Origin of the sequence: Aeromonas aquatica (assembly GCF_000764655.1) — a bacterium.
Classification (GTDB): Bacteria; Pseudomonadota; Gammaproteobacteria; order Enterobacterales; family Aeromonadaceae; genus Aeromonas; species Aeromonas aquatica.
Window position 1 is genome coordinate 1 of sequence record NZ_JRGL01000115.1, and the last position, 57,158, is coordinate 57,158.

The following is a 57,158-nucleotide window of genomic DNA, read 5'->3' on the forward strand; positions in this document are numbered from 1 at the left end:
ACTGCCAGGCTCCTAATTACGGTCACAGCGATGTGATTGGTCGTGCAATGACGTCAGGTTGTTGCGGACAACAGATTTAGATAACGCACACAGTGTGTTCTTTACCGGTTAGTGTGCTGATATGGCTCAGTTGGTAGAGCGCATCCTTGGTAAGGATGAGGTCCCCAGTTCGACTCTGGGTATCAGCACCAGTTTTAAGTTAGTGATACAGCTTTTGCCTGACGGCAATAGCGCCGTGGAACCACCTGATCCCATGCCGAACTCAGAAGTGAAACGCGGTAGCGCCGATGGTAGTGTGGCATTCGCCATGCGAGAGTAGGACACTGCCAGGCACCTAATTAGAAGAAGCCTCCCATGCGGGAGGCCTTTTTGCTTTGGTGTTTTTTCCTGTTCTGATGGGTTTCTTTTAGTAAAAATGCTGGGCTGTCAGCATGTTGCCCGTTACTCTTGGACTGGGATTGTCGCGCGTCATCGCCAGAGGAGTATGCATGGCTACGTTGAAGGAAATAGCGCTGGAGGCGGGGGTTTCCCAGGCCACGGTGTCACGGGTGCTCAATGAGGATCCGACGCTGAGCGTCAAGGAAGAGACCAGGCAGAAGATCTTCGAGATTGCCGAGCGGCTGGAGTACAAGACCAGCAGCGCCCGCAAAGGGGTGCACAAGAGCAAGCTGCACTTTCTGGCGGTCTATGCCTACCCGCAGAGCACAGAGGTCAACGACCCCTACTATCTCGCCATTCGCTACGGCATCGAGACCCAGTGCGCCCGCTTCAACATAGAGCTGACCCATTTCTACAACGGCGCCGAGGGGCGTGAGCTCTCCGCCGTCGACGGCATCCTGGTCATCGGCCATCTGCCCGAGGAGCGCCTGGCTGCGCTGTATTCTCTTTCTGCCCAGCTGGTGTTCGTGGATTGCCGCTCCGAGGGGGAGTTCGATTCGGTGGACGTGGATCTGGCGCTGATCAGTCAGCAGGTGGTGGACTTCTTCATCGCCCAGGGGCATGGCCGCATCGGCTACATAGGTGGTCAGGACGAGGCACCGGATCTGCGGGAGCTCGCCTTCCTCGATTACGGGCAGCGGCTGGGGGTGGTGCGGGAGAGCGACCTCTATCGCGGGGACTTCTCCAGCGCCTCCGGCTATCGGCTGGCGAAGGAGATGCTGGCCGGCGACTGGCCCCGTGCCCTGTTCGTGGCCTCTGACTCCATCGCCATCGGCGTGCTGCGGGCGATCCATGAGAAGGGGCTGGCCATTCCCCTGCAGATCGAGCTGATCAGTGTGAACGACATTCCGACCGCCAAGTTTACTTTCCCGCCGCTCTCCACGGTGCGGATCCACTCCGAGTTGATGGGCTCCCAGGGGGTCAATCTGTTGGTCGAGCGGCTGCGCGACGAGCGGGAAGTGCCGCTGCGGGTGCTGGTTCCCAGCCGACTGACCCTGCGCGGTACCACTCGGTAGTTTTAGTAAAATTATCCCTCCCCTGTTGCTCCATATCCCTATGGAGCAACGGCCTTCCTCCCTCCTGCATTGACTCCTGCCATCAAGAAAAATATTTAAGTATTTGTTTTTAAATACTATGCATCTATCTCTTCCTGACCTCGCCAATATCCATGCCATTCAGGCAGACAGCCCCCTCTTTTATCTCCCGCTTCTGATCTCGCTCACAAATCCAGCCATCTTGTGTGATGGGGTTAAAACTTTACCGATTATCATCTGATATTTAGTAAATGTTTATCTAGAGTTTACCCAGTCAAAGTTGTCTTGTTCCGGGAGGACATGTGAATAACTGGGAAAACGTCCAATTCGTTGGTGAAAACAGGCTGGCTCCGCGCGCCTACTTCTTCTCTTATGCCGATCATGCGCTGGCAGCCACCATGCAGCGGGAGCTGAGCCGTCGCTTCCTCTCCTTGAGCGGCCAGTGGCAGTTCCACTACTTTGCACACCCCCTGCTGGTGCCGGAAGACTTCTATCACAGCCACATGAGCAGCTGGGGCCAGATAACAGTGCCAAACATGTGGCAGATGGAAGGGCATGGCAACCTGCAATACACAGACGAGGGCTTCCCCTTCCCCATAGACGTGCCCTTCGTGCCGGCCAACAACCCCACCGGCGCTTATCAGCGCAGCTTCACGCTGAGCCCGGCCTGGGACGGCGAGCAGGTGATCATCAAGTTTGACGGGGTGGAGACCTACTTCGAGGTCTATGTGAACGGCCACTATGTCGGCTTCAGCAAGGGGAGCCGCCTCACCGCCGAGTTCGATATCAGCGCCTACGCCAATGTTGGCGAGAACCTGCTGTCGGTGCGGGTGATGCAGTGGGCGGACTCCACCTATATCGAAGATCAGGACATGTGGTGGATGGCGGGGATCTTCCGCGACGTCTATCTGGTGGGCAAACCGGCCGCTCATGTGCAGGACTTCTTCATTCGCACCGCGCTGGCCGAAAACAATCAAAGCGCCACCCTGAGCAGCGACATCCAGCTGGAAAATCTGGGGGCGCCTGCCCCTGATCACCGCCTGGTCTGGTCGCTGCTGGATCAGGGCAGCGAGATCGCCAGCGGCTCGCTCGACAGTCTCGCCATCGACGGCAAGCTCGACTGCCGCTTCACGCTGGATCTGGCCAACCCCCATCTGTGGAGCGCGGAAGATCCTTACCTCTATCAGCTGCAACTCTCCCTCTACAACGGTCAGGGCGAGCTGCTGGAAGTGATCCCGCAGCGAGTCGGGGTGCGTGAAATCAAGGTCAAGGATGGCCTCTTCTACGTCAACGGCCACTACCTCAAGCTGCACGGGGTGAACCGTCACGACAACGACCACCTCAAGAGCCGCGCGGTCGGCATGGATCGGGTCGAGCGCGACATAGTGCTGATGAAGCAGCACAACCTCAACTCGGTACGTACCGCTCACTACCCGAACGACCCGCGCTTCTATGAGCTGTGCGACCAGTACGGCCTGTTCGTGATGGCGGAGACAGACGTGGAGACCCACGGCTTCGCCAACGTCGGCGATCTCAGCCGCATCACGGACGATCCCTTCTGGGAGCCGGTGTTCGTGGACAGGATCGAGCGCCATGTCCACGCCCAGAAGAACCACCCTTCCATCATCATCTGGTCCCTGGGCAACGAGTCCGGCTACGGCTGCAACATCAGAGCCATGTACCAGCGCTGCAAGGCGATCGACCCGACCCGGCTGGTGCACTACGAAGAGGATCGCGATGCCGAGGTGGTGGATGTGGTGAGCACCATGTATTCGCGCGCCTCCCAGATGAACTGCTTCGGCGAGTTCCCTATGCCTAAGCCGCGCATTATCTGCGAATACGCCCACGCCATGGGCAACGGTCCGGGCGGTCTTAGTGAGTACCAGCAGGTGTTCGACCGTCACCCCCACATTCAGGGTCACTACATCTGGGAGTGGTGCGATCACGGCATCCTGGATCAGGACGAGCAGGGCCGCCCGGTCTACAAGTACGGCGGCGACTACGGCGACTACCCCAACAACTACAACTTCTGCATGGATGGCCTCATCTATCCGGATCAAACCCCAGGGCCTGGCCTGCGTGAATACAAGCAGGTGATCTGCCCGGTCAAGGTACGCGCGCTGGATCTGGCGAGCGGTCGGCTTGAGCTGGAAAACCGCTACTGGTTCTCCAATCTCGACGACATCAGCCTGCTGGTCGAAGTGAAGGCAGAGGGCGAGCTGCTGGGAAGCCAGCAAATCCGGCTGGAAGGGGTTGCCCCCGGTGCCACTACAGAGCTGCAACTCGAATTGCCGCAACTGGATGGGCGTGAAACCTTCGTTCAGATGCGGGTCATCAAGGCCACCGCCACCCGCTACAGCCCTGCGGAGCACGAGCTGGGCCAGTACCAGTTCCAGCTGAAAGAGTCGACTCGCCAGCTGCAGCCCTTTGCCAACCCCAACGCCACCCCGTTGCAGATTGCCGATGAACGGCTCGCGCTGACCCTGACTGGTTGCGGCTTCGCCCTGCGCTTCTCGCGCCTCGACGGCAAGCTGGTGAGCTGGCAGCAGGACGGCATCGAGCTTATCGAGCGAGCGCCGCGCCTCACCTTCTTCAAGCCGATGATCGACAACCACAAGCAGGAGTACGAGAGCCTGTGGCACCCGAATCATCTGCAGATCATGCAGGAGCACTTCCGCAGCCTGAGCTGGCGTCAGCTGGGTGAGGCGGTCGAGGTGACGGTAGAGAGCCTGATCGCGCCGCCGGTGTTCGACTTCGGCATGCGTTGCCGCTACGTCTACACCCTGAGCCCGAACGGCCAGCTGCATGTGGCGCTCTCCGGCCAGCCCTACGGCGGCTATGACGACATCATCCCCAAGATCGGCTTCGAGCTGGGTATTCGTCAGGATCTCGATCGGGTGCACTACTTCGGTATGGGGCCGGGTGAGAACTACCAGGATAGCCGCCAGAGCAACTGGATCGACTGCTTCCAGAGCACGGTCGCTGAGATGTGGGAGCACTACCCCTTCCCGCAGGACAACGGCAATCGCCAGCAGGTGCGCTGGGCGACCCTGACCAACCGCCACGGCGAGGGCCTCTATGTGCGGCCCGATGCTCCCATCAACCTGAGCGTCTGGCCCTACAGCTGGGAACATATCCACGCCGCCCAGCACATCAACGAGCTGGAGCCCTGCGGTTATCTCACCCTCAACCTGGATCACAAGGTGCTGGGGCTCGGTTCCAACTCCTGGGGATCCGAGGTGCTGGACTCCTGGCGGGTGCGTTTCGAACCGTTCTGCTTCGGCCTGACCCTGCTGCCCATCGCCCGCGGCAACCTCAATCCGGCCGCCCTGGCCGGGCTCGATCTCAGCATCAGCGGCGGGAGGAACCTCGCATGATCACCCTGGATAACCTGACCCTGTTCAAGAACATCTACCGGGAGGGCAAGAAGTGGGGCCGCTGCGTGGAGGCCATCGACAACCTGCCTAACCTCAAGCCCGGCATCTGCCACTCCATCGGTGACTCCCTCACCTACCGCTTGCAGGAGGGGGCCAGCCCGGCTGGCACCCTGTTTGAGGGGCAGCGCCGCTACTTCGATATCCACTACTACCTGGAAGGGGAGGAGACGGTGGAGTGGGCCGATAAGTGTGGCCTGCAAACTGAATCGGCCTATGACGACACCACAGACCGCGAGTGGCTGGCCGGCGAGGTGCGCGAGCGCCAGCAGGTCGGCAACGGCCAGCTGGTGATCTTCGAGAACCATGAGGCCTACCGCTTCGTCGGGGATGGCGAGGTGCGCAAGCTGATCATCAAGGTCACGGTCGAAGGCGGCTACTTCAAAAACAAATAATCCGCCGCTGCTTTCGTATTGATAAAGCCGGAAGGGGCGGGGCTCACCCTACAACTAATGCCCCGCCCTTTCGCAGAGATAACTACAGGTCTGGAGATGGAAAATGTCAGATTCCAAGCGCAATACGATAGGCAAGTTCGGATTGCTGTCGCTCACCTTTGCGGCCGTATTCAGCTTCAACAACGTCATCAACAACAACATCGAGATCGGTCTGGCCTCGGCCCCCATGTTCTTTCTGGCTACTATTTTTTACTTCATTCCGTTTTGCCTGATCATCGCGGAGTTCGTCTCGCTCAATAAAAACTCCGAGGCCGGGGTCTATGCCTGGGTGAAGAGCTCCCTCGGCGGTCGCTGGGCCTTCATTTCCGCCTACACCTACTGGTTCGTGAACCTGTTCTTCTTCACCTCGTTGTTGCCGCGGGTGATTGCCTACGCCTCCTATGCCTTCCTGGGCTACGAATACATACTCACGCCGCTGGCGACTACTGGCCTGAGCATGATCCTGTTCGCCTTCGCCACCTATGTCTCCACCAACGGCGCCAAGATGCTCGGTCCCATCACCTCTGTGACCTCGTCCCTGATGTTGCTGCTGACCCTCTCTTACATTCTGCTGGCGGGCGCGGCCCTGATCGGCGGCGTGCAACCGGCGGACCCCATCACGGTGGAGGCCATGATCCCGGACTTCAGCTGGGCCTTCCTGGGGATCACCACCTGGATCTTCATGGCAGCCGGCGGTGCGGAATCCGTCGCCGTGTACGTGAATGACGTCAAGGGCGGCTCCAAGTCGTTCGTGAAGGTGATCATCATCGCCGGCATCTTCATCGGCGTGCTCTACTCCGTTGCCTCCCTGCTGATCAACGTCTTTGCCCCCAGCGACACCCTGAAATTCACCGGCGGCTCGGTGCAGGTGTTCGAAGGGCTGGCCTCCTACTTTGGCCTGCCAATCCTGCTGGTGAACCGCTTCGTGGGTCTGGTCTCCTTCACCGCCATGTTCGGCTCCCTGCTGATGTGGACGGCCACCCCGGTGAAGATCTTCTTCTCCGAGATCCCGCCCGGCATCTTCGGCAAGAAGACGGTCGAGCTGAACGAGAACGGCGTGCCCGCCCGGGCGGCCTGGATCCAGTACCTGATCGTGCTGTCGCTGATGCTGATCCCGACGATCGGCTCCAACACCGCCCAAGACCTGATGAATACCGTGATCAACATGACGGCGGCCGCCTCCATGCTGCCCCCTTTGTTCATCATGCTGGCTTATCTGAACCTGCGCCTGAAGCTGGATCACCTGCCACGGGATTTCAAGATGGGCTCACGCACCACCGGCATTGCCGTGGTCTCGGTGCTGATCGCCATCTTCGGGGTGGGCTTCCTGGCATCCACCTTCCCGACCGGCGCCGACATCCTGACCATCGTCTTCTACAACGTGGGCGGCATCGTGATCTTCCTGGGCTTTGCCTGGTGGAAATACAACAGATACGAAGCCTCTTTGAGCGAGGAGGCGCGGGTGAAAGAGGCCCAGCCGAGCGCCCAGGTCTCCGTCCCGGCGGCATGAGTGTCGTCTTTGTTCCACATCAAACCGGGTGGCCGATGGCCACCCGCCACACCAGATAAGGAAAGGGAAAAAACAATGAGCGAGGTGATCGAGTTTGCCGAATTCAAGCGGGTCGAGATGAAGGTGGGCAAGGTGCTGGAGGTGGTGCGCCATCCCGGTGCCGACAAGCTCTATATCGTTCAGATAGACGTGGGTGGCGAGCGGCCGCTGCAGACGGTCACCAGCCTGGTGCCCCACTACAGCGAGGCGGAGCTGCTGGGCAGCCAGGTGGTGGTGCTGACCAACCTCAAGCCCACCAAGATGCGCGGCGAGCGCTCCGAGTGCATGTTGCTGTGCGCCGAGACCCCGGACGAGAGCCAGAGCGTGCTGCTGCAACCTCGGGTGCCCATGGCGCCGGGCACTCCCATCGTCTGATGGCCGATAGTGCATATCTCTGCCGGGCGGATCAGGACGGCCCGCCCGGCCATAACAAGAAACGAAAGGGTCCGGCCATAGGCCAGGACGGCACACATTCAGAGTCAAAGCGTCAGCTCATGAAGCGGCGTGATCCCATTGGAGGACATATGTCTGATTCAGTACGCGGCACCATAGGCAAGTTTGCCCTGTTGTCGATGACCTTTGCCGCCGTGTTCAACGTGCGCAATATCGTCAACAACAACATAGAGCTGGGGCTCAGCTCGGCCCCCATCTTCCTGCTGGCCACCCTCGTCTACTTCATCCCCTTCGTCTTCATCATCGCCGAGTTCGTCTCGGCCAACAAAGATTCCGAGTCGGGGATGTACGACTGGCTCAAGAAACCCCTCGGCACCCGGATGGCCTATCTGGGATCGTTTCTCTACTGGTTCGTCAACCTGTTCTGGTTCGTCTCCCTGCTGCCGAACGTCATCGCCTACGCCTCCTACGCCATGCTGGGGTATGAGTACAGCTTCTCGCCGACCGTCACCTCGATCATCTCCATAGCGCTGTTCGCGGCGGCGACCCATATCTCCACCAAGGGGGCGAGCTGGCTCGGCAAGATTGCCGAACTGGTGGCCTACGGGGTCTTCGCTCTGTTTGCCATCTATGTGCTGGGGGCTCTGATGGCCCTCGGCGGCGACCATGTGGCGGCCCAGCCCATCACCCTGGAAGCCATGACCCCGACCGTCAACTGGGCGACGCTGGGCATCATGTGCTGGATCTTCCAGGCGGCAGGCGGTGCCGAGACGGCGGCGGCCTACCTCAATGACGTCAAGGGCGGCCAGAAGTCCTTCATCAAGGTGATCATCATCGCCGGTGTGGTCATAGGTGCCATGTATGCGCTGGGCTCCCTGCTGGTGAACGTCTTCGTGCCGCGCGAAAGCCTCACCTACGCCGGCGGCATGGTGGAGATCTTCACCGGCATGGCCCAGTACTTCGGGCTCTCCGAGACCCTGGTCGGCCGCGCGGTCGGGGTGGTGCTCTTCATCGCCATGTTCGGCTCCATGATGATGTGGACCTCGGCGCCGGTGAAGATCCACTTCTCCGAGATCCCCCAGGGGGTCTATGGCGACAAGACCACCCAGCTCAACGAGCACGGGGTGCCGGTGCGCGCCGCCTGGTGGCAGTTTGTGTTCGTGTTCGTGATGCTGGTGGTCAACGGCTTCGGCTCCGAGTCGGTGCAGCAGATGATGAACACCGCCATCAATCTCACCGCCGGTACCGCCATGCTGCCGCCGATCTTCATCATGGTGGCCTACTTCGTGTTCCGCTGGAAACACGACGACACCCCGCGGGACTTCCGTATGGGGTCGCGCACCTTCGGCATGGCGGTGGTGTCGGTGCTGATCCTCATCTTCGTGGTGAGCATGAGCGCCTCCGCCTTCCCGGCCGGGGTGGATCTGGTGCGCGCCTTCTTCATCAACGTCTTCATGACGGCCGTCTTCTCGGCGCTGGCCTATTGGTGGATCTCCCGCTTCGAGAAGCGCCAGGCCCGCAAGCTGGCCGCCGGGGGCAAGGCCGGCGGCGATACCCTGGCCCGGCAGATCTGAGTGCCGACTGTGGTGCAGCGCGGGTGGCCTCTGGCCACCCGTTTTTTTGTCTCCTCGCCTGCCATGGCCGCCCTGGGTGTTTAGTTTTAAAGCGCGAAAAACCAACTTGTTTAATTTCACTAAATGCTTGGGGCCGTCGCTCAACTTTGCGCCTCCCTGTGTTCGGGGTAAGCTGGGGTTTCGTATCGAGGGTCGCCGTCAGAGGATGGCCCTCCTGTGCCCTGTCGTCCCCCATCCGGTGCGGGACGCGCTTTCCCTGGAGACTCCCCGTGCGTCTGGATCCCTTTACCTCTGTGCTGATTCTGGTGGTGGCCCTGGCCTCCTTCTTCCCCTGCGAGGGCCAGGTGGCCGTCTGGTTCGCGCTGCTGACCAAGCTGGCGGTGGCGCTGCTCTTCTTCATGCATGGTGCCAAGCTGTCGCGCCAGAACCTGCTGGCGGGGCTCGGCCACTGGCGGCTCCACCTGGTGGTGATGGCCAGCACCTTCCTGCTGTTCCCGCTGCTGGGGCTCTTGCTCACCCCGCTGGTGCCCCAGTGGCTGAGCCCGGCCATCTATCTGGGCTTCCTCTATCTGTGCGCCCTGCCCGCGACAGTGCAGTCGGCCATCGCCTTCACCTCCATGGCGGGGGGCAATGTGTCGGCGGCGGTGTGTAGCGCCTCGGCTTCCAGCATTCTCGGCATCTTCCTCTCGCCTGTGCTGGTGGGGCTGATGATCAATGTTCAGGGGGAGGGGGTCGACACCTGGCACTCCATTCAGGCCATCATGGTGCAGCTGATGCTGCCCTTCGTGGTGGGCCACCTGTCGCGCCCCCTCATCGGCCGCTGGGTCGACAGCCATCGCCCCCTCATCGGCAAGCTGGATCAGAGCTCCATACTGCTGGTGGTCTATGTGGCCTTCAGCGAGGCCGTGGTGCAGGGGATCTGGCATCAGGTGGGTTGGTATGACTTGGCCAGCATAGTGCTGCTGAGCTGCGTGCTGCTGGCACTGGTGCTGGCTTGGAACGTCTGGATCAGCCGCCGCCTCGGGTTCGAGCGGGCGGACGAGATCACCATCGTCTTCTGCGGCTCCAAGAAGAGCCTGGCAAACGGGGTGCCCATGGCCAACGTCATGTTCCCCGCCGCCAGCGTCGGGGTCATGGTGCTGCCGCTGATGATCTTCCACCAGATCCAGCTGATGGTGTGCGCCGTGCTAGCCCGCCGCTATCGCGAGCAGGAGCCCCTGCCCCAGGTCCAGGAGGGATAAGCCTTTGGGCAAAAAGAGAGGGAGGCCATGGGCCTCCCTCTTTGCATTCCCCGGCTGGGCGCCCTCAGCGTTTGCGCCAGACGGTGAGCTGGGCCACCGTGTGCTGGTGCTTGCGGGCGGTTTCGCGGATGACGAAGGGCACGTCTCTCGGCGGGCACAGCTCCTCGAACTCCGCCGCCAGCAGCCGTTGCAGCGCCTGATGGGTGGAGAGGGCCTCACCGTTTTCCCGGATGCCGCCGAGCCAGTTCGCCTTGGGGGTGTAGTCGGTCAGCCAGGTGTAGGGGCTGGTGAGCACCAGCAGGCCGCCGCTGCGCAGTCTGGGAGCAATGTCCCGCAGGAAGCGGGCGGGCTCCCGCAGCCGGTCGATCAGGTTGGAGGCGAGCACCAGATCGTAGTGGTCGTACTTGGGCTTGAGGTTGCAGGCATCCCCCTGGCTGAAGTGGACCCGTTCGGCCTGCTCGCGGCCGAGATCATGGCTAGAGAGGCGCGCCTCGCAATACTCCACCAGATCCCCCTCCAGGGGCAGGGCGTAGCGGAAGCTGTCCTGGCTGGCGAGGGCGAGCGCCACGTCGATGAAGCGGGCCGAGTAGTCCACCCCGTCCACATGCTGGAAGTGGCGGGCCAGCTCGAAGCTGGCGCGGCCGGTGGCGCAGCCGATGTCCAGCGCCCGCTCATGGCGGCTGCACAGCTCGCTGGCGAGGCTGGCCAGGGTCTGGGCGTAGTTGGCCACCCCGAAGTGGGTCGGGCCGTACTGGAAGTCGAGGTATTGCGCCACCAGGGCGTCGGTTTCATAAGGATTCACTGTGATGGCTTCCTGATAGCGTGAGACCAGATAGCGGAAGCCCGCATGCTGGAAGAAGTGGCGGCGGAAGGCGTAGCGGGACGACTTGAGCGCCTCGTTACCTGTGCTTATCCAGCTGCCGCCCTTGATGAGGCTGTGCTTGCCATCGAAGGTGGGGGTGGAGAAATCATCGTAGAGCGGGTGCACTTTGAACCCCTCGAAGCCGTCGATGGCGGTGCTGGTCCACTGCCAGACGTTGCCCACCAGATCGAAGAAGTCGCCCTGGGGGCAGGCATCCACCGGGCAGGAGGAGGCGAAGCGGGCCAGGTTGATATTGCCGGGGGCTTCCAGCCAGTCCGGCTGATCCCCGGGCAGCAGCTCGCGCAGCAGCATCCACTCCCCCTCGCTCGGCAGCTGGATAGGCAGCCCGGTCTGGGCCGCCTTCCAGCGGCAGAAGGCGGCCGCCTCCAGCTGATTGACCTCGGCGGGCCAATCCCAGGGCAGGGGGATCTGCTCTGTCATCAGCCGCAGTTGCAGTTGCTCGGGCTCGTTGGGGTCGCCGACCCAGAAGCTGGGCATGCGCGCCTTGGCATACTGGCACCAGCCCCAGCCCTCGTCGTCCCACCAGGCCCGGGTCTCATAGCCGCCCGCCTGCACGAACGCGAAGTACTCGGCGTTGCTCACCAGCATGCGGCTGGCCTGGAAGGGGGCCAGCTCTATGTGGCGCTCGCCATATTCGTTGTCCCAGCCGTAGGTGGCGTCCTGCTTGCCGAGGCGCACTCGACCCCCCGCCACCGGCAGCAGGCTGTTGGCGGGCACCTGGTCGCGTCTGTGGCGGGCCTGGGTACAGGCGGGCCAATAGGGCTGCGGCTGCACCCAGGCCAGGGGCAGCTGGCGGATCAGCACGCTGGAGGTCTCCAGGTGGATGCGCTCGTGCTCTATCCCCATCAGGATGACCCAGGCCGGGCTCTGCCAGTCGATGGGCAGTGCGATCGGCATACGTTCGATGAAATCACACACCAGGGCGCGCACGCGGCCACGGTAGGCGCGCAGTTCGGCCACCGCAGGCCAGTCGTAGTGGGTCTCGTCCAGATCGTCCCAGCTCATCTCGTCCACCCCTATGGCCACCATGGCCTCGATGCGGGGATCGAGGCGCCGGTCGATGAGGTTGGCCGCCAGCAGCTTGTTGACGAAGAAGGCGGCGGTGTGGCCGTAGTAGAAGATGAGGGGGTGGCGCAGGGGGATCGCCTTGTTGAACCAGGCCCGCTCATCGGCCAGGCAGTCAAACAGGCTGTCGTAGAGGTCGAAGGTCTGACAAAAGTAGTCGAGCAGCTCGCGGCGCTTGTGCTCGGGATCGTCGCCGCCGAGCAGCGGGGTGCGGGTCGTGGCTGGCAGGCCCTCTGGGTTGGCGAATGGATGGCTGACTTGGGTCACGCTCTGACTCCTTGTTGGCAGTGACAAATGCTTCGGTGGAGAGCTCTATACGCACAAGGTATCACTATTGGCGCAATAGACCGGCGCGACAACCAAAAACTACGATGGTCTGCCGGCATGAGATGCCGATGACAGGCCTGTCTCATCCCCGTTTGGGGATGGTCAGTTTTGCCAACATATGGTCTAAATGACGCCGTTTAGCAGGATGGTGATGGCGTCAATATCAGTAATCTTGATGAAAATCATAGCATTGATGATATGGCATGGGGTTTGCCATCGTGATGGCAATAGGCCGGATGTGGCCATAACACAGGGGTGTCGTGATGAAGTGGATGATGGGAGCGATATTGGCCCTGGGACTCGGCGGGTGCAGCTGGCCGGATGTGACCCGGGTGAGTGGAACCGGGGATGTGATCGAGCAGCAGCACGCTTTGGGCCAGCAGGTGACCCGGGTGCTGGCCGGGGTGCCAGCCCATATCCATCTGGTGGCGGGGCAGACGAGCGGGATCCGCATCAAGGGGCAGGAGAACCTGCTGCCCTATCTGGTGCTGACCGAGCGGGGCGACAAGCTGGAGATTGAGCTCAAGGATGGTTATCGGCTCGATCTCTCCGAGCCCATCGATATCACCATCACCCTGCCCAAGGTGAAAGAGTTGGCGCTGGCGGGCCTGGCCCGTGGCGATCTGGGCGGCTTCAAGGGGGATGAACTGGTGCTGTCGGTGGCAGGCCTGGGGGATATCGTCGCCAGCCAGCTAGAGCTGGATCGACTGGAGGGCAACATCGCCGGCGCGGGCAACCTGGATCTGGGGGAAGGTTCGGCCAGGGAGATAGAGCTGAACATCGCCGGCGCCGGCGGCGTGATGGGGGCCGGACTGCAGGGGGAGAAGGTCGAGGTCAATATTGCGGGCAGCGGCGACGTGGAGGTGCGAGCCAGCGAACTGCTCAAGGTTGGCATCGCCGGCTCGGGATCGGTCAATTACTGGGGGGATCCTCGACTGGAGAGCGAGATTGCCGGCTCGGGCGCCGTCTCCCGGGAAGGGAGCTAAGTATTTCGATCGCAGTTAAAAAAACAGGCCCCCTGAAGGGCCTGTTTTGTTATCCGTAGTCGTAGCGCTTTATCTCAGGCGAGAGGCAGGTTGAGGCGCAGATCCGCATTCAGGCGCATCAGCAGCCACTGCATGCCGGCGAGGTGCTGGTGGTCGTGGCTGACCAGCAGGCGAACCAGGCCGTCCAGGGTTACCTCCCCATAGCTGCCGTACTGGGCTCGCCGCGTCCAGGCCGAGGGAGGCAGCTCCCTTAGCCAGGAAACTGTCTCGATACGGGCGGCGCGAAAGCGGGCCTGCTGAGTGGCGGGATCCTGCTGGCGGTAGTCGTTATCCAGCGCCAGCTGGTAGCCATCGAGGGAGGCGAGCTGGGGTAAATCCTCATCCAGGGTGCGCCGAAAACGGACCCGATAACCCAGCACCTCGATATCCAGCAGGTGGCAGAGGTGGCCCTGGGCGCTGAAGCGTTCGGAGGGGATGCCGGCCCAGTTGGCTGGTTCCCAGTTCAGATGATCGGCGGGTACCTGGGCCAGCAGTTGTGCGAACTGATCCGGCATGGCCTGCAGGTTGGTGAAGAGATGCATCCTTGTCTCCCGTTCCTTGCGTTAAGCGGGCACCGCCAACTGGCGGTGACCCTTGGGTATTTGCCTCTCTTGCCACGACCAGGGCCAGAGAAGGCCGTTGGCTAGTCGCCGAGGTGCCGCGCGTGGAAGCGCAGATGTCCCTCGATGAAGCTCGCCACGAAGTAGTAGCTGTGGTCGTAACCGGCGTGACGGTTGAGCTCCAGTGGCCACTCTTTGGTCGCGGCGACCTCGGCCAGGGCGTCGATACCGAGTTGCTCGGCGAGGAAGGGATCGTCCAGCCCCACTTCCACCAGGGTCGGCAGTGATTGGCCGTCGTGGTGGCGCAGCAGCTGGCAAGCATCCCACTCCTGCCACAGCAAGGGGTTGTTGCCGAGGTAGGCACCGAGCGCCTTCTGGCCCCAGGGGCAGCGACTCGGGTGGCTGATGGGGCTGAAGGCCGACACCGAGCGGTAGCGACCGGGTTCGCGCAGGGCGGCGATGAGTGCCCCGTGGCCTCCCATGGAGTGGCCGCTGATGGCGCGCCTGGTCGAGACCGGGAAGTGAGTCTCGATGAGCTCGGGCAGCTCCCGGGTGACGTAGTCATACATCTGGTAGTGATCCCGCCAGGGGTGCTGGGTGGCGTTGACGTAGAAACCTGCGCCCATGCCGAGGTCATAGCCGGGATCGTCCGGGATCCCCTCGCCGCGCGGGCTGGTGTCCGGCGCCACCAGGGCGATGCCGAGCTCGGCGGCGATGCGCTGGGCCCCGGATTTCTGCATGAAGTTTTCATCGGTGCAGGTGAGGCCGGAGAGCCAGTAGAGCACGGGCACCTTCTGGCCGGTGAGGGCCTGGGGCGGCAGGTAGATGGCGAAGCGCATCTCGCAGCCGAGCACGGTGGAGGGGTGGCGGTACTGCTTGTGCCAGCCGCCGAAACTCTTGTTGCTGCTGATGATGTCCAGATTCATCGAAGGACTCCTCTGCCCCGCCCATTCATCGATGGGCGGGGCCGTGATGGGATCAGTAATGGATGACGGTGCGGATGCTCTTGCCTTCGTGCATCAGATCGAATGCCTCATTGATCTGCTCGAGCGGCATGGTGTGGGTGATGAAGTCATCGAGACGGAACTCACCCTGCATGTAGCGCTGCACGTAGCTCGGCAATTCGCTGCGACCACGCACGCCGCCGAAGGCGCTGCCGCGCCAGACCCGGCCTGTGACCAGCTGGAACGGACGGGTGCTGATCTCCTGACCGGCGCCGGCCACCCCTATGATGACCGACTCGCCCCAGCCCTTGTGGCAGCACTCGAGCGCGGCGCGCATCACCTTGACGTTGCCGATGCACTCGAAGGAGAAGTCGACGCCGCCGTCGGTCATCTCGACGATCACCTCCTGGATGGGTTTGTCATAGTCGTTCGGGTTGATGCAGTCGGTGGCGCCCAGCTTGCGGGCCAGTTCGAACTTGCTCTCGTTGATGTCGATGGCGATGATGCGGCCAGCCTTGGCCAGACGGGCGCCGATCACGGCGGATAGGCCGATGCCACCCAGTCCGAAGATGGCGACGCTCTCACCCTCTTTGACCTTGGCGGTGTTCATCACGGCGCCTATGCCGGTGGTGACGCCGCAACCCAGCAAACACACCTCTTCCAGCGGGGCGGCCGGATCCACCTTGGCGATGGAGATCTCCGGCAGCACAGTGTATTCGCTGAAGGTGGAGGTGCCCATGTAGTGATAGATGGGCTGGCCATCCTTGGAGAAACGGGTGGTGCCATCCGGCATCAGCCCCTTGCCCTGGGTGGCGCGGATCTTCTGGCACAGGTTGGTCTTGCCGGATTTGCAGAACTTGCACTCGCCGCACTCCGGGGTGTAGAGCGGGATCACGTGATCGCCGACCTTGACGCTGGTGACGCCCGCGCCGACGGACTCGACGATGCCGCCGCCCTCGTGGCCCAGGATGGAGGGGAAGACTCCTTCCGGATCCTCACCGGACAGCGTGAAGGCATCGGTGTGGCAGACGCCGGTGGCGACGATCCGCACCCGCACCTCGCCGGCCTGGGGTGGCATGACCTCGACCTCCTCGATGGAGAGGGGCTGACCCGGGCCCCAGGCGATGGCGGCCTTACACTTGATGCTTTGAACCTGTGCCATGGATGATGTCCTTATGGTGGAGAGTTGAACGGAAATGAGTTCGGACAATCAGTGTAGTTTCCCATCGATTTGGTGATAATAAGGCGAAATATCAAATCACTTTTACAGATAGGTAATAATGTTCGGCTGGGAAGGGATCTGTGAGTTTGTCAGCGTGGCGGAGCAGGGGGGCTTTACCCCGGCGGCGCGCAAGCTGGGGGTGTCGGTGGCTCAGGTCAGCCGTCAGGTGGCGCAGCTGGAGGATCGGCTGCAGGCCAAGCTGCTGCTGCGCACCACTCGTCAGGTGCGGCTCACCGAGCTGGGCGAGATCTATTTTCGCCACTGCCGCCAACTGCTGGACAACCTGTACGAGGCCGAGCTGGCGCTGGGTCGCCATCAGGCGGTGCCGCAGGGTAGCTTGCGTATCACGGCTCCAGTCTCCTACGGCGAAAGCCGCATCGCGCCGCTGGTGAACGACTTCATGGTGCGCTTCCCCCAGCTGGAGGTGACTCTCAACCTCACCAACCAGCTGCTGGATCTGGTGCACGAGGGGTTCGATCTGGCGATCCGGCTCGGCCACCTCAAGGATTCGAGCCTGGTGGCACGCAAGCTGGCCAAGCGGGTGCCCTATGTGTGCGCATCACCGGCCTACACCGCCCGCCACGGTATGCCCAACAGCCTGTCCGAGCTGGCTCGCCACCGCTGTCTGGTGGGCAATGGCGACGAGTGGCACTTCACTCTGGACGGTAAACCCCACAGCGTGCGGGTACGCGGCCTGCTGCACTGCAACAGCGGCCACGCCCTGCTGGACGCGGCGCTCAAGGGGATAGGCATCATCCAGCTGCCGGACTACTACGTCAGCGACCACCTCGCCCGGGGGGAGCTTATCGAGCTGCTGCCGGAGCTGCGGGCGCCGCAGGAGGGGATCTGGGCCCTCTATCCCCACAATCGCCACCTCTCCCCCAAGGTGCGGCTGCTGGTGGACTATCTGGCCGAGCGGCTCAGCGATCCCGCCCAACCCGCCCTGGTGCGCCCCATCGGTTGATGGGGGGCGATACAGGTATAAGAAAGAGGCTTAAATGGGTTGGTAGAATACAAGTATTCACAAATGAATTTTTGTTTCAAGTGAGCCTTTGTTGTTGTAGCCTGTCAAACGCAATAGACCTGCTCATATCGGGTCTTTTTCCTCTTATTGCTAAAGGACAGATAATAATGAAAGGCACGGTTATTGATTTTAATGAATCAGCTCGTACTGGTTTGATTTCTGGGGATGATAGTAATAGATATCAGTTTGACATTATTGAATGGAAAGGGAATCAGCTCCCGAAGAGTGGCTTGAAAGTTGATTTTTCTATTGAAGGCGAGCATGCAAAAGCCATCTATGCCATAGCTTCTAATGCTGGTTCCTCCAAGAAGGTCGCAGCTGCGCTGTTTGCATTTTTCCTTGGCGCATTTGGTGCTCATAAGTTCTATCTGGGTTACACCAAACAAGGTGTAATCATGCTGCTGATATTTCTGCTTGGTTTCATTCTGCTTGGTTTGCCGTCGGTTGTTATCGGGATCATTGCCTTCATCGAATTTGTTGTTTATATCTCCAAGTCGGATGAAGAATTTGAGCAGACCTATATTATCAATAAGAAAGTATGGTTCTAGCCGATAAATTATCCGGCTAATTACAGGTTTGTTGATATGTTGCGCTGATGAAGGAATAACCCGCTCTTTGACAAGGCCGGGTTATTTTTCTATTCAGCCAAGAACATCCTGGATATCTCAAAGAAAAGGCCCGCATTTGCGGGCCTTTCTGTTCTGGGTCGGGAGCGCTATTCCCGTTCCTTGACGTAGGGGGTGCCGAGCGCCTTGGGGGCCACCGCCTTGCCGATGAAGCCGGCCAGCAGGAAGACCGTCAAGATGTAAGGCAGCGCCTCTATCGCCTGCACCGGGATCGGGAAGTCGCCGATGCTGACCCCCTGCAAGCGGATGGCGACGGCGTCGAGGAAGCCGAACAGCAGGCAGGCCGCCATGGCGCTCCAGGGTTTCCACTTGCCGAACACCAGCGCCGCCAACGCCATGAAGCCCTTGCCCGCACTCATGTTCGGGATGAACTGGGCGGTCTGGGCCACGGCCAGGTAGGTACCACCGATACCGGCCAGCAGGCCGCCGATCATCAGCGCGGTGTAGCGCATCCGCACCACCGAGATGCCGGCGGTATCGACTGCGGCCGGAGCCTCGCCCACGGCGCGCAGACGCAGGCCGAAGCGGGTACGGAACAGCACCCACCAGGCCAGCGGCACGGCGGCGAAGGCCACGTACTCCAGCAGGGAGTGACCGCTCAGCAGCTCGCTGTAGAGCTGGCCGATAACCGGCACGTCGTACAGCTCCTTGGCGTAGGGCAGATCGATGGGGGCGAAACGGGCCGCACCGGACAGCGCCGGGGTCTGACCGCCCTGATCGAACCAGTAACGACCGAGGGTGACGGTCAGGCCAGCCGCCAGTATGTTGATGGCCATGCCGCTCACCACCTGATCGCCGCGGTGGGTGATGGTGGAGAAGCCGTGCAACAGGGCGAACAGGACGGAGACACCCACCCCGGCGCCGAGGCCGATCCAGGCCGAGCCGGAGACCGCCGCCGCCGCCGCGCTGGCGAAGGCCGCCGCCAGCAGCTTGCCCTCCAGGGCGATGTTGACCACCCCGGAGCGCTCGCAGAACATCCCTGCCATGGCGGCCAGGATGAGCGGTGGTGCGGTACGGATAGTGGCATCCAGCATCAATATCAGGGTTTCAAACATGGCTTGGGCTCCCTTCAGCGCACAGAACATTCCTGTCATCCATGGCGGCCAGGATCAGCGGCGGTGCGGTACGAATGGTCGCATCCAGCATCAGAATCAATGTTTCGAACATGATGGTCAGGCTCCTTTGACTTGCGCGGCTGAACGGTTGGCGAAGGCCAGATAAGCCTGCTCGATGCGCGGGCGCAGCATGTGCTCAAGGGCGCCACAGAACAGGATCACCAGACCCTGCAGCACCACCACGATGTTGCGATCCACCCCGAATTCGAAGCTGAGCTCGGCGCCGCCCTGATAGAGGAAGCCGAACAGCAGGCTGGCGATGATGACGCCGACCGGGTGGTTGCGCCCCATCAGCGCCACCGCGATACCGGTGAAGCCGAAACCTTCCACGAAGTTGAGCTTGATCTGGTGCAGTTCCCCCTGCAGCACGTTGAGGGCGAAGAAGCCCGCCAGCATGCCGGAGATCACCATGGCCAGGATCACCACCTTGGGATAGGAGATGCCCGCATAGGCGGAGGCACTCTGGCTGGCGCCGACCGAGCGGATCTCGTAACCCCAGCGGGTATGCCAGATGAAGACCCAGACCAGCACCGCACAGATCAGCGCCCAGAAGAAGCTGATGTTCAGCGGGCTGTTGGGCATGGTCACGCCGAAACCGGCCGCCAGCTCACTCATCTTCGGCAGCCAGCTCGCCACGGCGAACACCTTGCTCTCGGTGGCCATGGATCCTGGCGGTTTGAAGACGTCGACCAGTAGGTAGGCCATCAGGGAGGCGGCAATGAAGTTGAACATGATGGTGGTGATGACGATGTGGCTGCCGCGCTTGGCTTGCAGCCAGGCCGGGATGAAGGCCCAGGCCGCACCGAACAGACCGCCGGCGATGATGGCCAGCGGCAGCAACAGCGCGAATGGCAGCACGTCACCGAGCAGCAGACAGACCAGTCCCACGCCGAGGCCGCCGATATAGGCCTGGCCCTCACCGCCGATGTTGAACAGACCGGCGTGGAAGGCCACCGCCACCGCCAGACCGGTGAAGATGAAGCCGGTCGCGTAGTAGAGGGTGAAGCCTATCCCCTCGCCGGTCCCGAAGGCGCCGTACCACATGATGTCGGCGGCATCGAGCGGGTTGATGTCGAGGTAATAGAACAGGATGGCCGACACCAGGAAGGCCAGCAGTATGTTGATCGCGGGCAGCACGCCCACGGAGATCCAGGCAGGAATACGTGTCTGGCTCATGGGCGAGCCTCCTTGGCAATCTCGTCGGGAATGATATTTGCCATCATCAGGCCGATTGTGCGTTCATCCGCCTTGGCGCCGTCCAGCTCCCCGACGATGCGACCGTCGGCGATGACCAGGATCCGGTCCGACAGGCTCATGATCTCGTCCAGCTCAACCGATACCAGCAACACTGCCTTGCCCTTGTCGCGCATGGCGATGATCTGCTGGTGGATGTACTCGATGGCGCCGATGTCGACCCCACGGGTCGGCTGGCCGACCAGCAGCACATCCGGGTCCTGCTCCACCTCACGGGCGATCACCAGCTTCTGCTGGTTGCCGCCGGAGAAGTTCGCGGTCTTGTGGTCGGGATGGGGGGGGCGCACGTCCCACTTGTCCATCTTGGCCTGGCAATCCTGCAGGATCGCGTCCTTGTTCTGCAGCCAGCCCCTGTTGTACTGGGGGCGGCGGTGATAGCCGAGGATGAAGGCCTCTTTCGCCTCGAAGCGATTGATGAGCCCCATCTTGTGCCTGTCTTCCGGAATGTGGCCGAGACCAAAGTTGCGCACCTGCTCCGGGTCGGCCGGTTGGGCCGGATTGACCAGATGCACCTGGCCGCGGCCGGTGATGGTAAAGCTGCCCTTGCTGGGCTTGATGATGCCGCCGAGCAGGCTGAGCAGCTCGGATTGGCCGTTGCCGGAGACCCCGGCGATGCCGACCACTTCCCCTGCCCGCACCTCGAAGCTGACGGACTTGACCCGTTCCACCTTGGCGTCATCGAAGTAGCACAGCCCTTCGACCTTGAGCTTGGCTTCGCCTGGCTGGGCGGTACCCTTGTCGACCTTGAGGCGCACCTTGCGGCCCACCATCAGCTCGGCCAGCTGCTCCTTGTCGGTATCCTTGGTGGCGACGTGGGCCACCATCTCGCCCCGGCGCATGATGGAGACCTGATCCGTGATGGCCAGGATCTCCCGCAGCTTGTGGGTAATGATGATGATGGTTGCGCCCTGATCCCGCAGCTTCTTGAGCACCTCGAACAGGTGATCCGCCTCTTGCGGGGTCAGTACCCCGGTCGGTTCGTCGAGGATAAGGATGCGGGCGCCACGATAGAGCGCCTTGAGGATCTCGACCCGCTGTTGCAGGCCCACCGGCAGATCCTCGACCTTTTCGTGCAGCGGCACCTCGAGACCATAATCCCGTGCCAGCTCGCCGAGCAGCTTCTCGGCCGCCGCCAGGCTCTTGCCCAGATGCCAGCCATTTTCCGCGCCGAGAATGACGTTCTCCAGCACGGTGAAATTGTTCACCAGCATGAAGTGCTGGTGCACCATGCCCACACCTGCGGCGATCGCATCTTGTGAGCCATGGGGCTTGAAGGGGTTGCCGTCGATCAGCATCTCGCCTTTGTCGGCGTGGTAGAAACCGTAGATGATGCTCATCAGAGTCGACTTGCCGGCGCCATTTTCGCCGACGATGCCGTGAATACTGCCTTTCTGAACCTGAAGGTCGATCTGCTTGTTGGCGTACACTTCGCCGAACCGCTTATCGATACCTCTTAATTCGATGGCATAGCGATCTGTCTGATCCATGATTCCGTCCGGTCATGAAATGGGAACTAAAAACCGGCCCCTGTGGGCCGGTCATCAGGTTTGAGCGTAGTAGTGCCGACTCAGTATTTGCAGCTGTTGTCGCTCATGTAGTCATGCACCTTGATCTTGCCGGCGATGATGTCGGCCTTGATGGCATCAACCTTGGCTTTCATTTCCGGCGTGATCAACGCCTTGTTGTTCTCGTCGATGGCCCAATCCACACCACCTTCGGCCAGACCCAGAGTCTGGATACCCGGTTTCCAGGTGCCCTTGGCACCGTCATCCCAAGACTTGTACGCGGCCATGCCAACGTCTTTGACCATGGAGGTCAGCATGGTGCCAGGTTGCAGGTGGTTCTGGTTGGAATCCACGCCGATGGCCAGCTTGCCTTCGTCCTTGGCGGCCTGATAGACACCGATACCGGTACCGCCGGCGGCGGCATAAACCACGTCGGCGCCCTTGGCGAACTGGGACTTGGCCAGTTCCGCACCCTTGGCCGGGTCAGCAAAGGCGGCCGGGGTGGAGCCGGTCATGTTCTGGTATACGTCGATCTTCGGATTGATGTACTTGGCGCCCTGCTCGTAGCCGCACTGGAATTTGCGGATCAGCGGGATGTCCATGCCGCCCACGAAGCCGACCTTGCCGCTCTTGGAGGCGATGGCCGCCAGTGCACCCACCAGGAAGGAACCTTCATGCTCCTTGAAGATGAGGGACTGTACGTTCGGCTTGTCGACCACCATGTCGATGATGGTGAACTGGGTGTTCGGGAACTCGGTGGCGACTTTCTCTACCGCGGAGCCCATGTTGAAGCCGACGGCGACGATGGGACCGTTGCCACGGCTGGCCAGACGGCGCAGGCCCTGCTCACGCTGGGCTTCGTTCTGGGGTTCGAACTCCTTGACCTTGACGCCCTTGTCTTTGTTGTAGACTTCGACGCCGTTGCGGAACACGGCTTCGTTGAACGACTTGTCGAATTTGCCAGCGGTGTCATAGATGACGGCGGGCTCGGAGGCTGCCTGAGCAGAAAGGGCAGCGAGGGTGAAGGCGGCCACGGTGGCCAGCTTGAGCACTTTAGTCACGATCGTATCCTTGATTGTTATGTGAGGGTCCACAACCTGCCTGGGCAGGTCATATAGCACGCTGGCTAACTGTAAGTGAGCCAGTTTGTGGGTCAAGGAGATCATAAAGGAAAAACGTTTGCGTTAACGGTTTGAAATATAAGCAATTTGCTTTATAAGTGTTTGTTTTTGACGTCGTTTTCAGAACTAAATGCTGTGATTAATAGGGTTCAAATGACATTTTTGTTTATATTCATATGGTTGTGCGCAATCGTTTTAATCAAACGGTGAAAAAGGTAGCTTCCATTGACGCCAATTTGTGGCATGGCATCGCCGCCACTTCGGGCCGCACCTGTGCCCCCCGCACGTCGATTTGGTCTCTGGCCGCGCAGGCCGTATAATCGCCGCCTGTATAAATAAACAGGAGTGGTGATGGACGTTTCGACCCTGCTCGACGGGCTCAACGACAAGCAAAGAGATGCCGTTGCGGCGCCCCGCAGCAATCTGCTGGTGCTGGCCGGTGCCGGCTCGGGCAAGACCCGGGTGCTGGTGCACCGTATCGCCTGGCTGATGCAGGTGGAACGCTGCTCACCCTTCTCCATCATCGCCGTGACCTTCACCAACAAGGCCGCCGCCGAGATGCGCGGTCGGGTCGAGAAGGTGATAGGCGACGGCGTACGCGGCATGTGGATCGGCACCTTCCACGGCATAGCCCACCGCCTGCTGCGGGCCCATCATCTGGATGCGGGCCTGCCGCAAGACTTCCAGATCCTCGACTCCGACGATCAGTACCGCCTCATCCGGCGGGTGCTCAAGGCGCTGAATCTCGACGAGAAGCACTGGGCCCCCCGCGCCGTGATGGGCTACATCAACGGCAAGAAGGACGAGGGCTTGCGCCCCGGCGACATCGATCTCTACGGCGACCCCGTCACCCGCACCTATCAGCAGATCTACAAGACCTACCAGGAGACCTGCGATCGCTCCGGTCTGGTGGACTTTGCAGAACTCTTGCTGCGCGCCCACGAGCTGTGGCTGAACAAGCCCCACATCCTCGAGCACTACCGGGATCGCTTCCAGAACATCCTGGTGGACGAGTTCCAGGACACCAACGGCATCCAGTACGCCTGGCTGCGAATGCTGGCAGGGGAGTCCGGCAAGGTGATGATAGTGGGTGACGATGACCAGTCCATCTACGGCTGGCGCGGCGCCAAGATTGAGAACATCCAGCGCTTCCTGACCGATTACCAGGGCGCCGAAACCATTCGCCTCGAACAGAACTACCGCTCCACCGCCAATATCCTGAAAGCCGCCAACTGCGTCATCGCCAACAACTCGGAGCGGCTCGGCAAGGAGCTGTGGACCGAGGGGGCAGAGGGCGACCCGATTTCGCTCTACGCCGCCTTCAACGAGGTGGACGAAGCCCGCTTCGTGGTCGGCCGGCTCAAGGACTGGAAGGAGAAGGGAGGCCTGCTGGCCGATTGCGCCATCCTCTATCGCTCCAACGCCCAGTCCCGGGTGCTGGAAGAGGCGCTGATGCAGGACGCCATGCCGTACCGCATCTACGGCGGCCTGCGCTTCTTCGAGCGCCAGGAAATCAAGGATGCCATGGCCTACCTGCGGCTCATCAACAACAGAGGCGATGACGCCAGCTTCGAGCGGGTCGTCAACACCCCGACCCGGGGTATCGGCGAGCGCACCCTGGAGATCCTGCGTAACAACGCCCGGGATCAGGGGCTCAACCTCTGGCAATCGGCCAGGGTGCTGCTCAACGACAAGGTGCTGACCGGCCGCGCCGGCAACGCGGTGCGCGGTTTTGTGGATCTCATCGACGCGCTGGAGGAGAAGGTCTCCTTATTGCCCCTGCATCAACAGGCGGACATCGCCATCCAGCACTCCGGCCTCAAGGCCATGTATCTGGCCGAAAAAGGGGAGAAATCCCAGGCGCGGGTGGAGAACCTGGACGAGCTGGTGACGGCCTGCCGTCAATACCAGCGGCCGGACGAGCTGGAAGACATGAGCGATCTGTCGGCCTTCCTCGCCCACGCGGCGCTGGAGTCCGGCGAGAATCAGGCGGACGAATACGCCGATGCGGTGCAGCTGATGACGCTGCACAGCGCCAAGGGACTGGAGTTCCCGCTGGTGCTGCTGGTCGGCGTGGAGGAAGGCATGTTCCCCAGCCAGCAATCCACCGAGGAGTCGGGCCGGCTCGAGGAGGAGCGGCGCCTCTGCTACGTGGGCATGACCCGCGCCATGGAGAAGCTCTACATCTGTTATGCCGAGAGCCGCCGCATCTATGGCCGCGAGATGTTCCACAAGCCGAGCCGCTTCATCCGCGAGATGCCCGCCGAGTGTCTGGAAGAGATCCGGCTGCGCACCCAGGTGAGCCGCCCGACCCAGTACGGCCGCTTCAGCCAGAACGAGGTGCAGCAGAGCTTCGACGCCAGCGGCATCAAGCTCGGCCAGCGGGTGCTGCATCCGAAATTCGGGGAAGGCATAGTGCTGAACTTCGAAGGAGTCGGCCCCCAGAGCCGGGTGCAGATCCAGTTCGACGAGGTCGGTGCCAAGTGGCTCGTCACCGCCTATGCCAGATTGGAAACGCTCTGATTTTTCTCGCCTTTTAATAAAACCAACTCGGCTTAGGCTGAGTTGGTTTTTCTCTCTGTGATCAAGGCAGCATTAATTACGCGATCGTCCGAATACGCTTCGCTATTCGAACCTACGATATTGTAAATACACTTTACCATTCATGCCATTTTACAGATTGATGGCAAGTCTTTTCTAATTTCGATGACCACTGCTTTTGTAATTCTCGTTGAAGTTCAACTTTCTTTTTATAGCCCCCATTTGGAGATGGAGCCCTATTACTAGGTGGTGGTGGAACAACAAGGTTGATAGTCTTTATTTCTGGTTTGGGCAGTGCAGATGGCATTCTTGTTTTGTCATCCCAAATAAAAACATAACTTGATGTTGCACCAATAACTGAGAGGCATGGAATCAATTTTTTATTTGTCTCTATGCTGTATCTTGCTGAAAAACCATTTTTTACATCCTCTGCACTATATTTTGATAATGACAGGAGAAAAGCTGTGTAACTAAACAGTCCCAAAAGAACAATCGCGGCCATTAGCAAAGGCCACATTTCAAGAAGAGTAGTGGCATTGGCGAATAATTTTTGTCTAATTACATCAAAGTGTTTTGATATCTTGACTGGTTTATTGTTTGACAAAACCTCAAGCTCACCAAGCGTTTTAAATAAAACATACAAAACAATAGGGACGATTATAAATAACTGAGAGATCAATATCAGTTCTATAACTAAACCTTGGTATAGAGCCACTTGATAAAGGTCAGATACCCCCCCAAAGATGAAGAAATCAAGCCCGAAATTATTAAAATATGATGTGACAATAAAATAGCAGAACGATGTAAAGACAAGCACACTAAAAGTTGATAATGCGATGCTGTGATTCTGATAGAAAAACATAGTTCTTTTAATTGCCGACACACATTTTTGTAGAAAGTTTGCAACCATTCTTTTCCCCAACAGCGTTCGATTTCATGTTCAAACTAAATAACCAAACCAGTTTATCCCAGAGCCATAGTCTCGAATAGACTGTAGGTTCGATTAGCGAAGCGTAATCGGACGTTCGCGTAATTGGACGCGTATTCTGACGTTCGAAGGTTATGGCAATCGTCTTTTCGATCATTCGCAAAGGCACAACCCTTGAGAGGTTTACTCCAATCCCCCCAACACCCCATCCACCGACCCGCACCAATCCTGCGGATAGATGCCACTCGCCACATAACGATGAAAGGTGGAATACGGCCAATCGGCCACCCGTGTGACATGACCATGCTTGAGGGGGTTGATATGGACGGAAACCTAGGACACCCACCTTTCTGAGCAAGCCGTAGCAAGGCTGGTGATGTGGTGATGTGGTGATGTGGTGATGGATGGTTGGCTCAGGGGCTGGAGTTGGAGCAACAAGGTGACGGTTCGAAAAACCTGGGACACCCACCTTTCTGAGCAAGCCGTAGCAAGGCTGGTGATGGGGTGATGGATGGTTGGCTCAAGGGCTGGAGTTGGAGCAGCAAGGTGACGGTTCTAGCCTAAAAAGCCTCTTATTTTCAGGCAACGTCATGCCCGGCATCGGATGACATACCGGGGTGTGATATGAAGCGGGACTAGCGATTCAAAGGGGCGGCTGGTGACATCGCCGTTGGCCGCAGTGCTGTGCGAACAGTTGGCAATGCGCCCTGTCACCCACAGCTCTGATGCCTTGCCGCCGAAACATCGTCACTTGTCGCAACCATTGTGCGGTATCAAGGCCAAGTCGTTGCAGGATGGGGGCAAGGTGAGCCGAAATATGGCCCCGTTTGTCGGTTCTGATGGCTCGTCCTGTCCAGTCGACCAGCGTCAGATACTCGGTAAAGAGGTAGGGCAGGCCATCTGAATCACTTCTGCTGGAGAACGGCAGCAACAGAGGTGGCAATGGTGCTGCGGGTTTTTGGTCAGCGAGGCGCTGTTTAATGCTCGTGTAATCACTCTCTTCCGGTCTGTCGGCAATCGCTGCCCGTATCGGATTGAGGTCAACGTAGGCCATGCAGGCCAGCAGGGCTGACTCGGTGAGCAAGGCCTGACTTTTGAAGCGTCCTTCCCAGAAATGGCCCTTGCAACCATCCTCCTGATTGGCCTGGCGGGCCAGGTTTTCATTGAGCAACCGAACAAACCAGCTGATGGAATGCAGCCGCTCACGCCATTGGGCTATTAGCTGTTGTACGACCATCAGCTCCGGTTCAATCAGGGATTCTCCTTGATACCAGCGCCGCACCAGCAGGGGCCACTGAAACAGTGCCGCCCAACGCTCGGCCACTTCCTGCTCACTCCAGCGGGTGGCGATATCTAGTTCAACCTTGAGCACCAGATGATAGTGATTGTTCATCACCGCATAGGCGCAGACGCCGATGGCAAACAGCCGTGACAACTGTCCCAGCTTGTCTACCACCCATTGGCGCCTGTGCTCGTAACTCTGGCCGGAATGGGTATCTTCACCGCACAAGAAGGCCCGCCGCACGCAGCGACTGACCACATGGTAGTAAGGCGTATCTTGCAAACTGATTTGACGGGAACGGGCAATGGTCATGGCAACCTCCTGCTATCACTCCTTCAGTCAAGAACAGGGGTAAGACGCTGTCAAAAAGGTGGGTGTCCCAATATGCAGTCCGATTACGCTTCGCTAATCGAACCTACAACCCCTGCAATGGTCGCCATAACCTGTCGCGGATCACGTTCGCCCCCTGGGCTTTTTATCGCCATGGGCTCGAACCGGAAAAGGGATGCGTTATAGTGGGGGCCGCTCGTGCACATCCGCCTTCAACCAACCGAGAACGCACCATGAACCGTGATATTGCCGCCCAGTTTATCAAGATGCTGACCAACCTCGACCAGTGTCTGGCCAAGGCCGAGGCCCATGCCGAAGGGAAGAAGTTCAACGTGGACAACTTCTTCAATGAACGCCTCATCGTCGACATGCTGCCCTTCTCCAAGCAGGTGCTGATCTGCTGCGACAGCGCCCGTGCCGTCATCGCCACCGCCAGCCACAGCGAGTTGCCGGCCATGGGGGACGATCCCAAGACCATGGCGGATCTGCGCGCCCACATCCAGCGCAGCATCGCCTTCCTGCAGAGCAAGCTGGAGGCCGACTTCAGCCAGTATGCGAGCGGCCAGTACTTCCCCTACTGGGCCGGTGGCAAGAGCATGGACGGTCACACTTGTGTTCATGAGTACGGTATCCCGAACTTCTATTTCCACCTGACCATGGCCTATGCGCTGCTGCGCCAGGCTGGTGTGAATCTCGGCAAGGGGGATTATCTGGGTGGCCTGAACCTGCGATAAGCCCGGGTTCCTCAAACAAAGAGCCTGCCAATCGGCAGGCTCTTTGCCTTTCGGGGCCTGGCTAGCGCAGAGGCGCGGACTATTCGTTCGGGATCTCGGGCTCCACCAGGGCGAGCAGCTGGGTCAGGGACTCCTGCCAGCCGAGGTAGCACATCTCCACCGGGATGACCGCCGGGATCCCCGCCTGCTCGATGGCGAGATCGGTGCCGCACAGCACCGGAGTCAGGGTAATGGTCACCCGCATCTCCCCCGGCAGGCCGGGGGCGTCGAAACTGTCGGTGTAGCGAATGCGCTCCCCCGGCACCAGTTCGAGGTACTCGCCGCCGAAGGAGTGGGAGTGGCCGGTGCCGAAGTTGGTGAACGCCATGCGGAAGGTACCGCCGACGCGTGCCTCCAGATGCGCCACCTTGCAGGTGAAGCCATGGGGTGGCAGCCACTTGGCCAGCGCATCCGCCTCGATAAAGGCCCGATAGACCCGCATCGGCGGCGCCTTGACTACCCTGTGCAGCCGCACTGTTCCTGTCGTCATGATGGATTCCTCCTGAGTGGTTTCGGACCAAGGATAGTCGCCAATGCCGGGATCGATCGGCGGCAGCGTCCCCCTGATCGAATGGAAAAAGAGAGGGAGGCGCTGGCCTCCCTCTGCTCGTCACCTATCTCGCCGCATCAGCCGCCCAGGGCTATGGTGGCCAGCACGATGGCGACGCCCGCCGCGGCGAAGAGCACGCCGACCAGCCAGGGGCGCGGCGAGCCGGCGTAGCGGGCCAGGCCACGGCCGATCAGCATCAGCATCAACAGGGCGATGGCGTGGGAGAGGCGCAAGGCCGGCACCGGATCCTGGAGGAACATGAAGGGCAGCAACACGGGGAAGGTGGAGAGGAACACCATCAGGAAGACCCCCAGGCTGTTAAGCAGATCGTTCCAGCGGAAGATGCGGCTCTGGCTCAATTCGGGGCGTTGCCGCAGGCGCGATTGCCAGTCAGCGAGCTCATTGTCGCGGCAGATGGTCGCCAGCGGGTCGGGCAGGGCATCCCGCAGCGCCGCTATGCCCCGGTTGTCACCCGGCGGTAAGCTGTGCAGCTGTTGCAGCAGCCGCAGGGCGCGGGCCCGCTCGGTCAGAGTGGTGATGAGGTAGACGATGGCGTCGATCATGCCCCAGGCGATGTTGCAGCCGATGCCGGCGATCAGCAGGTCCTTGATCTCGGCCCGTCCTGCCTCGAAGGCGTTGAAGCAACCGGTGAAGGTCAGCACCATCAGCAGGCCGAACAGGATCTCGGAGTAGCGGGAGATGGGGTCGATGGGGGAAAAACGGGGTTGGTTCATGATGCGACCCATAGATGATGTTGATGACATTATCATGGGTCGAGTTCCGGGCATGTTCAAGGCGATCGCGCACGCCAGTAAGCAGCCATCCAGCTTGGTGGCGAGAAACCCGCAGCCCGGATAAACAGGGGCCTGCAGCGCGATAGCCTATTGAAACTAGGTGATCCGGTTGACCCCTGAATGGGCGGAGGCAGGGGCTTGTCGAGCGAGCTGGGTCTCTCTTGTATCTGCGTCTGATTTCTTCGCTAACCGAGTGATTTTTCGATGGATCTGCAAGGAGTTGATCAAGGTAGAGGTTATTGTCGGCGTTCGCTCATATAATCGCCGCCATGCAAGCGACTCGGAAGGATTCGATGATACAGCTGATGGCGGCCCTGTTCGGGTTGTTTTACGCCTGTCTGACCTGGGCGGCGCCCGTTCCCCCGCTCGCCACACCGGCCAGCCCCTTCGTGAGCCAGGCCAGCATGGAGCCGCTGCTCTCCTGGTTCACCGGCGAGTTCTCCAGCCAGGAGCAGGCCAGCTACGACAAGCGTTTCACCAGTGCCGAGCTGCGACTGGTGGAGATCTGGCCCGGCTACGGCGGCTTTCGCTGGGTCTATGCGGAACAGTTCCTGACCGAGCGGGCGGTGCGGCCGTTTCGCCAACGCATCTACCGTTTCTCCCCGCTGCCGGATGGCCGCATCCTGATGGCCGAGCTGACCATGCCCAGAGCCATCGATTTCGCTGGCGCCTGGCGCAAACCGGAGTTGCTCGATTCCCTCACCCCGCCACAACTCTCCTTGCGCGAGGGTTGCGAGATCTGGCTGAGCCGCCAACCCTCCGGGGAATACGCGGGCCACAGCAAGGTCGGCAGCTGCGCCACCAATTTCGGCGGCGCCAGCACCCTGGTGCAATACCTCTGGATCGGTCCCAACAGCGTCAGGCTGCTGGACAGAGCCTATGACAACGATGCCCATCAGCGCTGGGGCAGCCCGGGCGAGGGTTATGTCTATCAGCGAAGGGTGAAGCAGCGCGGTGAATAAGCGCTCAGGCGGGCAGATCCAGCTCGTGGCGGTGGTCGCTGAGGTAGTCTATCAGCAGCCGTAGCCGTAGCGGCATGGGCTCTCTCGCCGGATAAAGCATGTTGACCGGGCGTGGATCGGGCAGGGCATCTGGCAGTATCTCCAGCAGGGCACCACTTTTGATCTCGTCGATCAGCAGGGCGCGCGGCTGCAGCACTATGCCCGCGTGATGCAGCGCGGCCACCTTGAGGGCGCTGCCGTTATTGCTGATGAACTGGCTGTCCCACAGATGCAGGTGCTCGAGGGAAAACGCCTCCGCCAGGCTGGATTGCGTCAGCCAGGGGGCGAAGCCCAGGCAGCGGTGACGAGCCAGATCAGTGAGTTCCTGCGGGGTGCCGTGCCGTTGCAGATAGTGCGGCGAGGCGCAGAACACCGAGGCCGAGCAGGTCAGCGGACGGGCTATGTAGGCGGCATCCTTGGGGGTGCCGACCCGGAAGATGAGGTCAAAGCCGTCGCCAATCACATCGACCAGCCGATCGCAGAGATCCAGCTCGATGCGGATCTGCGGATAGCGCGCCATGAAGTCGCACAACAAGGGCGTCAGCCGATGGTAATGGGGGCATTGATGCGGATCTTGCCCGCCGCCTGGCCGGTGTGGGCCAAGGTGTTCTGCTCCAGCTCCCGATAGTGCTGCAGCAGGTTCTGACAGCCGCCTAGGTACTCTCTGCCCGCTTCGGTCAGGCTCTGGCAGCGGGTATTGCGGTTGAGCAGGCGGGAGCCGACACTGGTCTCCAGCCACTTGATGTATTTGCCGATCATGGCCGGCGTCATCTCGAATCGCTCCGCCACGGCACTGAAGCTGCCCGCGCGGGCGACTGCGACGAAGATCTCGATGGCGGTCAGGCGATCCACTCTAAACTCCTGGTTTATAAAGCCGAGCGCCACTATGTCTGGCTGGCGGAGCGGCTGTCAATATACTGGGCGGCATCAAACGAAGATGGAATGTGCCCATGAGCCTCGACTATTACGCCCTCTACCTGCTACTCGCCGTCGGCACCGTGCTCAGCCCCGGCCCGGCGGTGATCTACACCATAGGCAACACCCTGACCCGGGGGACCCGCCATGCCATTGCCGGTTTCATCGGGGTGGCGGTGGGGATCCTGCTGGTGGCGACCCTGGCCTCGCTGGCGGTGCTCTGGTTTACCCACTGGCTGGCCGCGGGCCAGCAGATCCTCACCCTGGGGGGCGCCCTCTACCTGCTCTATCTCGGGATAAACTCCTGGCGCCGGCGCGCGGTCAGTCAACTGGTGAGCACGCCGAGCGATCGGGACTGCGGGCGCAGCTTCCTCAAGGGGGCGCTCATCAGCCTGCTCAATCCCAAGGCGATCATCTTCTTCACCAGCCTGTTTCCCCAGTTCATCGACTTTCGCCAGGGGGCCCTTGGCCAGTGCATGCTGCTGGCACTGACCTTCAGCGCCGTGGTGCTGGTAGTACACGGCGGTTACTGCCTGGTGTTTCGCTGGGTGGGGTTGCAGGGCTATGGCGAGCGCTTCGCCAGAGGGATCAACCGGATGTCGGCCGTGATGTTTACCGGCTTTGCCCTGTTATTGCTGATCAGGGCGCTCGGCTAAGGGGAAGTTGGAGCAGGAGGGAGACCCTGCTACCGAGAGATTACGGGATGACGCTGGGTGCCGGCGTCATCCCGTGCTTGCATCAGAGCCTGAACAACGGCCGCAGGCGAATGCCGATCAGGCTGCCGCCGAGGGCCATCAGCATCCAAACCCAGCCGTGCAGGCTGCCGGACGCGGTGCCATCGAAGAAGCCGCCGAGGTTGCAGGCGCTGTACATGGCCCCCATCCCCATCAGCAGGCCGCCGATGATGGATGCCAGGCTGTTGCCGAGCCGCATCGGGGCGAAGTTGCCGCCACCGCTGATGCAGCGCGCGAGCATGGCCCCCAGGATCCCGAGCCAGAACATGCCGACCATGGGGTTGATGAACAGCGGCTGGGCCAGTTTCGGGTTCCCCTCGAACAGGCCGAACAGGGAGGCGCCGCGCAGCGCCATATCATAGACGGCGCCGGTGATGGTCCAGGCCGAGCCGTGCAGGGCGACCACGGCGGAGTTGAGCAGGGCGATGAGGATGCCGCCGGTCAGCACGGTGAAGCGGCCATCGCGCCAGAACAGATTGCCACCGCTGAAGATCGGCTTGAGCTCACCGGTGCGCTTCAGTTCACTCCTGCGAAACAGCGCGAAGAGTACGGCAACCAGCGCCAGGTTGAGCAGCATGCCGCTCCAGATATTGCCGGTCAGATCCTTGGCCAATACCACCTGGCTGGAGAAGGTGGCGTCCAGGGTGGGCCGGAACTGGTTGCTGATCAGGGTGCCGATGCCGTAGCAGACCAGCACCAGCCAGAAGCGGGGCTGCCCCTCGCCGCAGCAGTAGAGGGTACCGGTGGCGCACACCCCCGCCAGCTGCATGCCGATGCCGAACAGGAAGGCGCCGACGATGAAGGGCACGCCGATGGCCATGACGTTACCCACCATGGCATCGCCAAACAGGGCGTGAGTGAAGGAGAGGAAGCAGGTGAACAGCAGAATTTCGATGGCGATGGTAAGCAGGTGAATCCGCACATAGTAGCTGTTGCGCTTGGTCAGCATCTCGCGCCAACCGAACACGATGCCGAAGCGGCTGAAGGAGAGGGTGAAGCCGAAGCCGAATCCGATGAGGGCCATCAGGGCCCATTTCATGCCGAAGTTGCTGCCGAGCCAGAACAAAGCTCCCCCCGCGAGTGCCACGATGGGGAGCGACCATTGTCGAGTCATGCCGATACGTCCATAACGTTATTGTGGTGAAGGCGTGCATCCTAATCCCACAATGAGTCCGACGCCAGCCCGCTCGGGGGCAAACTCGCGGTCAGGGCCCGGTCAGGACCTCAGACAAAGGCGCTCGCCTCGACGGCCAACTCGGCCAGGATGGAGAGACTGGGCTGGTGAGACCAAACAGCAGGCCGGTGACCCACCGTGGCTGGCCAAGCAGTCCATCCATCTCAGGCCAGCAGTGGCTGCGCCAGATCCACCAGGATGGAGAGGCTGACGGCACCGAACAGCAGGCCGGTGACCATATTGAGGGGACGCTGCACCCGGCCGAGCAGGTGCTGGGCCCGTGCGGTGGAGAGGCTCCAGGCCAGCAGCCCGAACCAGGCCAGGGAGAGCAGGAACAGCTCCAGGATCAGCAGGCCACGGGTCAGGCCGTCCACCTGGGGTGTCACCATGGCCGCCAGCAATCCCATGAAGAACAGCAGTGCCTTGGGATTGAGCAGATTGGTGGCCAGCCCGCTCTTGATGCCCTTGCGCCAGCCCTGGCGCTCTTCGCCCGCCTTGAAAGCTTGCCCCGCAGCGCCCTGCCAGGCGCCCTTGAGTGCCCCCCAACCGAGCCAGCCCAGATAGAGGGCGCCCACTATCTTCACCACCATGAACAGCCAGGGTTGGCTCGCGATCAGCAGGCTGATGCCGGTGAGGCTTAAAGTCGCGTGCAACAAGATGGCGAGCGCGATGCCGAGCGCCGCCCCGAGGGCCGTGGGGCGATGCAGGCTGGTGCGCAGGATCAGCGCGAAGTCGGGGCCCGGGCTCGCCAGGGCGATCAGATGGATGAGACCTATGGTCAGGAACAGGCTGGTGAACATGAGATACCTCGATGACAAGATGAGGTTGCAGCATGAGGGATAGAGGCGGGGATTGGCTTGTAAAAGATTGCACCCCGGGTTGTCCATGTTCGGCTGCACTAGCCTGTCAGAGATAGCACCTTGTCGCAGTGTTTAGTGTTGTTTTGTTTGTGTTTGTTGGAATTTTATATCGTAAAGTGGTCGATACATGGTGTGATAGCTATGAGCGATGGCTAGCTGTCAGCCGGGTCGACGGGGGAAGGGCAGTATCTGCTGGTGGTCATCGGCGGGGCTGATGTCTCTGAGGCCGCATCTGCTGACGGTAATCCGCAGGCGTGAGACCGAAGGCTTGGCGAAAGCCGTGGTGGAAGTGACTCTGATCGAAGAAGCCGACCGCGAGGGCCACCTCGCTCACCGGCAGGCCGCTGCCGAGCAGGCGCTTGCCCTGCTCGAGGCGCAGCCGCTTGAGCCAGGCGTAGGGGGTCATGCCGGTCTTCTTCTTGAACTGGCGCAGGAAGGCGAAGCGATCCAGCCCGAACTGGGCGGCGAGATCCTCCAGGCTGTGACGCTGATCCAGCTGGCCGAGCAGATGGTCCCGCAGGTAACGCAGCTGGGGATCCGCCAGGCCATGGCGCTCGGGGGCCAGCCCGAAGAGTTCGCCGAGCAGGCCGAGCAACTGGCTCTCCGCCAGCAGGCCGTCCGGCTCCGGGCCATCCAGATACATGTGCAGGTGGGCGAAGCCCTGATAGAGATCGGGTCTGGTCTGCAGACCCTGGTCGAAGAAGGGCTCGGGGTTGTCCGGCAACCAGCGCGCCAACTGCTCCGGCGCGATGGCGAACACCCGCACCTCGTAGCCTTCCGGCAGCAGGCTGAGGCCGTCGTGCATCTCGTCCGGGTTGACGGTGGAGAGCTCGCCGCGCACCAGGTTGTGGCTGCTGCCCTTGTGGATGAACTTCTGGCCACCCTGCTGCACCAGACCTATGTGGTAGTCCAGGTGCACGTGGCGGCCATAGCTGAACTCCCTGTGATGGGAGTGGGAGAGTTCAACCCCCGGCAGCAGCCGGGGTTGCCAGTAATGGATGCGGGATGGGGGGGCGCTCATGGCCTATAGATACCCCAAATTCCGGTTCCTGGCTTGTAGATTATTGCGCCGCCTCAGGCCGCACCCTGGCGTCGTTTACCGCTGCGCAGCCCGTCCAGGGTGAACAGCACCAGGGCACTCCAGATGCAGCCGAATGTGATCATCTTGTCCAGCGCCAGCGCCTCGCCGTACAGGGTCACCGCCAGGATGAACATCAGGCTGGGGCCTATGTACTGGAAGAAGCCCAGGGTGGAGAGCTTGAGACGGGTGGCGGCTGCGGTGAAGCAGAGCAGAGGCGCCGTGGTGACGGCCCCGGCGGCGATCAGCAGCAGGTTGAGGTGCCAGTCATTTTGCGTCAGATGGCTGGTGGGACTGTCGGCGAAGCCCCACAGATAGATGGCCGCCGGCGGCAGCATGATCAGGGTTTCGATCAGCAGGCCGGTGAGGGCATCGAGGGCCAGCTTCTTGCGGATGAGGCCATAGATGGCGAAGCTCGACGCCAGCACCAGCGCTATCCAGGGCAGGGAGCCGAAGGCGATGAGCTGGACGGCGACGCCGACCACCGCCAGTCCCACCGCCCACCACTGCAGACGGCGCAGCTGCTCACTCAGGAACAGCATGCCGAGCAGCACGTTGAACAGCGGGTTGATGTAGTAGCCGAGGCTGGCATCCAGCATGTGGCCGTTGTTGATGGCCCAGATGAAAAGCAGCCAGTTGCCGCCGACGGTGACCGAGGTGAAGGCCAGGGTGAGCAGCACCTTGGGCTGGCGCAGGACCGCCTGCACCTTGTGCCACTGGCGGGCGAGCAGGGTCATCACCATCAGCAGGGCGCAGGACCAGATCATGCGGTGGGTCAGGATCTCGGCGGCCGGCACGGCGGAGATGGTCTTGAAGTAGATGGGGGCCAGACCCCAAAGGGTATAGGCGCACAGGGCATAGATGACGCCCTGGCGCTGAACTTGTTGTTGCATGCGGAAACCTTCACTGGAGAGCGGATGTTGGAAAACATCGCAAAAAGTCAGTGTAGCGATCCTTTTGGGGGGAAAGAAGTCAATAAATGGGTCGGAGGGGATTTTTACGGCAGGACCGGGTCAGCGACCGCCGCCACGGCGGATCTTCTCCACGTCCATCAGCAGCCACAGCATGAGGGCGATGGCGGAGATCCAGGGGCCCCAGGTCACGTAGGCTTCACCCTGACCCAACATGAAGAACAGCAGCGGCAGACCCACCACCAGAAACAGTACACTCGCCAGGAAGAACAACATTTTTATCTTTATATTTAATGGCTTGTCTATTTGACGATTATATCGATTGAGGCCGGTGATGAAAGGGTAAAAATGAAAAAGGGGGATTTCTCCCCCTAGTCACGCTGATATGGTCATATCTGGCGTTATTCGAGCTGGATCCAGGTACTTTTCAGCTCGGTGTACTTCTCCAGCGCGTGCAGGGACTTGTCACGTCCGTTGCCGGACTGCTTGAAGCCGCCGAACGGCATCGTCATGTCACCGCCGTCCCAGTTGTTGACGAACACGGTGCCGGCACGCAGGGCGCGGGAGCCCTTGACTGCCTTGTTCAAGTCCGCGGTCCAGATGGCGGCCGCCAGGCCGTAGTCGGTGTCGTTACCGAGGGCGATGGCGTCTTCAAGCGTGTCGAAGCCGGTCACCGCCAGCACGGGGCCGAAGATCTCCTCGCGGAAGATGCGCATCTGCGGCGTCACCTCGTCAAAGATGGTGGGCTCGATATAGAAGCCGCCGCTCTCTGTGTGGGTGCGCTTGCCCCCCAGCAGCAGTCTGGCGCCCTCCTGCTGGCCGATGGCGATGTAGTTCAACACCTGCTCCATCTGGATGCCGTCCACCATGGCGCCGATACGGGTGGCGGGATCCAGCGGGTTGGCGGCGATCCATTCGCGGGCATGGGCCAGCAGCCGCGCCATGAACTGCGGCTTGATGCTGTTTTGCACCAGCAGGCGGGAGGCGGCGGTGCACACCTCGCCCTGGTTGTAGAAGATGGCGCCCACGGCGCTCTTGGCGGCGGCGTCCAGATCCGGCGCATCCGCCAGCACTATGTTGGGGCTCTTGCCGCCGCACTCCATGAAGGCGCGCTTGAGGTTGGATTTGCCGGAGCACTGCACCAGATGCTTGCCGATCTTGGTGGAGCCGGTAAAGGTGATGCAGTCCACGTCCATGTGCATGGCCAGCGCCTCACCGACCGTGTGGCCAAAGCCCGGCAGCACGTTGAAGACGCCGTCGGGGATGCCCGCTTCTTTCGCGATACCGGCGATGCGCAAGGCGGTGAGGGGGGATTTTTCGGACGGCTTGAGGATGACGGAGTTGCCGGTGGCGAGCGCCGGGCCCAGCTTCCAGCAGGCCATCACCAGCGGGAAGTTCCAGGGCACGATGGCGGCGACGACGCCCAGCGCCTCCCGGGTCACCAGCGCCAGGGCGGACTCTTCTACCGGGGCGACCTGATCGTAGATCTTGTCGATGGCCTCGGCGTTCCAGGCGATGCAGTTGGCGGCGGCCGGGGCGTCGTAGCCCATGGCGTCACCGATGGGCTTGCCCATGTCCAGGGATTCCAGCAGGGCCAGCTCCACCTGGTTGAGACGCATCAGCTCGGCGAAGCGCTGCATGATGAGCTTGCGCTGTTTCGGGGCCAGCCCGCTCCAGCGCTTGTCATCGAAGGCGGCGCGGGCAGCTTTCACCGCCAGCTCGGCATCGGCGGCATCGCAGGAGGCGACCTTGGTCAGCAGCTGGCCGTTGGCCGGGTTGATGCAGTCGAAGGTGGCGCCGTTCACGGCGTCCCGGTAGTTGCCGTCGATAAAGGCTTGCGAGGGCAGGGTCAGATGGGAGGCCTTGTGTTGCCACTGGGCCAGGGTCAGGTCACTCATGTTCACTCCTTGAACCGGCAAAGACAGTCTCTGTGTATCAATATGCTAAACATGTCGCCGCTTGTAAATCATATGTGAACAACTTTATTAAACATTCGCCCTCGTCAGCCAGGGGCGGTTGACGAGGGCGTTAGCCAGGATCGGGCCGGTTTCAGTGAGTCTGACTGCCGTTGCCGAGGGTCAGACGTTGGGGGGATATTAGCCAGGATCGGCCCGATTTCAGTGGGTCTGACCGTCGTTGCCGGCGGTCAGACGCTGGCGGGGCGTTAGCCGGGATCGGACAGGCTCCCGTGCGTCCGACCATGGGCGCTGTCGGTTAGAAGCTGGCGGGGGTATTGGCGGAGATCAGCACGCACTCCTGCTCGCCCAGGTTGCGGAAACGGTGCGGGGTGCGGCTGTCGAAGTAGTAACCATCTCCCGGTGCCAGCAGGTGGACCTGCTCGCCGACGGTGACCTCGACCTGGCCCTGGATGACGATGCCGCACTCTTCCCCCTCGTGGCTCAGCATGTCGTCGCCGGTGTCGGCGCCGGGGGGAAGGACCTCCTGCATCATGCCGATGGCGCGGTTGGCACGGCTGTGGCCCACCAACCGGTAGCTGATGGGATGGGTGCCGAGATCCGGCATGTCGTCCGCGCGGAAGATCACCTCGGAATCCATCTCCGTCTCATCGGTGAAGAAGCTGGCGAGCGACATGGGAATGCCTTCCAGCACCTTGCGCAGTGAGGCCACGGAGGGGCTCACCTGATTCTTTTCGATCTGGGAGATAAAGCCGTTGGTCACACCCGAGCGCTTGGCCAGCTCGCGCTGGGAGAGGGCTGCCTTGGTGCGAACCGCCTTGAGGCGGTGACCGATATCCATCGATAGACACTCCTTGACTGTTTACTATTATTAAAATTGTGTTAAATATCTTATACCACCCCGAGGGGGTGACACCAAGCAGGGCGATAAAGAGCCCTTTTTTATGGATTCTAGTGTTTAATTTAATAGGCACTAGCCAAGCGTTACTAAACGCCTTAAGGATGAGGTGACCATGAAACCGATTAGCGACATCAATACCCCTTCCGACATGTCCGCCTTCTGGATGCCCTTCACCGCCAACCAGCAGTTCAAGGCGGCGCCGCGCATCCTGAAGTCGGCAGAGGGGATGTATTATCACTCAGAGGATGGCCGCAAGATACTGGATGGCACCGCCGGACTCTGGTGTTGCAACGCGGGTCATGGTCGGCGCGAGATCGCCGAGGCGGTCTCCCAGCAGATTTCCCATCTCGACTTCGCACCTACGTTCCAGATGGGCCACCCTCTGCCGTTCGAGCTGGCCAACCAACTGGTGGAAATCGCCCCCAAGGGATTTGGCCACGTCTTCTATACCAACTCGGGCTCGGAGGCTGTGGACACGGCACTGAAGATGGCGCTGGCCTGGCAACGGGCACGGGGCCAGGGCACCCGCACCCGCCTCATCGGCCGCGAGCGTGGCTACCACGGGGTCGGCTTCGGCGGCATCTCGGTCGGCGGCATCCCCGGCAACCGCAAGTGGTTCGGCTCTTTGCTCGGCGGGGTGGATCATCTGCCCCACACCCTGAATATCGCCAAAAATGCTTTCACCCGAGGCCTGCCAGCAGAAGACACTACCTTGGCCGACGAACTCGAGAAGATCGTCTTCCTGCACGACGCCAGCAACATAGCGGCCGTCATCGTCGAACCCATCGCCGGCAGCACCGGCGTCATCATGCCGCCCAAGGGTTACCTCAAGCGGCTGCGGGAGATCTGCACCAAACACGGCATCCTGCTGATCTTTGACGAGGTCATCACCGGCTTCGGCCGCCTCGGCGCTCCCTTCGCCGCCCAGGAGTTTGACGTCATGCCCGACATGATCACCTGCGCCAAGGGGCTCACCAACGGGGCCATCCCCATGGGGGCCGTGCTGGTGCGCGATGGCATCTATGACGACATGATGGCCGCGGGCAAGGGTGCCATCGAACTGTTCCACGGTTACACCTACTCCGGCCACCCGGTGGCCGCCGCCGCTGGGCTCGCGACCCTCGAAATCTACCGGAGCGAAAACCTGCTGAGCCGCGCCGCCGATCTGGCGGGCTACTGGGAGGAGGCCGCCCATTCCCTCAAGGGCTGCAAGCATGTGAAAGACGTGCGCAACTACGGCCTGGTGGCGGGCATAGAGCTGGAATCCCTGCCGGATGCGCCGGGCAAGCGCGCCTACGAGGTGTTCGTGCGCTGCTTCGAGAAGGGGGCCCTGATCCGGGTCACCGGCGACATCATCGCCCTGTCGCCACCCCTCATCATAGAGCGCAGCCAGATCGACGATCTCTTCACCCTGCTGCAGGATGTGTTGCAGACGCAGGAGTGACCCTTTCATTGGATTGCAGGGGGCCCGCCGAGCGGGCGCCCTCTTCCCGTGCCTGACGCCAATGGCCGCGCACGGGAGCGACCAGCATTACCCATCACGGAGGATATATGACATACAGGGTTAACAACTTCATCGACGGCCAGCTGCAAGAGAGTCGTGGCGAGCGCTTCGGCGCCATCTTCAATCCGGCCACCGGCCAGCAGCAGGGCTCGGTGGCGCTCAGCACCGCCGCCGAGTGTGCCGAGGCCATCGCCAGCGCGGAGCGCGCCTTCGCGGACTGGTCCCAGACCCCGCCGCTGGTGCGGGCACGGGTGATGTTCCGCTTCAAGGAGCTGATGGAGCAGTACAGGGATGAGCTGGCCAGGCTCATCAGCCGCGAGCACGGCAAGGTGTTCTCCGACGCCCAGGGTGAACTGACCCGGGGGCTGGAGGTGGTGGAGTTTGCCTGCGGCATCCCCCATCTGCTCAAGGGGGAGCACTCCCTCAACGTGGGCCGGGGGGTCGACAGCCACTCCATGATGCAACCCGTCGGGGTCTGCGCCGGCATCACGCCGTTCAACTTCCCGGCCATGGTGCCGCTGTGGATGTTCCCGGTGGCGCTGGCCTGCGGCAATACCTTCATCCTCAAGCCGTCCGAGAAGGATCCGTCACTGGCCCTGCGCATGGCCGAGCTGCTCAAGCAGGCGGGCCTGCCGGACGGGGTGCTGAACGTGGTCAACGGTGACAAGGAAGTGGTGGATGTGCTGCTGACTGATCCGCGGGTCGGCGCTGTCTCCTTCGTCGGCTCCACCCCCATAGCCCAATACATCTATGCCACCGCCTCGGCCCACGGCAAGCGGGTGCAGGCGCTGGGTGGCGCCAAGAACCACATGCTGGTGATGCCGGACGCGGACCTCGATCAGGCGGTCTCCGCCCTGATGGGGGCGGCCTATGGCGCCGCCGGCGAACGCTGCATGGCGATCTCGGTGGCCCTGGTGTCGGCGATGACACCGCCGACGCCCTGGTCGGGAAGCTGGCGCCGCTGGTGGAGAAACTGCGGGTCGGACCCGGTCTGGGCCCTAGCCCGGAGAACGAGATGGGACCGCTCATCAGCCGCGAGCACCTGGCCAAGGTGCGCGGTTACGTGGATCAGGGGGTAGCCGAGGGGGCTGCGTTGGTGGTCGATGGCCGTGGCGTGAGTCATGGGGACGGCTACTTTATCGGCGGCAGCCTGTTCGACAAGGTGGGCCCCGAGATGCGCATCTACCGGGAGGAGATCTTCGGCCCGGTGCTGGCCATCGTCCGGGCACCGGACTATGAAACGGCGCTCAAGCTCATCAACGAACACGAGTACGGCAACGGTACCGCCATCTTTACTTGTGACGGCGACACTGCAAGGGACTTCACCACGCGGGTGCAGGTCGGTATGGTAGGGGTGAACGTACCCATACCAGTGCCCATGGCGTTTCACAGCTTCGGTGGCTGGAAGCGGTCCATCTTCGGGCCGCTCAACATGCACGGGCCGGACGGGGTGCGTTTCTACACCCGGATGAAGACGGTGACCGCCCGTTGGCCCCAGAGCCTGCGCGCCGGCGCCGAGTTCTCCATGCCGACCATGAAATGACAACCATGCAGTAGTTAGCCCAGGCATGGCCCGGCGGAGGGATCCGCCGGAGTGCCCCGCTATCCCTGTGAAGGAGTGACAGATGCGACTGGGAATTCTCGATTGTGACCGGCTGGATCCCGATTTGGTGGGAAGTTTTGGCCCCGTTTACTCCGAGATGTTTATCAAGGGCTTCCGGGCGCTGGCGCCGGCGCTCGAATACCGGGTCTGGTCGGCGCTCGATGGAGAGTTGCCGAGCGACTTGAACGAGTGCGATGCCTGGCTCATCACAGGATCGCGCCACGATGCCTACAGCGATCTGCCCTGGATCCTGGCGCTGCGGGACTGGATCCGCCAGGCCCACGACGCCAACGTCAAGCTGGCCGGGGTCTGTTTCGGCCATCAGGTGATCGCCCAGGCGCTGGGGGGGGAGGTGATGAAGTCCACCAAGGGCTGGGGGCTCGGCGTCTCGGTGCACCCCATGCAGGCGGCGAAACCCTGGATGCAGCCGGAGCTGGAGACCATCCGGATCCTGGCCAGTCACCAGGATCAGGTGGAGCAGCTGCCGCCGGGGGCGACCCTGCTGGCGGGCAACGATTTCTGCCCCAACTTCATGTTCCTGCAGGGGGATCACATAGTGGCCATCCAGGGTCATCCGGAATTTTCGGTGGAGTACAACCGGGCGTTGATCGAGCGACGCCGGGACAGGCTGCCCGACGAGCATTACCAGAGCAGCCTCTCCTCCCTGGAGGGGGAGGTGGACTCGGCCACCATGATGCAGTGGTTGTTGCAGTTCCTCGGCATACTGCCGGTCGGGCCCGCATTGCGCTGAACCCCGTTTGTCATATCACCGCGGCAGATGCTAGATTTTGTAGCAAAATGAAGGATCAAGCGGTGATATGCCAAGTTCGGATGATACACTGGCCGCCATTTGTGGCGGCCTTGTCCATCTGATGACAGCCGCGCCAGCCAGTGAGGATGCAACCTTGAAACTACAGCAGTTGAAGTATCTGATCGCGGTGCGGGACCACAATCTCAACGTGTCCGTCGCCTCCGATGCGCTCTACACCAGCCAGCCTGGGGTGAGCAAGCAGATCGGCTTGCTGGAGAGCGAGCTGGGGGTGCGTATCTTCGAGCGGCGTGGCAAGCACCTGCATCGCATCACCCCGGTGGGGGAAGAGATCATCAGGTGCGCCGAGGCCATGCTCAACATCGAGGGCAAGATCAAGGCCATCTCTCGCGAGTATCTGGATCCGACCGTGGGCACGCTCAACATCCATACCACTCACACCATAGCGCGCTACCTGTTGCCCAAAAGCGTCACCTATTTCACCAAGAAGTACCCCAAGATCTCGTTCCACCTGCATCCCGTGATGTCGGCGACCAAGGAGCAGATCAGCAAGGGGTATTCGGATTTCTCCATCGTGGCCCACGAGATCGGTTTCGACAAGGAGCTGATCGCGCTGCCCGCCTACCTCTGGACCCTGTCCCTGGTGGTGCCGCAGGATCACCCCCTGGCCAAGGTGAAGAAGCCGAGCCTGGAGCAGCTCTGCCAGTATCCCATCCTCAGCTACGAGAGTGGCGCCACCGGGCGTCAGGTACAGGATCGGGTGTTCCAGGCGGCCGGCCTCAGCCCGAACTACTACATGACGGTGATGGATGCCGGCGTCATCAAGCGCTACGTGGAGCTGGGTTTTGGCATTGGCATCATCTCGTCCCTGGTGGCCAACGACCATGATGCCCCCGGCTTGGTGGCCATCAATCTGGAATACCTGTTCGAGCCTTGCCCCGCCCAGCTCTGCTTCAGCAAGAGCATCTTGTTACAGAACTACATGTATGACTTCATCAGCTCCTTCTCCCCCCATCTCACCAAGGAGATGATCCAGAATGTGATGCAGCAGCCGACCCAGGCGCGCATCGAGGAGCTGCTGGCCGGGGTGGAACTGCCTGTCTATTGACTCCTCTCCCGTCATTCCCCTGATGACACCGCTATCTTGGGCCCCGCCGGGCCCTTCCCGTTTAGGAGGTTCCCATGTCCCGCATCCTGCTGCTTGCCAATCTCAACTGTGATCACGTGCTCTCCCTGGCCGAACCGCTGGTGGCGGGGGCACGGCTGCAGTATGTGGATCAGGGGCGCAGGCTCGGGGGCGGCGCCGCCAACAGCGGCATCGGTCTGGTGTGGGCGGGACACGAGGTGCGCATCGCCTCGCGGGTCGGGCTGGACGAGACCGGCGACTGGCTGCTGGAGCAGGCGGCTGGCCACGGCCTGAACTGTGCCCATGTGGAGCGCTTCGGTGGCGAGACCGGCGAGCTGCTGATCCTGGTGGACTCCACCGGCGAGCGCACCATACTGCGGCGCCCGCGCCGTCCCGATCTGCCCGGCGACCTGCCGACGGAAGGGGTGGATTGCCTCTACGTCAACTACCCCGGCACCGCCATCATCGGCTACATGCGTCAGATGCTCGGCAAGAGCTTCGTGGTGGCCCAGTACCCCAAGGGCGGTCAGGCCCGTCGCCCCTGCCACGTGCTGGTGGCCTCCCGCTCGGATCTCGCCGAGGTGAGCGATCCCTGGCTGCACGCCCGCCAGTTGGCGGGGGATCAGCTGGAGTGGCTGGTACTGACCGAGGGCAAGGCGGGGGCCGTGGCCATCCACGGCGAGGAGCAGATCCGGGTGGCCGCGAGACCCGTGTCCGTGGTGGATACCACGGGGGCGGGGGATGCCTTCGCCGGCGGCCTCATCCACGGCCTGGCGTGTGGTATGGCGATAGGGGATGCCCTGCAGTGCGCGGTGGACTGGGGCGCCTTCGCGGTGGCCTCCGAGAGCTCCATCCCCTCCCAGGCGCTGAGAAACTGGTTGAAGCAGCCTCACTGAGAACCTGTTCACGATCTAACTGCGAGACCGTGATCAAGGCTCATGTGCTGCTCGGAATCCTCATTTATGCCTATAAACTCCGGTTCCTGTGCTGCTCTTCACCTTGCTGACAGCCTCTCGTGACAGATCGTGAACAGGTTCTGAGGCGCCTCGACCAGTCCCTCTTTACCCGGTTCGGGCCAGACTGGCTGGCGGTAGTTCGCCGCCAGAAATGGCCCAAACCTCCCCTCGAGCCGGCAAGTTTGCGATCAATCAAAGAAAGTGTCGATTTATGTACATCTTCGTCGACACCCGTCCGGGCTGCTCTTAACCTTGTCACTCCACGACTCGGCTGAAGAAGCGGATCCTGTGCCGGCGCACCTGTCATCTCACCTCTTGGCCACCGGTTGTCGTCCTGATTTCTGGCTTGTAGTAAGAGGCAAGTGCGACCATGCAACTGACACGATTTACCGACTACGCCCTGCGTACCCTGACGTTTCTGGCGATCCAGCCAGGTGATCGCCTGTCGACCATCACAGAGGTGGCCGACACCTTCGCCATCTCCCGCAACCACGTGGTCAAGATAGTGCATCAGCTCGGCATCAAGGGTTACATCGAGACGGTACGTGGCAAGCATGGCGGCATCCGCCTCGGCCGTTCAGCCGTCTCCATCAACCTGCGGGACGTGGTGATGGACATGGAGAACGTGCTCTGCCCGGTGGACTGCAAGCGCGAGAACTGCCGCCTGTCCGGTGGCTGCCGCATTCAGGGCATTCTGCGCCGCGCCATGAACGCCTTCCTCGAGGTGCTGGGGGAATACACACTGGCGGATGCGGTGCGAGATCCGACCCGACTCTGCCACCTGCTTGGCATAGAGCAGGATAATATTCTGGTGATGTCCTGAGGGACGGCCAGATCATCAGGGGCCTGCGGGCCCCTTTGTGTTTTCCGGGAGGGGTGATGCCCTTGCCGGGAGCAGGGGTCGAGACGCGGGATCTCAGTGCTGGGGGATCAGGGTGATGGCGCCGTGCAGGCAGGCGAGGCCGCAGGCGCCGCAGCCATCGCAGGCCGCCATGTTGATGCTCACCCCGTCGCTGCTGGCCTTGATCGCCTGCTGGGGACAGGCGTCCTCGCACAACAGGCAGTAGAAACCCTGGCGGGACTGGCAGCTCGCCTCGATCCTGACCCGGGTCTGTACCTGGCGACCGAGGCGCAGATCCAGCGCCCCCGTGGGGCAGGCTCTGGCGCAGCTGCCGCAGTAGCTGCACTGGCCACAGGCGAGATCCAATACCGGGGTGCCGGCGATGGGGGTGTCGTCGTATTCTGGCTGATCGGCTGGTTTGAGCAGGCCGTTGGGGCAGGCCTTGAAGCAGTCACCGCAGCGGCTGCACAAGGAGAGGAATTGGGATTCCTCGATGGCCCAGGGTGGGCGTGCCTCATGACAAACCACGGCCGGTTGGCCGGGCTCTCCCAGTGCGTTCATCAACCAGCGACAGAAAAAATGCGTCATGCCTACCCCGAGTACCTAATAGGGGTTAATTTTAGCCAGTTTTACGTCGGCAAGCCAGAGAATAGCGTGGCGCAGGATCGCAAGCCGGGTTGCCCTTGTGTAAGCTAGGCAGGTCTTTTTGCGTGGCTGAACATACACATGTGGTTATTTCTCTGGCGTGCCTCCCTGCTCTACGTCTTCCCGCTGCTGATGTGGGCCTACTGCGACATCAAGGATATCGAGTTTGCCGAGCTCGACACCGGGGTCAACAGCCACAAGTGGGTGGTGCTGGCCGCCTACCTTCTCTATGTCCTGCTCTGGCTGCTGCTCAACCGCTATCTCGAACTCTTCCTGCGTCAGCGGGGCCGTCGATGATCGGGTTGTCTGCTCTGGCCAATGTCCAGCCACGACCGCTGCTTGGCCGTTATATCGGACCCTTCCTGCGCCAACGGGGCCGTCGATGATCGGGTTGTCTGCTCTGGCCAATGTCCAGCCACGACCGCTGCTTGGCCGTTATGTCGAACTCTTCCTGCGCCAGCGGAGTCGCCGATGATCGCGATGAGCGCCTGGCTGCCAGCGTTGCTGGCGGGGCTGCTTGCCCTGGGACTTGGCTGGCTGGTGGGGCGCCGTGGCGCCCGTGAAGAGACCCTGCTCACCGAGGAGCGTTATCAGGCGCTGCAGGACCGATTCGACGAGCTGCAGGACGAGAAGATGCTGGGCCAACAGAAGCTGGAGCAGCAGCAGGCCCTGCTGCTCAAGCTCACCGCCCGCCTCAAGGATGCCGAAGCCACCCTGCGCAGCGAGCGCCTCGCCAGCGCCGAGAAGCTGCAACTGCAGCAGCAGTCCGAGGCTCGCCTCAGCCTGCAGTTCGAAAACCTCGCCAACCGTATCTTCGAGCAAAACGCCGGTAACTTCCGCGACTTGAACCAGAACAGCCTGGATCTGTTATTGACCCCGCTCAAGGAGCAGCTGGAGGGTTTCCGCCGCCAGGTGGGGGAGACCCACGCCCAGGAGACGGCCCAGCGCCACAGCCTGAAGTTCGAGCTGGAGCGCCTCGCCGAGCTCAATGCCCGCATGACCGAGGAGGCGGCGGCGCTCACCCGCGCCCTCAAGGGCGACAGCAAACAGCAGGGCAACTGGGGGGAGGTGGTGCTGGCCCGGATCCTCTCCGAGTGCGGCCTGCGGGAGGGCCACGAGTACCACACCCAGGTCAACATCGAGGTGGAGAAGAACAAGCGCTACCAGCCGGACGTGATCGTCCACCTGCCCCAGGAAAAGGACATCATCATCGATGCCAAGGTGTCCCTGACCGCGTACGAGCGCTGGTACAACAGCGACGACGCGCTGGAGAAGGCTGTGGCGCTCAAGGAGCACGTTGCCTCGGTGCGTAACCACATCCGCGAGCTGGGCCGCAAGGATTACCAGCAACTGCCCGGGGTGCGCACCCTGGACTATGTGCTGATGTTCGTGGCGGTGGAGCCGGCCTTCCTGACCGCGCTGGAAGCGGACCCCTCCCTGGTGCGCTACGGGCTGGATCACAACATCCTGCTGGTCAGCCCCACCAACCTGATGGTGGCGCTGCGCACCATAGAAAACCTGTGGCGCTACGAGCGCCAGAACCAGAACTCACGTCAGATCGCCGAGCGGGCCGGGCGGCTGTACGAGAAGCTGCGGCTGTTCGTGGAGGAGATGCAGCAGATGGGGGGCAGCCTGCACAAGGCGCAGGAGAGCTACGACAAGGCGATGGGTCGGCTGGTCAATGGCCGTGGCAACCTGATCGCCCAGGCCGAGCGTTTCCGCGAGCTGGGGGTGGAGGTGACCAAGCCGCTGCCGGAGCCCCTGATCAACCGCGCGCTGGAGCGGGAAGACACCACCGAGTAGCGCCGGATCTTGCAGTTCACTCCATGAAGAAGGGCAGCCCGTGGGCTGCCCTTCTTGTTATCGTCCTGAACGCCATAGTGCGAATATGCTTCGCTATTCGAACCTGCGAATACTATGGGCTCCACAGGTTTGATTAGCCGCAGTGGCTACTGCCGCCAGAAAGAGGGGAAGAAGATCACCGCCACCGTCAAGATCTCGAGCCGGCCCAGCAGCATGCCAAACGACAATATCCACTTGGCCGAGTCAGGCAGGCTGGCGAAGTTGGTGCTGGGACCGATGACAGGTCCCATGCCGGGACCCACGTTCGCCACCGCCGTGATGGAGCCGGAGATGGCGGTCAGGGGATCCAGGCCGATGGCGGCGAGCAGGGCGGCGATAAACAGAATGATGGCGAAGTAGGCCAGCACGAAGGAGATCAGGGAGCGGATGATGGCGTCGTTGACCGGACGGCCGTTGTACTTCTGCGGGAACACGGCGGAGGGATGCATCAGCTGGCGCATCTGCTTCCTGAACAGGGAGAAGGCTACCTGCACCCGAAAGATCTTGAGGCCCCCGGCGGTGGAGCCGGAGCAGGCGCCGAGCGCCAGCAAGATGATGAAGATGATGCTGGTGAGCGGTCCCCAGGTGCCGAAGTCACCGAGGCCGAAGCCGGTGGTGGTGAGCACCGAGACGATGTTGAAGCTGCTGATGCGCAGGGCATCCATGAAGCCGTAGATGTCCCTGACCCAGAGATAGAAGGTGACGATGACGGTGACCCAGACCACCAGCCAGAAGAAGCCCTGCACCTGGGCATCCTTGAGCAGGCTGTTGTCGCGCCGGTTCAGGCTCTGGATGTAGAGCAGGAAGGGCAGGCCGCCGAGGAACATGAAGAGGGTGCCAATCCAGTGCGCCGCGTTGGAGAAGTGGGACATGGACTGATCCGAGGTGGAATACCCCCCGGTACTGAGGGTCGTCATGGAGTGGTTGACCGCCTCGAACAGCGTCATGCCGCTCACCCAGTAGGCGAGGAAGCAGAGCATGGAGAGCACCAGGTAGACCACCACTATGTTGTTGGCCACCGTCTTGGCGCGCGGCGCGCTCTTGTCGGACCAATCCGAGCTCTCGGTCTGGAACAGCTTCATGCCGCCGACGTTGAGGTAGGGCAGCACGGCCACCGCCATCACGATGAAGCCAACGCCCCCCAACCACTGCAGGATGGAGCGCCACAGCAGGATGCTGTGGGCCATGCCGTCCAGCCCGGACAGCACGGTGGAACCCGTGGTGGTGACCCCTGACATGGTCTCGAAGTAGGCGTCGGTGAAGTCGATGTGGTTGATGAAGAAGAACGGCAGGGCGCCGAAGATGCAAGCCACCACCCAGACCGAGGTGGTGAGCAGGAACATCTCCCGCACCCCGAGGTGAAATTCCGCTTTGCGCCCGTAGTGCAGGCAGAGCAGGGCGGCGCCGTGAGTGATCAGCACGGACTTGAGAAATTCGACGAAGCCCTCGGAACCGGTGAGCAGCGCCAGCAGGGTGGGCAGCCACATGAACAGGGCCAGCTTGGAGAGCACCAGCCCGAGGGTGAAGACGATGGGACGCAGCTTGATCATGCAAGATAACCGGGTCGTTGATTGAAAAAAGACCCGGACCTTCCCTCTGGGAAATGTCCGGGTCTGGATGTCGCAGCCTGTTGCATGGAGGGCTTACAGGAAGAAAGGACTGGGCTGGAACAGGCGTTCCACTTCCGGGATGTACTTCTTGTCCACCAGGAACATCACCACGTGGTCATCCTGCTGGATCTGGGTGCGATCGTGGGCGATCAGCACCTCGTCGCCGCGCACCACGGCGCCGATTGTGGTGCCCGGTGGCAGCTTGAGCTCGCCCACCGTCTTGCCCACCACCTTGGAGGTGTTCTCGTCACCGTGGGCGATGGCCTCGATGGCCTCCGCCGCACCGCGGCGCAGGCTGTAGACGTTGGCGATATCCGCCCGGCGCACGTGGGTCAGCAGGGCCGAGATGGTGGCCTGCTGGGGCGAGATGGCGATGTCGATGGAGCCGCCCTGCACCAGATCCACGTAGGCGCCGCGCTGGATCAGCACCATGGTCTTCTTGGCGCCCATCTTCTTGGCGAGCAGGGCCGACATGATGTTGGCCTCGTCCTCGTTGGTCACCGCGATGAAGACGTCGATCTGATCGATGTGCTCCTCCGCCAGCAGCTCCTGATCCGCCGCGTCGCCGCAGAAGACGATGGTGTTCTCCAGCAGCTCGGACAACTGCTCCGCGCGTTTCTGGTTGCGCTCGATGAGCTTGACGCTGTAGCGCTTCTCCAGCTGGCGGGCGAGGCCGGCACCTATGTTGCCGCCCCCGACGATCATGATGCGGCGATAGGGGCTCTCGAGCCGTTGCAGCTCCGACATCACGGCGCGGATGTGGCCGGCGGCGGCGACGAAGAACACCTCGTCATCCGCCTCTATGATGGTGGTGCCTTGCGGGCGGATGGAGCGGCCCTGACGGAAGATGGCGGCGACCCGGGTCTCGATGTTCGGCATGTGATCCCGCAGGGTGGAGAGCGCATTGCCCACCAGGGGGCCGCCGTAGTAGGCCTTGACCGCCACCAGACCCACCTTGCCGCCTGCAAAATCAACCACCTGCAGCGCGCCCGGATACTCGATGAGGCGACGCACATAGTCGGTCACCAGCTGCTCGGGGGCGATCAGGTGATCCACTGGCACGGATTCCGGCAGGAACAGCCGATCCCGCTCCACCAGATAGGCGGGGGAGCGGATCCGCGCCACCTTGTTCGGGGTGTTGAACAGGGAGTAGGCCACCTGGCAGGCGATCATGTTGGTCTCGTCGCTGTTGGTGACCGCGACCAGCATGTCCGCATCCTGGGCACCGGCTTCCCGCAGCACCCTGGGGTGGGCGCCGTGGCCGTTCACCACCCGCAAATCGAACTTGTCCTGCAATTCCCGCAGACGGTCGCTGTCGGTGTCGACTATGGTGATGTCGTTGTTCTCACCGGCGAGGTTCTCCGCCAGGGTGCCGCCGACCTGGCCCGCGCCAAGAATGATGATTTTCATAGGGAAATCTTGCTCAAGGTTGCTTCATTACGGGAGGGGACAGCCGGTGTGACGCCCAGAGTGATGATCTTCATCGGGAAACCTTGCTCAACATGGTTGCTTCGAAACGAGGGCGCCCAATCCGACGCCCTGACCCATCATCTGCAGCTTACTGCTTGATCAGCTTGGCGTAGTAGAAACCGTCCATCTCCGCCTCGCCTGGCAGGAACTGGCGACCCGGGCAGTCCGGATTGTCCTGCGCGTGCAGGGGCACCAGGCGGGCATTCGGGGTCGCGGCCAGGAAGGCGCGGATCTGGTCGCGGTTCTCTTCCGGCAGCACGGAGCAGGTGGCGTAGAGCAGGGTGCCACCGCTCTTCAGCTTGGCCCAGAGGGCATTGAGGATGCGGCGCTGCAGTTCGGCCAGCTCGCGGATGTCCTGATCCCGGCGCAACCACTTGATGTCGGGGTGACGGCGGATGACGCCGGTGGCGGAGCAGGGGGCATCGAGCAGGATGCGATCGAACTGACCCTGTGGCCACCATTGGTCCGGCGTGCTGGCATCGCCATGGATCACCCGGGCCTGGAGGCCGATGCGATCCAGGTTCTCCTGCACCCGCTTGAGGCGGTTCTCGTCCGCATCGACCGCGATGACGCCGGCGAGGGCAGGTTGCAATTCCAACAGGTGAGCCGTCTTGCCACCGGGGGCAGCGCAGGCGTCCAGCACCCATTCGCCCGGTTGGGGGTCGAGCAGGCGGGCGGCCTGCTGGGCGGCACCATCCTGTACAGAGCAGTCGCCCTGCTCGAAGCCGGGCAGCTTGGTCACGTCGCAGGGGCGTTCCAGCAGGATGCAGTCGTCCCCTTCCTCGCCGGCCACCGCGTTGATGCCGGCTTCGGCCATGCGGGCCAGCATCTGCTCGCGGCTCTGGCGCTGACTGTTGTTGCGGATCCACATGGGGGGGCGCTGATTGTTGGCCTCCATGATGAACTCCCAGTCTTCGGGATAGGCCTGGCGTAGGCGCTTGGTGATCCATTCTGGGTGGCCGAGGCGGATGCTGGGGACACGGTCGATGCGCAGCAGTATGACTTCGGCACTGCGCTGGAAGTTGCGCAGCACGCCGTTGATGAGACCACGCAGGGAGGTGCCCTTGAGCAGCTTGACGGCGTTGACGGTCTCGGCCACGGCGGCATGAGCCGGAATGCGGGTGTAGATGAGCTGGTAGAGGCCGACTAGGATCAGGTAGTGGAAGATGCGGCTCTTGTTCTTGAGCGGCTTGTCCATCATCTCGCTCACCGCCGCATCGAGGCGGGGCAGCCAGCGCAGGGTGCCGTAGCAGAGTTCTTGCAGGAGGGCGCGATCGCGAGGGGCGACCTTCTCCTGGGCAGCAGGCAGAACAGCGGAGAGGGATTGGCCCTGATCCAACACCTGTTGAATAACGAGAGCGGCCTGTGCACGTGTTTTCATATGGTTACCTTAGATGCGCAAGTCGGGGCCTGAGTCCCGACTTGTGTCAATTCAATCCAGTTCAATTCAATTGCGTGCCGGGTGCAAACCAGTCGCGGCGAGAGTTGAGCAGATCCGAGACGGACATGGCCTTCTTGCCGGGCGGTTGCAGGGTCAGCAGGCGCAGCACACCCTTGCCGGTGGCGACATCGATCCCCTGCTTGTCGGCCTTGAGCAGAGTGCCGGCAGCTTGGCCATGTTCCTGCTCGAGCACCTCGGCTTGCCAGACCTTGATGGTCTGCTCCGCCACCTCGAACCAGCTGATGGGCCAGGGATTGAAGGCACGGATACAGCGCTCGATGGCGGCGGCATCCATGGACCAGTCGATGCGGGCCTCCTCCTTGGAGAGCTTCTGGGCGTAGTTCGCCAGCGCATCGTCCTGCTGCTCGGCGGCGGTATCACCGGCGGCCATGGCGTTGAGGGTTTCGACCAGCGCCTGCGGTCCCAGCTCGGCCAGCTTGTCATACAGGCTGGCAGAGGTCTCATCAAAGGCGATGGGGCAGCTCACCTTGCGGATCATGGCGCCGGTATCCAGCCCCACGTCCATCTGCATGATGGTCACGCCGGTCTCGGCATCCCCTGCCCAGATGGAACGCTGGATAGGGGCGGCACCGCGCCAGCGCGGCAGCAGGGAGCCGTGCACGTTGATGCAACCGAGACGCGGGGTGTCGAGCACCGCTTTCGGCAGGATCAGGCCATAGGCCACCACCACCATCAGGTCGGCACCCAGCGCCCTGAGTTCGGCTTGGGCCTCTTCATTGCGCAGGGAAGCGGGCTGATAGGCCGGCAGGCCGTGGGCGAGGGCCAGCTCCTTGACCGGGCTGGCGGTCAGCTTCTGGCCACGGCCGGCCGGCTTGTCGGGCTGGGTATAGACGGCGACGACCTCGTGGTCGGAAGACAACAACGCCGCCAGGTGACGGGCGGCGAAGTCGGGGGTACCGGCAAAAATCAGTTTCAGCTTATTCAATGGGGCAGATCCTCAGAGGGCTTGGCGATCTTCGCGGGCCATCTTTTCCAGCTTCTGACGAATGCGCTGGCGCTTGAGCGGGGACAAGTAATCCACAAACAGCTTGCCGACCAGATGATCCATCTCATGCTGTATGCAGATAGCGAGCAGATCGTCCGCTTCCAGCTCGAAAGGCTTGCCGTTGCGATCCAGTGCCCGCACCTTGACCCACTCGGCGCGTGGCACCAGGGCGCGGCTGCCGGGGACGGAGAGGCAACCCTCTTCGATGCCGGTGCTGCCGGACTGCTCCAGGATTTCGGGGTTGATCAATACCAGCTGATCTTCACGGTTTTCAGAGACATCGATCACTATGATGCGCTGATGAATGTCGACCTGAGTCGCGGCCAGGCCTATGCCCTCCTCCGCGTACATGGTTTCGAACATATCATCTACAATCTGTTGTAACTCGGGTGTAATGGTCTCGACAGGGGCTGCGATAGTACGCAGACGCTCATCGGGGAAACGCAATACATCTAGAATGGCCATAGTTTTTTCTTTAGTTTCGTATAAATGCAGTCAATATTGACGTAATTCTAGTCATTTACGTCGACAAAAAACAGCAACACTTTGCGTGCAGAAGTAACAGGGAGTGTTATGCATCTGAAGCAAACCATCTTCGCCTGCCTGGCGGTAACCCTGACCAGTGGCGCCATGGCGCAGCAGCTGACGCTGAAACCTGGCCATCCTGACAATTATGTGGTGCAGAAAGGGGATACTCTTTGGGATATCTCGGGCCAGTATCTGGCCGAACCCTGGCTCTGGCCACGTCTCTGGAACATCAATCCTCAAATCGCCAATCCGCACTGGATCTACCCGGACGATGTGCTGCAACTGAGCTGGGTCAATGGCGAGCCGCGCCTCGGCAAGGCCAGCCAGGGTGGCAAGCAGGTCATTCACCTGTCCCCCAAGAACCGCTATGAAAACAAGGCCAGCCCTATCCCGACGTTGCCACTCAGCGAGATAGGCCCCTTCCTGCAGACCGATCACATCCTGGCCGACAGCCAGCAGAGCAAGGATATGCCCTATGTCCTCGGCAATAACGAGAAGCATGTCGGCATGCTGGAAGGGGATACTCTCTATGTGCAGGGTTCGTTGACCCCGGGCCAGGACTACGGCGTCTATCATCCCGGAGTCGTGTACAAGGACAGAAAAACCGGGGAGCAACTCGGCCAGGAGGCGGTCTTTGTCGGTACGGTCAGGGCCGAGGAGCGGCTGGCCAACAACAGCACCAGAGTCACGCTCACCCACAACCGGCGCGAGGTGTATCAGGGGGACAAGATCATCCCCTTGCCACCCCAGGAGAGCCTCTCCGCCGTCTTCATGCCAAAGGCGGCGCCGGCCATCACCCCCGGTTATGTGATCGAGTTGCCGAGCAAGGCGCACGGTGGCGGCAAGTTTGACGTTGTCCTCATCAACAAGGGGTTGCGGGATCAGGTGTCCCCCGGCGATGTGCTCGAGATCCAGCGTCCGGGCGCCGAGATGGTGGACAAGAATGGCAAGGTATCGTACCGGGAGTATTCCTCCATTTATGACAAGGCATTCTATTCCGCGGGCAAGTCATCCCTGCCGGCCGAGGCGGTTGCCAGGGTCATGCTGTTCAAGGTGTACGACAAGCTGAGTTACGGCCTCATCCTGCAGAGCCAGGACATGGTCGGTTCCGGTTATCAGGTCAGCAATTTCTGACGTGTCGCCCTCGTTGGAACGACTCGCACTCTGGCTGACGCTGGATGCGGTGAGTGGCATAGGCCCGGTCACCGCCTCACGCCTGTTGGCCCGCTTCGAGGGCGACATCGCCGCCCTGTTTGACTGTGATGACAGGAAACTGCGGGAGATTGGTCTCGATGAGGCCCAGATCCGGCAATTCAGATGGCCGCAACCCGAGGTGGAACAGAGCCTGAACTGGGCCACTAGGCAAGGCCATCATCTTGTCTGTCCCGACTCTCCTCATTATCCCACCCTGTTAAGAGAGATCCCGGCCGCCCCCTTGTTGCTCTATTGCCGTGGCGAGCTGGATGCCCTCGCGCTGCCGCAACTGGCGATGGTGGGCACGCGCCATCCTACCTATGCCGGCAAGGACAACGCGGCTCGCCTGTGCGCCGAGCTGGTGGCCTGCGGCCTGGCAATCACCTCGGGGTTGGCGCTGGGTATCGATGGGGTTTGTCATCAACAGGCGCTGGCTGTGGGCGGCGTGACCCTTGCGGTGTTGGGTTCCGGGTTGGATTGTCTCTACCCCAAGCGCCATCAGGGGCTGGCCGAACAGATCCTGGATCGCGGCGGTCTGCTTATCTCCGAGCTGGCACCGGACAAGGGACCCTTGGCCGAGCATTTTCCCCGTCGCAATCGCATCATCAGCGGCCTGTCACTCGGAACCTTGGTGGTGGAGGCCGCCGAGCAGAGCGGTTCCCTCATCACTGCACGTTACGCACTGGAGCAGGGCCGCGAGGTGTTTGCCGTGCCTGGCGCCCCGCAAAATGCCCAGGCCGCGGGTTGCAACCGGTTGCTCCAACAGGGCGCCAAGTTGGTTTTGACCGCAGCCGATGTGATGGAAGAGCTGCCGGCCTTGGCATCCCTGCCACGACCCATGAGCCGCTCTCCCGAGCCTTCGCATAATAGCGAATTGCCTTATGCCGATTTGTTGGATAACGTAGATTATGAAGCCACGAGCGTGGATACCGTTGCCGAGCGGTCCCGGCTTCCTGTCGAGCAAGTCCTCGGCAGGTTGGTAGAGCTGGAGCTGGCCGGTGCAGTGATGGCGGTAGCCGGTGGATACGTCAGAACGAGGAGGGCGAATCATGTTTGATGTATTGATGTACCTTTTCGAGACCTACATCCACAGTGATGCAGATGTGATGGTCGAGCAGGATGAACTCACCGACGAACTGAGCCGGGCCGGTTTCAATCCGGACGAGA

General features: G+C 61.6%; 49 protein-coding genes, 1 tRNA gene, 1 rRNA gene and 2 pseudogenes (1 of these 53 running past the window's edge). 27 read left to right on the forward strand and 26 right to left on the reverse strand.

All coding sequences use genetic code 11. From position 1 onward, the window contains the following. Positions 1-115: 115 nt before the first annotated feature. The 9 genes from LG30_RS0114190 to LG30_RS0114230 all read left to right on the forward strand — a co-directional run bounded on the left by LG30_RS0114190 (position 116) and on the right by LG30_RS0114230 (position 10,097). Positions 116-191 (forward strand) — tRNA-Thr (locus LG30_RS0114190). A 26-nt stretch (positions 192-217) separates the two neighbouring features. Then, positions 218-332, forward strand: a 5S ribosomal RNA gene (gene rrf / locus LG30_RS0114195). 156 nt (positions 333-488) lie between these two features. Next, positions 489-1,454: a transcriptional regulator EbgR gene (gene ebgR, locus LG30_RS0114200; RefSeq protein ID WP_033131351.1), complete on the forward strand. Its 966-nt coding sequence runs from the start codon at positions 489-491 to the stop codon at positions 1,452-1,454. 320 nt (positions 1,455-1,774) lie between these two features. Further along, positions 1,775-4,849: a beta-galactosidase subunit alpha gene (gene ebgA, locus LG30_RS0114205; protein ID WP_033131352.1), complete on the forward strand. Its 3,075-nt coding sequence runs from the start codon at positions 1,775-1,777 to the stop codon at positions 4,847-4,849. Beyond that, positions 4,846-5,301, forward strand: coding sequence for a beta-galactosidase subunit beta (locus tag LG30_RS0114210; RefSeq protein ID WP_033131353.1), 456 nt, complete (start codon positions 4,846-4,848; stop codon positions 5,299-5,301). Before ebgA ends, LG30_RS0114210 begins: the two co-directional genes overlap by 4 nt. A 103-nt stretch (positions 5,302-5,404) precedes the next feature. Continuing rightward, complete coding sequence (locus LG30_RS0114215; protein WP_033131354.1) at positions 5,405-6,850, forward strand: amino acid permease; 1,446 nt, start codon at positions 5,405-5,407, stop codon at positions 6,848-6,850. A 75-nt stretch (positions 6,851-6,925) separates the two neighbouring features. Then, positions 6,926-7,264 (forward strand): tRNA-binding protein, encoded by a 339-nt coding sequence (locus tag LG30_RS0114220; protein WP_033131355.1) that lies wholly within the window; start codon positions 6,926-6,928, stop codon positions 7,262-7,264. A 149-nt stretch (positions 7,265-7,413) separates the two neighbouring features. Continuing rightward, the gene (locus LG30_RS0114225; protein WP_033131356.1) at positions 7,414-8,856 is read left to right on the forward strand and encodes an amino acid permease; all 1,443 of its coding nucleotides are present in this window, start codon (positions 7,414-7,416) and stop codon (positions 8,854-8,856) included. Positions 8,857-9,125: 269 nt separating this feature from the next. Further along, entirely contained in the window at positions 9,126-10,097 is a 972-nt protein-coding gene (locus tag LG30_RS0114230) for a bile acid:sodium symporter family protein (protein WP_033131357.1), read from the forward strand. Between the two features lie 64 nt (positions 10,098-10,161). Here the strand turns inward: LG30_RS0114230 and ovoA are convergent, their stop codons facing one another. Next, the gene (gene ovoA / locus LG30_RS0114235; RefSeq protein ID WP_033131358.1) at positions 10,162-12,312 is read right to left on the reverse strand and encodes a 5-histidylcysteine sulfoxide synthase; all 2,151 of its coding nucleotides are present in this window, start codon (positions 12,310-12,312) and stop codon (positions 10,162-10,164) included. A 323-nt stretch (positions 12,313-12,635) separates the two neighbouring features. On the opposite strand from ovoA, the gene LG30_RS0114240 reads away from it, so the two are divergent. Next, positions 12,636-13,358, forward strand: a complete 723-nt coding sequence (locus LG30_RS0114240; protein WP_033131359.1) for a head GIN domain-containing protein — start codon at positions 12,636-12,638, stop codon at positions 13,356-13,358. Positions 13,359-13,432: 74 nt separating this feature from the next. On the opposite strand, the gene LG30_RS0114245 is transcribed toward LG30_RS0114240, so the two are convergent. From LG30_RS0114245 to LG30_RS0114255, 3 genes are all read right to left on the reverse strand, one after another. Then, positions 13,433-13,939, reverse strand: a complete 507-nt coding sequence (locus LG30_RS0114245; protein ID WP_033131360.1) for a DinB family protein — start codon at positions 13,937-13,939, stop codon at positions 13,433-13,435. A 101-nt stretch (positions 13,940-14,040) separates the two neighbouring features. Beyond that, positions 14,041-14,883 (reverse strand): S-formylglutathione hydrolase, encoded by an 843-nt coding sequence (gene fghA, locus LG30_RS0114250; RefSeq protein WP_033131361.1) that lies wholly within the window; start codon positions 14,881-14,883, stop codon positions 14,041-14,043. Positions 14,884-14,935: 52 nt separating this feature from the next. Next, entirely contained in the window at positions 14,936-16,063 is a 1,128-nt protein-coding gene (locus LG30_RS0114255; protein WP_033131362.1) for an S-(hydroxymethyl)glutathione dehydrogenase/class III alcohol dehydrogenase, read from the reverse strand. A 118-nt stretch (positions 16,064-16,181) separates the two neighbouring features. Here LG30_RS0114255 and LG30_RS0114260 point away from each other — a divergent pair, with 118 nt between their 5' ends. Together LG30_RS0114260 and LG30_RS0114265 are read left to right on the forward strand one after the other, a co-directional pair. Next, entirely contained in the window at positions 16,182-17,087 is a 906-nt protein-coding gene (locus tag LG30_RS0114260) for a LysR substrate-binding domain-containing protein (RefSeq protein ID WP_033131363.1), read from the forward strand. 167 nt (positions 17,088-17,254) lie between these two features. Next, positions 17,255-17,695, forward strand: coding sequence for a TM2 domain-containing protein (locus LG30_RS0114265; protein WP_033131364.1), 441 nt, complete (start codon positions 17,255-17,257; stop codon positions 17,693-17,695). A 167-nt stretch (positions 17,696-17,862) separates the two neighbouring features. Here the strand turns inward: LG30_RS0114265 and LG30_RS0114270 are convergent, their stop codons facing one another. From LG30_RS0114270 to LG30_RS0114285, 4 genes are all read right to left on the reverse strand, one after another. After that, entirely contained in the window at positions 17,863-18,828 is a 966-nt protein-coding gene (locus LG30_RS0114270) for an ABC transporter permease (protein WP_033131412.1), read from the reverse strand. Between the two features lie 117 nt (positions 18,829-18,945). Further along, positions 18,946-20,064 (reverse strand): ABC transporter permease, encoded by a 1,119-nt coding sequence (locus tag LG30_RS0114275; RefSeq protein WP_033131365.1) that lies wholly within the window; start codon positions 20,062-20,064, stop codon positions 18,946-18,948. Beyond that, positions 20,061-21,629, reverse strand: a complete 1,569-nt coding sequence (locus LG30_RS0114280) for an ABC transporter ATP-binding protein (RefSeq protein WP_033131366.1) — start codon at positions 21,627-21,629, stop codon at positions 20,061-20,063. Before LG30_RS0114280 ends, LG30_RS0114275 begins: the two co-directional genes overlap by 4 nt. 80 nt (positions 21,630-21,709) lie before the next feature. Further along, positions 21,710-22,708 carry a BMP family lipoprotein gene (locus LG30_RS0114285; RefSeq protein WP_033131367.1) on the reverse strand — a complete coding sequence of 333 codons (999 nt, stop codon included), beginning with the start codon at positions 22,706-22,708 and terminating at the stop codon, positions 21,710-21,712. Positions 22,709-23,119: 411 nt separating this feature from the next. Between LG30_RS0114285 and uvrD the strand changes: the two genes are divergently transcribed. Beyond that, positions 23,120-25,291 carry a DNA helicase II gene (uvrD, locus tag LG30_RS0114290; protein ID WP_033131368.1) on the forward strand — a complete coding sequence of 724 codons (2,172 nt, stop codon included), beginning with the start codon at positions 23,120-23,122 and terminating at the stop codon, positions 25,289-25,291. 133 nt (positions 25,292-25,424) lie between these two features. Here the strand turns inward: uvrD and LG30_RS22145 are convergent, their stop codons facing one another. Both LG30_RS22145 and LG30_RS0114295 read right to left on the reverse strand, forming a co-directional pair. After that, positions 25,425-26,219 (reverse strand): hypothetical protein, encoded by a 795-nt coding sequence (locus LG30_RS22145; protein ID WP_152599294.1) that lies wholly within the window; start codon positions 26,217-26,219, stop codon positions 25,425-25,427. Between the two features lie 661 nt (positions 26,220-26,880). Continuing rightward, entirely contained in the window at positions 26,881-27,831 is a 951-nt protein-coding gene (locus tag LG30_RS0114295) for a transposase (RefSeq protein ID WP_033131369.1), read from the reverse strand. A 251-nt stretch (positions 27,832-28,082) separates the two neighbouring features. Between LG30_RS0114295 and LG30_RS0114300 the strand changes: the two genes are divergently transcribed. Then, positions 28,083-28,583: a DUF1993 domain-containing protein gene (locus tag LG30_RS0114300; protein WP_033131370.1), complete on the forward strand. Its 501-nt coding sequence runs from the start codon at positions 28,083-28,085 to the stop codon at positions 28,581-28,583. Positions 28,584-28,662: 79 nt separating this feature from the next. Here the strand turns inward: LG30_RS0114300 and LG30_RS0114305 are convergent, their stop codons facing one another. Beyond that, positions 28,663-29,112 carry an SRPBCC family protein gene (locus LG30_RS0114305; RefSeq protein WP_033131371.1) on the reverse strand — a complete coding sequence of 150 codons (450 nt, stop codon included), beginning with the start codon at positions 29,110-29,112 and terminating at the stop codon, positions 28,663-28,665. Positions 29,113-29,249: 137 nt separating this feature from the next. Beyond that, positions 29,250-29,906 (reverse strand): VIT1/CCC1 transporter family protein, encoded by a 657-nt coding sequence (locus LG30_RS0114310; RefSeq protein ID WP_033131413.1) that lies wholly within the window; start codon positions 29,904-29,906, stop codon positions 29,250-29,252. Positions 29,907-30,259: 353 nt separating this feature from the next. On the opposite strand from LG30_RS0114310, the gene LG30_RS0114315 reads away from it, so the two are divergent. Beyond that, positions 30,260-30,928: a chromophore lyase CpcT/CpeT gene (locus LG30_RS0114315; protein WP_033131372.1), complete on the forward strand. Its 669-nt coding sequence runs from the start codon at positions 30,260-30,262 to the stop codon at positions 30,926-30,928. A 4-nt stretch (positions 30,929-30,932) separates the two neighbouring features. Here LG30_RS0114315 and LG30_RS22930 read toward each other — a convergent pair. Next, a pseudogene (locus LG30_RS22930) lies at positions 30,933-31,819 on the reverse strand (LysR substrate-binding domain-containing protein). 98 nt (positions 31,820-31,917) lie between these two features. Between LG30_RS22930 and LG30_RS0114325 the strand changes: the two are divergent. Further along, on the forward strand, positions 31,918-32,538 hold the full coding sequence (locus tag LG30_RS0114325) for a LysE family translocator (protein ID WP_033131373.1): 621 nt from the start codon (positions 31,918-31,920) through the stop codon (positions 32,536-32,538). A gap of 82 nt (positions 32,539-32,620) precedes the next feature. Here the strand turns inward: LG30_RS0114325 and LG30_RS0114330 are convergent, their stop codons facing one another. From LG30_RS0114330 to LG30_RS0114355, 7 genes are all read right to left on the reverse strand, one after another. Beyond that, a complete protein-coding gene (locus tag LG30_RS0114330) occupies positions 32,621-33,730 on the reverse strand; it encodes a YeeE/YedE thiosulfate transporter family protein (protein WP_238566437.1) in 1,110 nt (369 codons plus the stop codon). A gap of 224 nt (positions 33,731-33,954) precedes the next feature. Continuing rightward, positions 33,955-34,590, reverse strand: coding sequence for a LysE family translocator (locus LG30_RS0114335; RefSeq protein ID WP_033131374.1), 636 nt, complete (start codon positions 34,588-34,590; stop codon positions 33,955-33,957). Positions 34,591-34,849: 259 nt separating this feature from the next. Beyond that, positions 34,850-35,671: an AraC family transcriptional regulator gene (locus LG30_RS0114340; RefSeq protein WP_033131375.1), complete on the reverse strand. Its 822-nt coding sequence runs from the start codon at positions 35,669-35,671 to the stop codon at positions 34,850-34,852. 53 nt (positions 35,672-35,724) lie between these two features. After that, entirely contained in the window at positions 35,725-36,621 is an 897-nt protein-coding gene (rarD, locus tag LG30_RS0114345) for an EamA family transporter RarD (RefSeq protein ID WP_033131376.1), read from the reverse strand. 120 nt (positions 36,622-36,741) lie between these two features. Next, a complete protein-coding gene (locus LG30_RS22550; protein WP_193354274.1) occupies positions 36,742-36,915 on the reverse strand; it encodes a hypothetical protein in 174 nt (57 codons plus the stop codon). Between the two features lie 125 nt (positions 36,916-37,040). Beyond that, positions 37,041-38,537: an aldehyde dehydrogenase gene (locus LG30_RS0114350; protein WP_033131377.1), complete on the reverse strand. Its 1,497-nt coding sequence runs from the start codon at positions 38,535-38,537 to the stop codon at positions 37,041-37,043. 316 nt (positions 38,538-38,853) lie between these two features. Continuing rightward, positions 38,854-39,396: a cupin domain-containing protein gene (locus LG30_RS0114355; RefSeq protein ID WP_033131378.1), complete on the reverse strand. Its 543-nt coding sequence runs from the start codon at positions 39,394-39,396 to the stop codon at positions 38,854-38,856. Between the two features lie 172 nt (positions 39,397-39,568). Here LG30_RS0114355 and aptA point away from each other — a divergent pair, with 172 nt between their 5' ends. The 6 genes and pseudogenes from aptA to LG30_RS0114385 all read left to right on the forward strand — a co-directional run bounded on the left by aptA (position 39,569) and on the right by LG30_RS0114385 (position 46,237). Beyond that, entirely contained in the window at positions 39,569-40,900 is a 1,332-nt protein-coding gene (gene aptA, locus LG30_RS0114360; RefSeq protein ID WP_033131379.1) for an omega-aminotransferase AptA, read from the forward strand. Between the two features lie 107 nt (positions 40,901-41,007). Further along, a pseudogene (locus LG30_RS21015) lies at positions 41,008-42,503 on the forward strand (CoA-acylating methylmalonate-semialdehyde dehydrogenase). Between the two features lie 82 nt (positions 42,504-42,585). Continuing rightward, positions 42,586-43,314 (forward strand): glutamine amidotransferase-related protein, encoded by a 729-nt coding sequence (locus LG30_RS0114370; protein WP_033131380.1) that lies wholly within the window; start codon positions 42,586-42,588, stop codon positions 43,312-43,314. Between the two features lie 154 nt (positions 43,315-43,468). Then, entirely contained in the window at positions 43,469-44,440 is a 972-nt protein-coding gene (locus tag LG30_RS0114375) for a LysR substrate-binding domain-containing protein (RefSeq protein WP_033131381.1), read from the forward strand. Between the two features lie 74 nt (positions 44,441-44,514). Then, a complete protein-coding gene (locus LG30_RS0114380) occupies positions 44,515-45,354 on the forward strand; it encodes a PfkB family carbohydrate kinase (protein ID WP_033131382.1) in 840 nt (279 codons plus the stop codon). A 430-nt stretch (positions 45,355-45,784) separates the two neighbouring features. Continuing rightward, positions 45,785-46,237 carry an Rrf2 family transcriptional regulator gene (locus LG30_RS0114385; protein ID WP_033131383.1) on the forward strand — a complete coding sequence of 151 codons (453 nt, stop codon included), beginning with the start codon at positions 45,785-45,787 and terminating at the stop codon, positions 46,235-46,237. Between the two features lie 93 nt (positions 46,238-46,330). On the opposite strand, the gene LG30_RS0114390 is transcribed toward LG30_RS0114385, so the two are convergent. Then, a complete protein-coding gene (locus tag LG30_RS0114390) occupies positions 46,331-46,843 on the reverse strand; it encodes a ferredoxin-type protein NapF (protein ID WP_033131384.1) in 513 nt (170 codons plus the stop codon). 138 nt (positions 46,844-46,981) lie between these two features. On the opposite strand from LG30_RS0114390, the gene LG30_RS0114395 reads away from it, so the two are divergent. Further along, positions 46,982-47,197: a hypothetical protein gene (locus LG30_RS0114395; protein ID WP_033131385.1), complete on the forward strand. Its 216-nt coding sequence runs from the start codon at positions 46,982-46,984 to the stop codon at positions 47,195-47,197. A 174-nt stretch (positions 47,198-47,371) separates the two neighbouring features. Then, positions 47,372-48,703, forward strand: coding sequence for a DNA recombination protein RmuC (rmuC, locus tag LG30_RS0114400; protein ID WP_052101094.1), 1,332 nt, complete (start codon positions 47,372-47,374; stop codon positions 48,701-48,703). A 146-nt stretch (positions 48,704-48,849) separates the two neighbouring features. Here rmuC and LG30_RS0114405 read toward each other — a convergent pair whose 3' ends face one another. From LG30_RS0114405 to def, 5 genes are all read right to left on the reverse strand, one after another. Continuing rightward, a complete protein-coding gene (locus LG30_RS0114405; RefSeq protein WP_033131386.1) occupies positions 48,850-50,292 on the reverse strand; it encodes a TrkH family potassium uptake protein in 1,443 nt (480 codons plus the stop codon). 93 nt (positions 50,293-50,385) lie between these two features. Beyond that, positions 50,386-51,762: a Trk system potassium transporter TrkA gene (gene trkA, locus LG30_RS0114410; RefSeq protein ID WP_033131387.1), complete on the reverse strand. Its 1,377-nt coding sequence runs from the start codon at positions 51,760-51,762 to the stop codon at positions 50,386-50,388. A gap of 148 nt (positions 51,763-51,910) precedes the next feature. Continuing rightward, positions 51,911-53,203 (reverse strand): 16S rRNA (cytosine(967)-C(5))-methyltransferase RsmB, encoded by a 1,293-nt coding sequence (gene rsmB / locus LG30_RS0114415; RefSeq protein WP_033131388.1) that lies wholly within the window; start codon positions 53,201-53,203, stop codon positions 51,911-51,913. Positions 53,204-53,264: 61 nt separating this feature from the next. Further along, positions 53,265-54,209 (reverse strand): methionyl-tRNA formyltransferase, encoded by a 945-nt coding sequence (fmt, locus tag LG30_RS0114420; protein WP_033131389.1) that lies wholly within the window; start codon positions 54,207-54,209, stop codon positions 53,265-53,267. 12 nt (positions 54,210-54,221) lie between these two features. Continuing rightward, on the reverse strand, positions 54,222-54,734 hold the full coding sequence (gene def, locus LG30_RS0114425; protein ID WP_033131390.1) for a peptide deformylase: 513 nt from the start codon (positions 54,732-54,734) through the stop codon (positions 54,222-54,224). Positions 54,735-54,842: 108 nt separating this feature from the next. On the opposite strand from def, the gene LG30_RS0114430 reads away from it, so the two are divergent. The 3 genes in view from LG30_RS0114430 to LG30_RS0114440 are tightly spaced (at most 13 nt apart) and all read left to right on the forward strand, a layout consistent with a single transcriptional unit that may run on beyond the window. Further along, positions 54,843-55,931: a LysM peptidoglycan-binding domain-containing protein gene (locus LG30_RS0114430; protein ID WP_033131391.1), complete on the forward strand. Its 1,089-nt coding sequence runs from the start codon at positions 54,843-54,845 to the stop codon at positions 55,929-55,931. Between the two features lie 13 nt (positions 55,932-55,944). Next, the gene (gene dprA, locus LG30_RS0114435) at positions 55,945-57,048 is read left to right on the forward strand and encodes a DNA-processing protein DprA (protein ID WP_420796352.1); all 1,104 of its coding nucleotides are present in this window, start codon (positions 55,945-55,947) and stop codon (positions 57,046-57,048) included. After that, positions 57,041-57,158, forward strand: the beginning of a protein-coding gene (locus tag LG30_RS0114440; RefSeq protein WP_033131393.1) for a DUF494 family protein. The gene runs 356 nt beyond the window's last position; the window shows 118 of its 474 coding nt (coding positions 1-118); it begins with the start codon at positions 57,041-57,043; its stop codon lies off the right edge, out of view. Before dprA ends, LG30_RS0114440 begins: the two co-directional genes overlap by 8 nt.

Coding starts and splice junctions, on each gene's coding strand:
- LG30_RS0114210 (WP_033131353.1), top strand. CDS start 4,846: ATGATCACCCTGGATAACCTGACCCTGTTCAAGAACATCTACCGGGAG.
- LG30_RS0114265 (WP_033131364.1), top strand. CDS start 17,255: ATGAAAGGCACGGTTATTGATTTTAATGAATCAGCTCGTACTGGTTTG.
- LG30_RS0114350 (WP_033131377.1), bottom strand. CDS start 38,537: ATGAGTGACCTGACCCTGGCCCAGTGGCAACACAAGGCCTCCCATCTG.
- fghA (WP_033131361.1), bottom strand. CDS start 14,883: ATGAATCTGGACATCATCAGCAGCAACAAGAGTTTCGGCGGCTGGCAC.
- LG30_RS0114240 (WP_033131359.1), top strand. CDS start 12,636: ATGAAGTGGATGATGGGAGCGATATTGGCCCTGGGACTCGGCGGGTGC.
- LG30_RS0114220 (WP_033131355.1), top strand. CDS start 6,926: ATGAGCGAGGTGATCGAGTTTGCCGAATTCAAGCGGGTCGAGATGAAG.
- rmuC (WP_052101094.1), top strand. CDS start 47,372: ATGATCGCGATGAGCGCCTGGCTGCCAGCGTTGCTGGCGGGGCTGCTT.
- LG30_RS0114335 (WP_033131374.1), bottom strand. CDS start 34,590: ATGTTCACCAGCCTGTTCCTGACCATAGGTCTCATCCATCTGATCGCC.
- LG30_RS0114330 (WP_238566437.1), bottom strand. CDS start 33,730: ATGACTCGACAATGGTCGCTCCCCATCGTGGCACTCGCGGGGGGAGCT.
- LG30_RS22550 (WP_193354274.1), bottom strand. CDS start 36,915: ATGTTGTTCTTCCTGGCGAGTGTACTGTTTCTGGTGGTGGGTCTGCCG.
- LG30_RS0114295 (WP_033131369.1), bottom strand. CDS start 27,831: ATGACCATTGCCCGTTCCCGTCAAATCAGTTTGCAAGATACGCCTTAC.
- LG30_RS0114315 (WP_033131372.1), top strand. CDS start 30,260: ATGATACAGCTGATGGCGGCCCTGTTCGGGTTGTTTTACGCCTGTCTG.
- trkA (WP_033131387.1), bottom strand. CDS start 51,762: ATGAAAATCATCATTCTTGGCGCGGGCCAGGTCGGCGGCACCCTGGCG.
- LG30_RS0114260 (WP_033131363.1), top strand. CDS start 16,182: ATGTTCGGCTGGGAAGGGATCTGTGAGTTTGTCAGCGTGGCGGAGCAG.
- LG30_RS0114370 (WP_033131380.1), top strand. CDS start 42,586: ATGCGACTGGGAATTCTCGATTGTGACCGGCTGGATCCCGATTTGGTG.
- LG30_RS0114325 (WP_033131373.1), top strand. CDS start 31,918: ATGAGCCTCGACTATTACGCCCTCTACCTGCTACTCGCCGTCGGCACC.
- uvrD (WP_033131368.1), top strand. CDS start 23,120: ATGGACGTTTCGACCCTGCTCGACGGGCTCAACGACAAGCAAAGAGAT.
- LG30_RS0114405 (WP_033131386.1), bottom strand. CDS start 50,292: ATGATCAAGCTGCGTCCCATCGTCTTCACCCTCGGGCTGGTGCTCTCC.
- LG30_RS0114340 (WP_033131375.1), bottom strand. CDS start 35,671: ATGAGCGCCCCCCCATCCCGCATCCATTACTGGCAACCCCGGCTGCTG.
- LG30_RS0114310 (WP_033131413.1), bottom strand. CDS start 29,906: ATGAACCAACCCCGTTTTTCCCCCATCGACCCCATCTCCCGCTACTCC.
- LG30_RS0114245 (WP_033131360.1), bottom strand. CDS start 13,939: ATGCATCTCTTCACCAACCTGCAGGCCATGCCGGATCAGTTCGCACAA.
- LG30_RS0114300 (WP_033131370.1), top strand. CDS start 28,083: ATGAACCGTGATATTGCCGCCCAGTTTATCAAGATGCTGACCAACCTC.
- LG30_RS0114225 (WP_033131356.1), top strand. CDS start 7,414: ATGTCTGATTCAGTACGCGGCACCATAGGCAAGTTTGCCCTGTTGTCG.
- LG30_RS0114380 (WP_033131382.1), top strand. CDS start 44,515: ATGTCCCGCATCCTGCTGCTTGCCAATCTCAACTGTGATCACGTGCTC.
- LG30_RS0114270 (WP_033131412.1), bottom strand. CDS start 18,828: ATGTTTGAAACCCTGATATTGATGCTGGATGCCACTATCCGTACCGCA.
- LG30_RS0114280 (WP_033131366.1), bottom strand. CDS start 21,629: ATGGATCAGACAGATCGCTATGCCATCGAATTAAGAGGTATCGATAAG.
- LG30_RS0114395 (WP_033131385.1), top strand. CDS start 46,982: ATGTGGTTATTTCTCTGGCGTGCCTCCCTGCTCTACGTCTTCCCGCTG.
- LG30_RS0114305 (WP_033131371.1), bottom strand. CDS start 29,112: ATGACGACAGGAACAGTGCGGCTGCACAGGGTAGTCAAGGCGCCGCCG.
- LG30_RS0114215 (WP_033131354.1), top strand. CDS start 5,405: ATGTCAGATTCCAAGCGCAATACGATAGGCAAGTTCGGATTGCTGTCG.
- LG30_RS0114355 (WP_033131378.1), bottom strand. CDS start 39,396: ATGGATATCGGTCACCGCCTCAAGGCGGTTCGCACCAAGGCAGCCCTC.
- LG30_RS0114255 (WP_033131362.1), bottom strand. CDS start 16,063: ATGGCACAGGTTCAAAGCATCAAGTGTAAGGCCGCCATCGCCTGGGGC.
- ebgR (WP_033131351.1), top strand. CDS start 489: ATGGCTACGTTGAAGGAAATAGCGCTGGAGGCGGGGGTTTCCCAGGCC.
- rsmB (WP_033131388.1), bottom strand. CDS start 53,203: ATGAAAACACGTGCACAGGCCGCTCTCGTTATTCAACAGGTGTTGGAT.
- LG30_RS0114275 (WP_033131365.1), bottom strand. CDS start 20,064: ATGAGCCAGACACGTATTCCTGCCTGGATCTCCGTGGGCGTGCTGCCC.
- LG30_RS0114430 (WP_033131391.1), top strand. CDS start 54,843: ATGCATCTGAAGCAAACCATCTTCGCCTGCCTGGCGGTAACCCTGACC.
- LG30_RS0114390 (WP_033131384.1), bottom strand. CDS start 46,843: ATGACGCATTTTTTCTGTCGCTGGTTGATGAACGCACTGGGAGAGCCC.
- LG30_RS0114385 (WP_033131383.1), top strand. CDS start 45,785: ATGCAACTGACACGATTTACCGACTACGCCCTGCGTACCCTGACGTTT.
- def (WP_033131390.1), bottom strand. CDS start 54,734: ATGGCCATTCTAGATGTATTGCGTTTCCCCGATGAGCGTCTGCGTACT.
- aptA (WP_033131379.1), top strand. CDS start 39,569: ATGAAACCGATTAGCGACATCAATACCCCTTCCGACATGTCCGCCTTC.
- rarD (WP_033131376.1), bottom strand. CDS start 36,621: ATGCAACAACAAGTTCAGCGCCAGGGCGTCATCTATGCCCTGTGCGCC.
- LG30_RS22145 (WP_152599294.1), bottom strand. CDS start 26,219: ATGGTTGCAAACTTTCTACAAAAATGTGTGTCGGCAATTAAAAGAACT.